The 56,222-nt window shown below is 66.4% G+C and carries 54 protein-coding genes and 1 pseudogene (1 of these 55 running past the window's edge); 19 read left to right on the top strand and 36 right to left on the bottom strand.

Features of this window, described 5'->3' with window-relative positions:
- The 10 genes from ACXJ3V_RS17995 to ACXJ3V_RS18040 all read right to left on the bottom strand — a co-directional run.
- The coding region (locus tag ACXJ3V_RS17995) for a type II secretion system F family protein (RefSeq protein WP_457101719.1) at positions 1-589 on the bottom strand (589 nt) is incomplete at its 3' end.
- Positions 590-591: 2 nt separating this feature from the next.
- Positions 592-1,815 (bottom strand): type IV pilus twitching motility protein PilT, encoded by a 1,224-nt coding sequence (locus ACXJ3V_RS18000; RefSeq protein ID WP_457101720.1) that lies wholly within the window; start codon positions 1,813-1,815, stop codon positions 592-594.
- Between the two features lie 4 nt (positions 1,816-1,819).
- A complete protein-coding gene (locus ACXJ3V_RS18005; protein ID WP_457101721.1) occupies positions 1,820-2,437 on the bottom strand; it encodes a hypothetical protein in 618 nt (205 codons plus the stop codon).
- 11 nt (positions 2,438-2,448) lie between these two features.
- Positions 2,449-2,883, bottom strand: a complete 435-nt coding sequence (locus ACXJ3V_RS18010; RefSeq protein ID WP_457101722.1) for a hypothetical protein — start codon at positions 2,881-2,883, stop codon at positions 2,449-2,451.
- A 218-nt stretch (positions 2,884-3,101) separates the two neighbouring features.
- Complete coding sequence (gene pilM / locus ACXJ3V_RS18015) at positions 3,102-4,109, bottom strand: type IV pilus biogenesis protein PilM (protein ID WP_457101723.1); 1,008 nt, start codon at positions 4,107-4,109, stop codon at positions 3,102-3,104.
- Positions 4,110-4,125: 16 nt separating this feature from the next.
- Positions 4,126-4,965, bottom strand: coding sequence for a prepilin peptidase (locus ACXJ3V_RS18020; protein ID WP_457101724.1), 840 nt, complete (start codon positions 4,963-4,965; stop codon positions 4,126-4,128).
- Between the two features lie 19 nt (positions 4,966-4,984).
- Positions 4,985-6,511: a hypothetical protein gene (locus ACXJ3V_RS18025; RefSeq protein WP_457101725.1), complete on the bottom strand. Its 1,527-nt coding sequence runs from the start codon at positions 6,509-6,511 to the stop codon at positions 4,985-4,987.
- Positions 6,502-7,026 (bottom strand): type IV pilus modification PilV family protein, encoded by a 525-nt coding sequence (locus ACXJ3V_RS18030; protein WP_457101726.1) that lies wholly within the window; start codon positions 7,024-7,026, stop codon positions 6,502-6,504. Before ACXJ3V_RS18030 ends, ACXJ3V_RS18025 begins: the two co-directional genes overlap by 10 nt.
- On the bottom strand, positions 7,023-7,397 hold the full coding sequence (locus ACXJ3V_RS18035) for a type IV pilus modification PilV family protein (RefSeq protein WP_457101727.1): 375 nt from the start codon (positions 7,395-7,397) through the stop codon (positions 7,023-7,025). Before ACXJ3V_RS18035 ends, ACXJ3V_RS18030 begins: the two co-directional genes overlap by 4 nt.
- Positions 7,398-7,471: 74 nt before the next feature.
- Complete coding sequence (locus ACXJ3V_RS18040; RefSeq protein ID WP_457101728.1) at positions 7,472-7,861, bottom strand: type II secretion system protein; 390 nt, start codon at positions 7,859-7,861, stop codon at positions 7,472-7,474.
- 293 nt (positions 7,862-8,154) lie between these two features.
- Between ACXJ3V_RS18040 and ACXJ3V_RS18045 the strand changes: the two genes are divergently transcribed.
- Positions 8,155-10,101 carry a DUF6541 family protein gene (locus ACXJ3V_RS18045; protein ID WP_457101729.1) on the top strand — a complete coding sequence of 649 codons (1,947 nt, stop codon included), beginning with the start codon at positions 8,155-8,157 and terminating at the stop codon, positions 10,099-10,101.
- A gap of 275 nt (positions 10,102-10,376) precedes the next feature.
- On the opposite strand, the gene ACXJ3V_RS18050 is transcribed toward ACXJ3V_RS18045, so the two are convergent.
- Both ACXJ3V_RS18050 and ACXJ3V_RS18055 read right to left on the bottom strand, forming a co-directional pair.
- Positions 10,377-11,072 (bottom strand): hypothetical protein, encoded by a 696-nt coding sequence (locus ACXJ3V_RS18050; protein WP_457101795.1) that lies wholly within the window; start codon positions 11,070-11,072, stop codon positions 10,377-10,379.
- A 240-nt stretch (positions 11,073-11,312) separates the two neighbouring features.
- A pseudogene (locus tag ACXJ3V_RS18055) lies at positions 11,313-11,411 on the bottom strand (DUF2510 domain-containing protein); the annotation flags it as partial.
- Between the two features lie 125 nt (positions 11,412-11,536).
- On the opposite strand from ACXJ3V_RS18055, the gene ACXJ3V_RS18060 reads away from it, so the two are divergent.
- Both ACXJ3V_RS18060 and ACXJ3V_RS18065 read left to right on the top strand, forming a co-directional pair.
- Positions 11,537-13,234, top strand: a complete 1,698-nt coding sequence (locus ACXJ3V_RS18060) for a sensor histidine kinase (RefSeq protein WP_457101730.1) — start codon at positions 11,537-11,539, stop codon at positions 13,232-13,234.
- Positions 13,231-14,397 (top strand): hypothetical protein, encoded by a 1,167-nt coding sequence (locus tag ACXJ3V_RS18065; protein WP_457101731.1) that lies wholly within the window; start codon positions 13,231-13,233, stop codon positions 14,395-14,397. The genes ACXJ3V_RS18060 and ACXJ3V_RS18065 overlap by 4 nt, the downstream gene beginning before the upstream one ends.
- A 25-nt stretch (positions 14,398-14,422) precedes the next feature.
- Here the strand turns inward: ACXJ3V_RS18065 and ACXJ3V_RS18070 are convergent, their stop codons facing one another.
- Complete coding sequence (locus ACXJ3V_RS18070; protein WP_457101732.1) at positions 14,423-15,172, bottom strand: response regulator transcription factor; 750 nt, start codon at positions 15,170-15,172, stop codon at positions 14,423-14,425.
- Positions 15,173-15,300: 128 nt separating this feature from the next.
- On the bottom strand, positions 15,301-15,657 hold the full coding sequence (locus tag ACXJ3V_RS18075; RefSeq protein WP_457101733.1) for a hypothetical protein: 357 nt from the start codon (positions 15,655-15,657) through the stop codon (positions 15,301-15,303).
- A gap of 97 nt (positions 15,658-15,754) precedes the next feature.
- Here ACXJ3V_RS18075 and ACXJ3V_RS18080 point away from each other — a divergent pair, with 97 nt between their 5' ends.
- Positions 15,755-17,137 (top strand): DUF222 domain-containing protein, encoded by a 1,383-nt coding sequence (locus ACXJ3V_RS18080; protein ID WP_457101734.1) that lies wholly within the window; start codon positions 15,755-15,757, stop codon positions 17,135-17,137.
- 20 nt (positions 17,138-17,157) lie between these two features.
- Here the strand turns inward: ACXJ3V_RS18080 and ACXJ3V_RS18085 are convergent, their stop codons facing one another.
- A complete protein-coding gene (locus ACXJ3V_RS18085; RefSeq protein WP_457101735.1) occupies positions 17,158-17,454 on the bottom strand; it encodes a DUF1905 domain-containing protein in 297 nt (98 codons plus the stop codon).
- A 456-nt stretch (positions 17,455-17,910) separates the two neighbouring features.
- Between ACXJ3V_RS18085 and ACXJ3V_RS18090 the strand changes: the two genes are divergently transcribed.
- On the top strand, positions 17,911-18,993 hold the full coding sequence (locus tag ACXJ3V_RS18090) for a hypothetical protein (protein ID WP_457101736.1): 1,083 nt from the start codon (positions 17,911-17,913) through the stop codon (positions 18,991-18,993).
- Positions 18,994-19,118: 125 nt separating this feature from the next.
- On the opposite strand, the gene ACXJ3V_RS18095 is transcribed toward ACXJ3V_RS18090, so the two are convergent.
- Positions 19,119-19,919 (bottom strand): glycosyltransferase family 2 protein, encoded by an 801-nt coding sequence (locus tag ACXJ3V_RS18095; RefSeq protein ID WP_457101737.1) that lies wholly within the window; start codon positions 19,917-19,919, stop codon positions 19,119-19,121.
- Between the two features lie 106 nt (positions 19,920-20,025).
- Here ACXJ3V_RS18095 and ACXJ3V_RS18100 point away from each other — a divergent pair, with 106 nt between their 5' ends.
- Entirely contained in the window at positions 20,026-20,616 is a 591-nt protein-coding gene (locus tag ACXJ3V_RS18100) for a GNAT family N-acetyltransferase (protein WP_457101738.1), read from the top strand.
- 174 nt (positions 20,617-20,790) lie between these two features.
- Positions 20,791-21,198 (top strand): DUF7144 family membrane protein, encoded by a 408-nt coding sequence (locus ACXJ3V_RS18105; protein WP_457101739.1) that lies wholly within the window; start codon positions 20,791-20,793, stop codon positions 21,196-21,198.
- Positions 21,199-21,302: 104 nt separating this feature from the next.
- Here the strand turns inward: ACXJ3V_RS18105 and ACXJ3V_RS18110 are convergent, their stop codons facing one another.
- Complete coding sequence (locus tag ACXJ3V_RS18110) at positions 21,303-22,301, bottom strand: aldo/keto reductase (protein ID WP_457101740.1); 999 nt, start codon at positions 22,299-22,301, stop codon at positions 21,303-21,305.
- 120 nt (positions 22,302-22,421) lie between these two features.
- Here ACXJ3V_RS18110 and ACXJ3V_RS18115 point away from each other — a divergent pair, with 120 nt between their 5' ends.
- Entirely contained in the window at positions 22,422-22,814 is a 393-nt protein-coding gene (locus tag ACXJ3V_RS18115; RefSeq protein ID WP_457101741.1) for an HsmA family protein, read from the top strand.
- Positions 22,815-22,865: 51 nt separating this feature from the next.
- Here the strand turns inward: ACXJ3V_RS18115 and ACXJ3V_RS18120 are convergent, their stop codons facing one another.
- On the bottom strand, positions 22,866-23,816 hold the full coding sequence (locus tag ACXJ3V_RS18120) for a L,D-transpeptidase (RefSeq protein WP_457101742.1): 951 nt from the start codon (positions 23,814-23,816) through the stop codon (positions 22,866-22,868).
- 205 nt (positions 23,817-24,021) lie between these two features.
- The gene (adhE, locus tag ACXJ3V_RS18125; protein ID WP_457101743.1) at positions 24,022-26,799 is read right to left on the bottom strand and encodes a bifunctional acetaldehyde-CoA/alcohol dehydrogenase; all 2,778 of its coding nucleotides are present in this window, start codon (positions 26,797-26,799) and stop codon (positions 24,022-24,024) included.
- 191 nt (positions 26,800-26,990) lie between these two features.
- Between adhE and ACXJ3V_RS18130 the strand changes: the two genes are divergently transcribed.
- On the top strand, positions 26,991-27,455 hold the full coding sequence (locus ACXJ3V_RS18130) for a DUF1294 domain-containing protein (protein WP_457101744.1): 465 nt from the start codon (positions 26,991-26,993) through the stop codon (positions 27,453-27,455).
- A 120-nt stretch (positions 27,456-27,575) separates the two neighbouring features.
- Here the strand turns inward: ACXJ3V_RS18130 and ACXJ3V_RS18135 are convergent, their stop codons facing one another.
- The 11 genes from ACXJ3V_RS18135 to ACXJ3V_RS18185 all read right to left on the bottom strand — a co-directional run bounded on the left by ACXJ3V_RS18135 (position 27,576) and on the right by ACXJ3V_RS18185 (position 38,900).
- The gene (locus tag ACXJ3V_RS18135) at positions 27,576-28,247 is read right to left on the bottom strand and encodes a bifunctional 4-hydroxy-2-oxoglutarate aldolase/2-dehydro-3-deoxy-phosphogluconate aldolase (protein WP_457101745.1); all 672 of its coding nucleotides are present in this window, start codon (positions 28,245-28,247) and stop codon (positions 27,576-27,578) included.
- Positions 28,244-29,164: a sugar kinase gene (locus tag ACXJ3V_RS18140; RefSeq protein WP_457101746.1), complete on the bottom strand. Its 921-nt coding sequence runs from the start codon at positions 29,162-29,164 to the stop codon at positions 28,244-28,246. Before ACXJ3V_RS18140 ends, ACXJ3V_RS18135 begins: the two co-directional genes overlap by 4 nt.
- Positions 29,165-29,168: 4 nt before the next feature.
- On the bottom strand, positions 29,169-30,011 hold the full coding sequence (kduI, locus tag ACXJ3V_RS18145; protein WP_457101747.1) for a 5-dehydro-4-deoxy-D-glucuronate isomerase: 843 nt from the start codon (positions 30,009-30,011) through the stop codon (positions 29,169-29,171).
- Positions 30,012-30,039: 28 nt separating this feature from the next.
- On the bottom strand, positions 30,040-30,804 hold the full coding sequence (gene kduD, locus ACXJ3V_RS18150; RefSeq protein WP_457101748.1) for a 2-dehydro-3-deoxy-D-gluconate 5-dehydrogenase KduD: 765 nt from the start codon (positions 30,802-30,804) through the stop codon (positions 30,040-30,042).
- Positions 30,801-31,679 carry a fumarylacetoacetate hydrolase family protein gene (locus ACXJ3V_RS18155; RefSeq protein ID WP_457101749.1) on the bottom strand — a complete coding sequence of 293 codons (879 nt, stop codon included), beginning with the start codon at positions 31,677-31,679 and terminating at the stop codon, positions 30,801-30,803. The genes kduD and ACXJ3V_RS18155 overlap by 4 nt, the downstream gene beginning before the upstream one ends.
- Positions 31,676-32,860, bottom strand: coding sequence for a glycoside hydrolase family 88 protein (locus ACXJ3V_RS18160; protein ID WP_457101750.1), 1,185 nt, complete (start codon positions 32,858-32,860; stop codon positions 31,676-31,678). Before ACXJ3V_RS18160 ends, ACXJ3V_RS18155 begins: the two co-directional genes overlap by 4 nt.
- A 37-nt stretch (positions 32,861-32,897) precedes the next feature.
- Positions 32,898-33,572 (bottom strand): ferredoxin-NADPH reductase, encoded by a 675-nt coding sequence (locus tag ACXJ3V_RS18165; RefSeq protein WP_457101751.1) that lies wholly within the window; start codon positions 33,570-33,572, stop codon positions 32,898-32,900.
- A 1-nt stretch (position 33,573) separates the two neighbouring features.
- Positions 33,574-34,536: a carbohydrate ABC transporter permease gene (locus ACXJ3V_RS18170; RefSeq protein ID WP_457101752.1), complete on the bottom strand. Its 963-nt coding sequence runs from the start codon at positions 34,534-34,536 to the stop codon at positions 33,574-33,576.
- On the bottom strand, positions 34,536-35,465 hold the full coding sequence (locus ACXJ3V_RS18175) for a carbohydrate ABC transporter permease (protein ID WP_457101753.1): 930 nt from the start codon (positions 35,463-35,465) through the stop codon (positions 34,536-34,538). The genes ACXJ3V_RS18170 and ACXJ3V_RS18175 overlap by 1 nt, the downstream gene beginning before the upstream one ends.
- Before the next feature lie 88 nt (positions 35,466-35,553).
- Positions 35,554-36,861, bottom strand: a complete 1,308-nt coding sequence (locus tag ACXJ3V_RS18180) for an ABC transporter substrate-binding protein (protein WP_457101754.1) — start codon at positions 36,859-36,861, stop codon at positions 35,554-35,556.
- A 65-nt stretch (positions 36,862-36,926) separates the two neighbouring features.
- On the bottom strand, positions 36,927-38,900 hold the full coding sequence (locus ACXJ3V_RS18185; RefSeq protein WP_457101755.1) for a DUF2264 domain-containing protein: 1,974 nt from the start codon (positions 38,898-38,900) through the stop codon (positions 36,927-36,929).
- Positions 38,901-39,062: 162 nt separating this feature from the next.
- Between ACXJ3V_RS18185 and ACXJ3V_RS18190 the strand changes: the two genes are divergently transcribed.
- Together ACXJ3V_RS18190 and ACXJ3V_RS18195 are read left to right on the top strand one after the other, a co-directional pair.
- Complete coding sequence (locus tag ACXJ3V_RS18190) at positions 39,063-41,015, top strand: heparinase II/III domain-containing protein (protein WP_457101756.1); 1,953 nt, start codon at positions 39,063-39,065, stop codon at positions 41,013-41,015.
- On the top strand, positions 41,012-42,121 hold the full coding sequence (locus ACXJ3V_RS18195; RefSeq protein WP_457101757.1) for a substrate-binding domain-containing protein: 1,110 nt from the start codon (positions 41,012-41,014) through the stop codon (positions 42,119-42,121). Before ACXJ3V_RS18190 ends, ACXJ3V_RS18195 begins: the two co-directional genes overlap by 4 nt.
- A gap of 14 nt (positions 42,122-42,135) precedes the next feature.
- Here ACXJ3V_RS18195 and ACXJ3V_RS18200 read toward each other — a convergent pair whose 3' ends face one another.
- The 3 genes from ACXJ3V_RS18200 to ACXJ3V_RS18210 form a co-directional block, all read right to left on the bottom strand.
- Entirely contained in the window at positions 42,136-43,134 is a 999-nt protein-coding gene (locus ACXJ3V_RS18200; RefSeq protein ID WP_457101758.1) for a Gfo/Idh/MocA family protein, read from the bottom strand.
- A 130-nt stretch (positions 43,135-43,264) separates the two neighbouring features.
- Positions 43,265-44,869 (bottom strand): hypothetical protein, encoded by a 1,605-nt coding sequence (locus tag ACXJ3V_RS18205; protein ID WP_457101759.1) that lies wholly within the window; start codon positions 44,867-44,869, stop codon positions 43,265-43,267.
- Positions 44,870-45,436: 567 nt separating this feature from the next.
- A complete protein-coding gene (locus ACXJ3V_RS18210) occupies positions 45,437-46,084 on the bottom strand; it encodes a hypothetical protein (RefSeq protein WP_457101760.1) in 648 nt (215 codons plus the stop codon).
- 192 nt (positions 46,085-46,276) lie between these two features.
- On the opposite strand from ACXJ3V_RS18210, the gene ACXJ3V_RS18215 reads away from it, so the two are divergent.
- The 6 genes from ACXJ3V_RS18215 to ACXJ3V_RS18240 all read left to right on the top strand — a co-directional run bounded on the left by ACXJ3V_RS18215 (position 46,277) and on the right by ACXJ3V_RS18240 (position 51,897).
- Positions 46,277-46,996: a hypothetical protein gene (locus ACXJ3V_RS18215; RefSeq protein ID WP_457101761.1), complete on the top strand. Its 720-nt coding sequence runs from the start codon at positions 46,277-46,279 to the stop codon at positions 46,994-46,996.
- Positions 46,997-47,149: 153 nt separating this feature from the next.
- On the top strand, positions 47,150-48,226 hold the full coding sequence (locus tag ACXJ3V_RS18220; RefSeq protein WP_457101762.1) for a type I restriction endonuclease: 1,077 nt from the start codon (positions 47,150-47,152) through the stop codon (positions 48,224-48,226).
- A 426-nt stretch (positions 48,227-48,652) separates the two neighbouring features.
- Positions 48,653-50,572 carry a hypothetical protein gene (locus ACXJ3V_RS18225; RefSeq protein ID WP_457101763.1) on the top strand — a complete coding sequence of 640 codons (1,920 nt, stop codon included), beginning with the start codon at positions 48,653-48,655 and terminating at the stop codon, positions 50,570-50,572.
- Complete coding sequence (locus ACXJ3V_RS18230; protein WP_457101764.1) at positions 50,569-50,982, top strand: ASCH domain-containing protein; 414 nt, start codon at positions 50,569-50,571, stop codon at positions 50,980-50,982. Before ACXJ3V_RS18225 ends, ACXJ3V_RS18230 begins: the two co-directional genes overlap by 4 nt.
- Before the next feature lie 538 nt (positions 50,983-51,520).
- On the top strand, positions 51,521-51,685 hold the full coding sequence (locus tag ACXJ3V_RS18235) for a hypothetical protein (protein WP_457101765.1): 165 nt from the start codon (positions 51,521-51,523) through the stop codon (positions 51,683-51,685).
- Between the two features lie 32 nt (positions 51,686-51,717).
- Positions 51,718-51,897: a hypothetical protein gene (locus ACXJ3V_RS18240; protein WP_457101766.1), complete on the top strand. Its 180-nt coding sequence runs from the start codon at positions 51,718-51,720 to the stop codon at positions 51,895-51,897.
- Positions 51,898-51,981: 84 nt separating this feature from the next.
- Here the strand turns inward: ACXJ3V_RS18240 and ACXJ3V_RS18245 are convergent, their stop codons facing one another.
- Positions 51,982-52,512: a recombinase family protein gene (locus tag ACXJ3V_RS18245; RefSeq protein ID WP_457101767.1), complete on the bottom strand. Its 531-nt coding sequence runs from the start codon at positions 52,510-52,512 to the stop codon at positions 51,982-51,984.
- A 187-nt stretch (positions 52,513-52,699) separates the two neighbouring features.
- On the opposite strand from ACXJ3V_RS18245, the gene ACXJ3V_RS18250 reads away from it, so the two are divergent.
- Together ACXJ3V_RS18250 and ACXJ3V_RS18255 are read left to right on the top strand one after the other, a co-directional pair.
- Positions 52,700-53,149 (top strand): LexA family protein, encoded by a 450-nt coding sequence (locus ACXJ3V_RS18250; RefSeq protein ID WP_457101768.1) that lies wholly within the window; start codon positions 52,700-52,702, stop codon positions 53,147-53,149.
- 29 nt (positions 53,150-53,178) lie between these two features.
- A complete protein-coding gene (locus tag ACXJ3V_RS18255; RefSeq protein ID WP_457101769.1) occupies positions 53,179-54,477 on the top strand; it encodes a Y-family DNA polymerase in 1,299 nt (432 codons plus the stop codon).
- A gap of 171 nt (positions 54,478-54,648) precedes the next feature.
- Here the strand turns inward: ACXJ3V_RS18255 and ACXJ3V_RS18260 are convergent, their stop codons facing one another.
- Positions 54,649-55,038 carry a sulfate permease gene (locus ACXJ3V_RS18260; protein ID WP_457101770.1) on the bottom strand — a complete coding sequence of 130 codons (390 nt, stop codon included), beginning with the start codon at positions 55,036-55,038 and terminating at the stop codon, positions 54,649-54,651.
- An 83-nt stretch (positions 55,039-55,121) separates the two neighbouring features.
- Positions 55,122-56,222 carry the 3' portion of a MobF family relaxase gene (gene mobF, locus ACXJ3V_RS18265; protein WP_457101771.1) on the bottom strand. Its footprint extends 2,415 nt past the window's final position, so the window shows 1,101 of its 3,516 coding nt (coding positions 2,416-3,516); its start codon lies off the right edge, out of view; its stop codon occupies positions 55,122-55,124.

Raw genomic sequence — 56,222 nt, forward strand, 5'->3', positions numbered from 1 at the left:
CGACGAAGGTGACCATCGCGATCACACCAAAGATGGCGATTGTGAGCACAATTGCCGGGTAGGTGACGGCCGCGCGAATCTTGTTCTGAAGTTCGGCTTCGCGCTTGTAATTCTCGGCGATCGATGTCAGCGCCCCACCGAGGAAGCCGCCGCTCTCGCCTACGCGCACGATACTGAGCATCAGCGGCGGAAACGCCTGCGGGTGTCTCGCCAACGCCGCCGAGAATGACGACCCGGACTCAACATCTGCCTGCACCTGGATCAATGCGGGTTGCAGCCTCTTGTCGTCAGTCTGCTCGATGAGGATCGAGAGGGTTCGCATGAGCGGCAGGCCGGCATTGAGAAGACCCGCCATCTGACGCGAGAATACCGCGAGCGACTTCGCCGTCACGTGCTTGCTCGACCCAGGAAGTTTGATCTCACGGTTGAGTCCAGTGCTCGACTTGAGCGTCACCTCAAGCGGCGTGAGTCCTTGCGCCTTGAGTTTCGCGGCGACGGCGGCTTCGCTCGGCGCTTCAATTGTGCCCTTGACTGTCGAACCTCCGCGGGAATCCACTGCACGGTAGACGAACTCCTGCACAACGGCCATGGCTAGCCCTTCCCTCTGGAGTCAGCTGGCGATCCGAAACGAGAACCCATGCCAAGTCCCGTCCCCACTACGGCTTCCGCTGGCGTGATCGATTCGTGTCCCGGCTGACGCCAACCACCTGCGTGTTCGGACCACTCCTCGGCATCAAGATCCTTCGGCACAACGCGCACGCCGTCGAGGCTGCGTGGGTCTACGGCATAGTCTCTGGCCACGTTTAGCGCGATGGTGCCCTCGCCTACCAGTCGTCGCAGGTCCTGATCTAGCGTGTGCATGCCGACCCCTGACCCCGCTTGCATCGCTGAGTAGATCTGGGCGACCTGCCCCTCGCGAATCATGTTCGCAACCGCCGGGGTGTTGATGAGCACCTCAGTGGCGATCGTCCGACCATCGGATTGAGAGAGCGGCATGAGCGTCTGGCTGATCACGCCTTGAAGTGTGTCGCCAAGCTGCGTCCGGATCTGCTGCTGCTGGTCGGCAGGGAACACATCGACGATTCGGTTGATGCTCTTCGCCGCACCCTGAGTGTGCAGCGTCGAAAGCACGAGGTGGCCGGTCTCTGCCGCCGAAAGCGCCGTGCGGATGGACTCAGGGTCGCGAAGCTCACCGATGAGGATCACATCGGGGTCCTGGCGAAGCACACGCCGCAGAGCTTCTGCGAACGAACCCGTGTCGGTGCCGACCTCGCGCTGGTGGACGAGCGCTCGCTTGCTCTCGTGATGGAACTCGATGGGATCTTCGATCGTGATGATGTGCGCTGGTACAAGTTCGTTGATGATGTCGACCATCGCCGTGAGGGTCGTCGACTTACCCGAACCCGTGGGACCTGTCAGGAGGACAAGACCACGCGGCAGCAGAGCAAGATCACGCGCGATCGGCGGGGCTCCGAGTTCTTCGAGGGAATACACCCGGTCGGGAATGAATCGAAGCGCAATCGCGATGGATCCAAGCTGGCGATAGACGTTGACGCGGAAGCGCCCGATTCCAGTCGAAGCGTGAGCGAGATCCACCTCACCGCGCTGCGTGAACTCCTCCTGCTGCCCAACTGTCATCAGATCGAATGCAGCGCGCTCAACCCATCCTGCGGACAGAATGTCTTCGAACCCGGGCACTGGTATGAGGTCGCCGTCGACGCGCAGAAGCGGCGGAAACCCGGCGGTGATGTGAACGTCGGACGCACGATATTGAGCGCCACGGGCCAACAGTGCGTCGAATTCAATCTCACTCATGCCCTCATCCTTCCGCGTGGACGTACGTCAGCGCTGAGATCTGTACGGTGATGCCTTCGCCCGCCTCAGCCGAAAACACCGTGATGCTGTTGAGCAGTCTCGGCCCGGCTCGCAGCGCATCGAGGAACGCGGTCACTTCACCCATGTCGGCAGCCGTCGCCTGGATCGAAAAATCGACCTGCTGGCGTCCCGGCGACCCGGGGTCTACGGCAGTCGTTTCCGCCGACCCTTCGGTCGCTCCTGTGTCGTCCGTCGGAGCAACGGTCCCAGCTGGTTCTGTTGAGCTGCGCGGCGCGAATGCCACCTGCTGGCCAGCCGTGACGCTGGTGAGCGCAACCCCCGATGTCGCGGCCGCGCGCCCGATTACTTCGAAGACGTCGTCGAGCTGTCCGTCGACGGGGATCTGAGAGCGGAGCCCCAGGACCGATGCGTTGATCTGCTCGAGGTTCTCCTCCTCCTTGCTCAGCTCATCGACCTGCGCCTGATAGATGGCATTGGTGCTCGCTACAACCGCGGTCTGACCATCGACGCTGAATGCCTGAACGATGATCGGCAAGGCGACGAGAAAGAAGCCGAGGGCTATAACCCCGAGCGAGATGACCAGGCCGAGAGCGGTGACCATAGTCTTCGACATCACTCATCGCCTCCTTCGGTGGCTGCATAGGCGCCTGAGTAGACCGTCTGATCGAACTGAATGTTGAGCAGGTAAGCGAACCGCCCGTCGGACGCAGAACTCGAGGTCACGGACTGGCCATCGGCGAAGAGCACACCGTCGACCTCGCGGAGAGAACGAATGATTCCGACGATGTCGAGCGGGGTGAGACTCTCGACCGAGATCGTCCCGACGACACCCTCCTCGAGAGTAGGGTCGTCACCCGCCGGTGCGCCGCCTACGGTCAGATCGAACCCGGTCAGGCTCGTGTCAGGCGGAAGTATGCTGTTGACCTTTGCGATCACTGGACTCCACGTCAGGTCCGTTGCCATCGCCTCGGTGCGGAAGTCAGTGAGTTCTGACTCCGTCGCAAGTGCCTCGCTCACCTCCGACAGCGCGGCTATCTCGGTCAGCAACTGATTTGTGTGCGCTTGCTCGGCGACAAGACGCTGATCGGCAGACCACTTTATGAGGAACGCCCCGGCGATCATGAGGAGTGCGACGACAATCGCACCAAGCACTACCCACAGCCACAGGCGGGTGAGCCTGTCGCGCTCACGCCGAGCAATTTCCGATCGCGGCATGAGGTTGACGCGAGGGACGCCCGCGAGAACTGGCGTCAGCGACGCGGCCATTAGCGGGCCCCGCCAAGTGCGATTCCGACGGTGCCAACGAGATTGAGTCCGACCTCACCCGTTGGTGGTGGGCCGGCGATCGCGATGACGTCGGAGACGTCGATGACACGAAGCGGTGCTTCAATCGCCGCCGCAAGCGCCGGAAGAATCCCTTCCACCGCCGCACCCGCGCCCGTCACGAACACCCGTGAGATCGGCGCGGCATCCGGCCGACTTGCGAAGAACGCGAGCGTGCTGCGCAGACGCGCTGCGAGATCGGACGCCCCCGGCGGCGTGGCCGCGCGCAGACCGCCACGAGTACGAGCGGGAGTCGCCGCTGCGTACTCCAGCGCGGGCGAGTCTGCCGAGATCTCGACGGGCGTCTGACGCTGAGATGCTGCGGTGGGAACGTCGATCGGCAGCAGGCGGACGAACTGCGGCACACCGCCACGTGTAACGACGACCTGCGTGGTGTGGTCACCGATACTCACGGTCGCGACGGTCTCGCCCGCCGGGGCAAGTGGCGCCGTGGCCCTCGCGAGACCGAACGCGGTGAGGTCAACGCCCTGCGCCCGGAGTTTCACCTTCGAGAGAGTTCCGATGATCGCCTCGATGTTCTCCGATACGGCGGCGACAAGCAGGCCCGAAACCTGGTCGCCGCTCTGGGACAGCGGGTAGAAATCGAGGACTGCTTGGCTCGCGGGCACCGGAAGAAGGTCCTGGACCTGAAAGGGCAGTGCGTCGCGCAACAGGTCGGCCCGCATGGCCTGGGTCGTGTATTCACGAACAAGGATTCTCCGACTTGCGACGCCGAGCACGACATCCTTGCTCTTGAATCGCGCGCCAGACCACAGTTGCCGCAACGCCACGGCGACCGCCCCGGGGTCGAGCACCTCCGAGTCCCGAGCGGCATCTTGCTGAAGTGGGACCTCGCCGTATGCAATGAGTTGAGGCTTTCGCCCGAGTGAGAGTTCTGCGGCACGCACGCTCTCCTCAGTCACCTCCAACCCGACGATTGTCTTTGCCATGCGAGTGTTCCTTCCCTCAGGCCCCAGTGAAGAGGTCTACATACCAGCGGCCCACAGGTTCGCCGGCGAAGACGCCGACCCATGCTCCGAGAATCATCCACGGCCCAAACGGGATGGCGGTCTTTCGCCCGGCACGTCTTGCGGCCATCAACGCAATACCGAAGAAGCCCCCGAACACGAACGCGGCAAAAGACCCCACCGCGAGAGCGCCCCACCCGATCCAGCCCAAGTAGATCCCGATGACGCCGGCGAGCTTCACGTCGCCCCCGCCCATACCTCCAGGTCGGGCAAGCCGCAAGATGGAGTAGAACGCGTACAACGCCGCCATCCCGATGCCGCTCCGTAGCCAGGCAGCCCAGTCACCGCTCAGCCACGATGCGGCGGTCAAGAGAACCGCCGCGACGACGTAGCTCGGCAAAACGATGCTATTCGGGAGTCGGCGTGTGTCGAGATCAATCAGCGTCAACACGATGCTGATGGATGTGAAGTACAGGAAAGCCACGATAACGATCCCCAGCGCCCAGACGTCCCCGCTCGTTGATGAGCCGCCGCCGGTCGCTGAGGTGGTCGAGGAAGCTGCGAGAAACCACCAAGTCACCCCAGCGAACGCCGCCCCGGTGATCGCCTCGACAATCGGATAGCGAGCCGAAATGGGTTCACGGCACGAAGCGCACCTACCGTGCAAGGCAATCCACGAAACGACGGGCACGTTCTGCCAAGGCTTCACCGGCGCGTCACAGTGCGGACAGCGGCTCTCCCGAAGGAGCGAGATTTGCGCTGGCACGCGGTAAGCAACCACGTTGAGGAACGAGCCGATGACGAGGCCGAGTGCCCCCGCCATGATGACGAGGAACAATGTGACAGCCGGCAAGGTGCTACTTCTCCGTCTGCGAGATCATCGTAGGCGGACCGAGAATAGGCGTCGAGGTTCCGCCGCTCGTTGTGCCGATCGTGATCTCGCAGCTGAGATCGAGCATGGGCAGCCATTCCATCGGCTGGCAATTGAACTCAGGTTGCACCCAGTGTGCAGAACCGTCCGTGTTGGAGTAGAACTGGCCGTCGAAGGCTACCTGGTTCGTGTTCTTGAACCCGCATGGGGTGTAGAACATCAGGTTTGCGTTGAGTGTCGAGCCGAGCGAGAGATCGCCGCTCGCCATGCCCGCGCCGCAGTTCGGCACCGAGTTCCCAAGAATGCTGTCTCCCTGGACGAAAAACAACTGCGGCACCGGACCGGTCGAGTTGATGTTCCCAGTCGTCACGGTCATCTTCGACCCAGGAGCGACGAGGAACACAGCGTCATGCGTGAATTGAGTCGCGCCCCCAACCAGCCTGATCGTGACGTCACCTGTGCAGCCGCGATAGTCGATTCCGACTCGTGAATATCCCGTAGGAAGGCCCGCTGTCACCTTGCCCGTGACATCCGCGCCGTTGCACGGCCCTGTCTCCCACCATACGTCCGATCCCCAGAATGCCGGCTCCTGCGGTAGGTCGACCCAGGTGGTCATTACGTAGACAGCGTCGAGGTCAGCCTGCGACACCGCCGGATCAGGGTTCACATTGGACTGGACTCCTCCGACAACCCGGTTGCCGGGATCACTCGCAGTCAAGTGCGCGAAGCCCTTGCCACCTACGACACCCTTGGACACCGTGATGTCCTTGCTCGACTTCAAGTCTTTGATGATCTCCGCGTTTTGGCTGTCAACCGTTATCGACCCGCGGGTGCTGATGGTACCCGTGATCGTCACTTTCGCGCTTTTGATGTCGACGTCGCCTTCGGCGAAGATGTCGCCGTTGATAGTGCAGTCCGCGCTGAGCTCGATCCCGCCCCGAGGAACCCACAGATCGCCATCGATCACCGTCGTGCTGTTGCAGGTGTACTTGCCGTCGCGGATAACGAGGTCGCCGATGTACGACGACTGCGTCGCCTTGAACTGACCAGAGAAGAACGCCATCGTGCCACCGGGCTGACCGACGTACGTGACCGTCCTCTGAAACAGGGATGTGAGTTCAGTCGCCGTGCCGTCCGGTCCCTTCCCAGTTGACACGATCCGAATGACACTGGGCGATGTCAGGCTCGGGCAGGCTGCGGCAAGGGAACCTTCGTTCGGCCCCGTCGTCGCGGCAGCGGCATAGACCGGGGGGTTGGTTGCAACCGCATTCGATGCCCCGAGCGCGCAGGGGACCTTCATCACGTTCGCAAGGGCCGCGTCGCGACCTGACTCTGCGGCGATGAATGCCTGCGTGCGATTCTTGTTTCCGGAGTTGGCACTGATCGTGAAGACCACACTCGCAGCAATGGTCGTGACGGCGATGAAACCCACGAGCATAGTGACGACCACTGCGACGAGGGCAGCACCCTCATCGTTGCGGTGGCGCAGCCGCCACAGGCGGTTCACCAGCACGGCGCCACCGTTCCTGCGACTGAATTGCGCATATACGTCTCCCCAGTGAAGCGGACAGGTGCTGCCGGCGCGGCTGCCTGGAACGTGTAGCGAACACCGCGAGTCGAGAGTGGCTGGAGGTAGGCGGTGACGCCGTCCTGGTCGATTCCGGACTGCCACTGATTCCACTGGTCGGGACTCTTGGTGATCGGACTGCTCTTCACAATCATCCGCACCTCATGGCCCGAGAAGTAGAACCCTTGGCATTCTTGCTCGCCGGTGAGCGACGTTTGCACTTTCAGGGTCGTTCCGTCCGGCGACAGATCAAAGGCGATGGCGTTCCGCATGGCTCGCTCGACCTCCGAACTCACGAGCTGACCCCGCGTCGTCGCCCGAGTCTGCGCCGTCACGCTCTGTTGCGCCTTCCATGTATTGACGAAGATCACAGCCACCGCGCTCATGACAATCGCCAGGAGCAGGACGTAAACAACGAGCTCGATGAGCGAAACCCCATCTTCGTTGGATCTCCGGTTCATGGCACGTACACGAGCGCCGACGCGGTGGCCAGGGTCCGGCCACTTTGCGTGGCGGTCAGGGTGATTGAGACGGACGCCTTAGGTCCACAGAGTCCCCGAACCCCTGATGTGGCGAAGGCACCCCCCTTGCCGTCGGTGAAACTCTTCGAGCTGACGGTCGTGAGCAGCGCAGCGCAAGTGGGCGACTGTCGCGCTTGATCGACCATTGAGTTGAGCTGTCGGGTAGCGGTCGCCACGATCGCCTGTTCGGAGGACAGTCGAATACCTGTCCAGAGCGCCGGAAGAATTGCGACTGCGATGATAGCCAAAAGGAACATGGAGACGATAATCTCCACGACGCCGAAACCGCGCGTGTCGTCTTTGATCCGCATCTGTGCCTCCCCAGACGACCGATGGCGTGATCTGCAAGTGTACGGCACTTTGCAGACCACGCCATCGACTCAATTTACGGGATGGCGAGTGAGCCGCATCCGGGGCCGGAGTATCCGACCTTTCCGCCGAGCGCGGTCGACTGCGTGGCCGCGACACAGAAGTCGTCGAGTGTGGCCCCCGACGGGGTTACGGCGAAGGTGTATCCAGCGAAGTTCGTGAACGAGGTCGAAGACCCCTTCGCAGTCGCGGCAGCCCACTGCGTAGCCGCATTAGCTGCAACCGTCCTCGCCGAGCTCACTTTGGCCTGATCCTGGATGTTGAGGAAGATCGGAATCGCGATGGCGGCAAGGATGCCGAGAATCACGACGACGACGATGAGCTCGATGAGCGAGAAGCCCTTCTCATCGTTCTCCTCGCGGCGGATCTTCTCCGCCTCGATGTAGTTATGAATGGTGCCACGCATGCGTGCATCTCCCCGGTGATTGTGAATACGAGTGACCCCGAGTCCAACCGAAACAACATCCCGACGCCAGGCGCGGTCTGTCGTACCAGTCTCCCCAGAGCTGGCTAGGAGATCACACCCATCGTGAACCCCTCCCCGTCGACAATCCTCGGTGGGCAAGCCAGTTGCGGTCAAGCTCGCGCGCCTTAGCTTTGGCTCAGGAATGACCCCCTTCCCGCTGGCGGAGGCGGGACAGCCCTGCAGGCCGGATATTCCGGCCTATCCTTCTGGAACACCGTTCTTAAAGGAGTGCGTTGGACCCGTCGTGGATGCAGTTGGGGCTCGCATTGGCGGCGTGCGTCCTGGCGCTGGGTTGCCCTGGCTTCGTTATCGCGCTCGGGCTCCGACTAAGGGGCCTCTGGCTCGTGGCAGGAACGCCGGCGATAAGTCTTACGGCCATCGTGTCAGCATCCGTCCTCGCGCCCCTCCTCGGAATGGAGTGGTCGTTCCTACCTGTGCTGCTCATCTCTGTTGCCGCCGCCGTCGCCGCGTGGCTGGTTACCCACTTCGTTCGACCGGCGCGTCCGCGACCGATTGAACACAGTGAGTGGCGCTTCGGCTCGGCAGCCGCCGTCACGATTGCCGCTGTGATCCTCGGGGCACGCCTCATGTTCGCCGTGGGATCGCCGGAGCTCTTTGCTCAGTCTTTCGACAATGTCTTCCACCTCAACGCAGTCCAGTTCGTACTCGAGTCGAAGACCGCGTCACCGTTCAATCTCCAGGAGATGACTACGGTCGAAGGCACCCCCACGGTCTATCCGAGCGGATGGCACGCCGTCGTAGCGCTCGTCGTCCAATTGTCGGGCGTCTCGATCCCTATCGCATCGAACGCGCTGCTCGCCTTGACGGCGTGTGCCGTGTGGCCGACTGGAGCAATTCTTCTCACACGGGCGTGTTTCGGCACTGGCACCGTCACCACTCTCGCGGCCGGTGTGTTGTGTGCGGGAGTTGCGGCCTACCCGATGTTTCTAATCCCGTATATGGGTACGTACCCGCTCTTTCTCTCTGTAGCACTGGTGCCTGTTTGCATCGCAGCGATGATGGCAATTGGGAAGGTTGGGCGGCTGGATCTCGGACCCCTGGCCGCCGGGCTATTGCTCGTCGCGTGCATACCTGGGGTCGTCGGGGTCCATCCCTCGGCACTCGCGATGCTCTCAGTACTCTCCGTTCCGGTCGCAGGTGCTGTCGCCGGGCGGGCAATCGTTCGGCACCGTAGCGGTCGCGCTCGGCGTCTCATCGGTGCCCTCAGCGTTCTCTACTTCCTCGCCATGGTTGCGGTGGTAACGTACCTTCGCCCCGGTGGCCTACAGGATCCCGCTGCTCCGGACACCGTCGCGCAGGCGCTGGGTGAAGGAATTACGGGAGCGATTGCGGGGTCCTCGATTCCGGTGATCTCCGGGGCACTCACACTCGTCGGTGTCGTTGCCTGCGTGAGGACGCGAAGTGCGTCCGCCCTCACTGCTGTCGGCTTGTGGGTGATGCTCCTGGCCATCTACGTCATGGCCCACGGCGGAGATGCCTTCCTCCGAGCGCTATTCACGGGGTCCTGGTATGGAGATCCGAATCGGATCGCCGCGTTCGTGCCGATCGGCATCGTGCCCCTCGCCGCATTCGGCGCCAGCAGGGTCTGGATTCGCATTAAGGTCGCAACGGAATCCAGGGCACGCCTCACACGATTCGCCGGGGTCGTCGCGATGCTCAGCCTTACCGCGCTCGCCGTTTCGACCACGCTGTCCGCGTCTGTGCGCAGCGTAGACACATCGATGCGCTCAACCTTCACTCCGACCGATGATCCATTCAGTGCCCTTGTCGCGTTAAGCGAGGACGGCCGCAAAGTGATCGACTTCATCGGAAAGAACGTTCCACAAGAGGACCTGATCGCTGGCAACCCATGGAAGGGCTCCAGCTTCATCTACGCTCTCACCTCTCGTCATGTTCTGCTTCCGGCCATCAACATGGGTACGAACGCTTCGATCGACGCGTTCATGGATTCGTTCGCTCAGTCCGCAGAGGACGGCCCGGGGTGCACCGCCGCTCGCGATCTCGACGTCAAGTGGGTGGTCGACATCCCACAGCGAAATGCGCTACCGCAAGGCGCAAACTTCGACGGCGTGGCAGGCCTGGATGAATCATCCAACGTCGAACTCGCGTACCGCTCAGGCAACGCCTCGCTGTACCGCGTTACCGGGTGCGGTCTGTAGACGCGACTCTCCCGCGAAACGCCTTGGGACTCAGAAACGCCAAATCCCGATTGCCACGGGCGTGATCGGCATCCCGTGCGGCACCTCATCACCGTCACCAGCCTCGACTCTTTGAATAGAAACTCGACTCTTTGAATAGAAAAATGCTGACGCGCAGGTCAGGGCGCCGTCAGAAGAGCTCCTTCGGTGTCCGCCTGATCGTTCGCCCCCCTCGACGTGGGCTTTCACATCGCTAAGGTGGAGCGTCGTCGGTGACCCTGGTCTCGCAGCCCGGATCAGTTCGCGATCGGGTTCAACCCGAACATCAAGGTGATGCCGAACAGAAGTAGGAATGCCAACACGAGCGCAAGCACAGAGGCGCCCTTCTTCGTTGGACGCGTAACAGCGATCGCCAAACTCGCGATCGCGAGGATTAGCGCTGCCCCCAAGAGGGCGAGGATGGTGGACCTCAGCGGCTGGGCAAGAGAAGGGTATGTGTCGGTCAAACCCCAGACCACCGCTGCGACGCCCACCAAGCCCAAAAGAATCAACACCAGCGATGCCGTGGCCGGGCCGTTCCTCGTCATGGGCATGAGAGTCCTGTGGTGTCCGTCGGCGTACGCGCCTGGCTGCGGACGATATGCGATCGGCGACGGCGGCGGGCGGTACATGACCGGCAAGAGCGCGCGATCCTCGATTGGCGTTGGTCTGCGACCGATGATCTCGCCGGGGAAGGGGTTGGCGTCATCCGCGCCAGCCCGTGGCGCTTCTGGGTCGACGGGCGGGGCGTCTGCCTGCGTCGCCGGCGAAGACACGGCGAGCAGGGGCGGCGCTACGTCGAGTTGAGTGGCAGCCTCTGCGGCCGGCGAAGACACGGCGAGAACGGGCGGCTCTACGTCGGGGCCAGTGCTGGTCTCCGATGGTTGTGGGGGCTCGGCGGAACGCGAGGCACGGCGTGTCAGCGGGGGCGCCTCGGCGTCGGCGGGAATCACCGGTGAAGACTGCGGCTCCACCTGTTGCGGCCCTGTCGCGACCGATCGGGCGGCACGTCGCGTTGGGGGCGCGGGCTGGATGGGAGCCGCCGCTTCCAGTTTCGGTTCAGCCGCGGCGTGGCTCGATCGTCGCGCGGAGCGCGACGACGGCCCGCTCCGATCCATCGATGACGTCATGTCGTGCCCCGGACTCGACTTCCCGCCAGAGCGCGGTGAAATCCCGTCCAGAGCGCGATCGGTCCAGGCGGATCCGTCCCACCACCGCGCCCCCGCGATGCCCCGCGGGTCGGCGTACCAGCCGGGCGGCGCGCCAGCCGACGACGGACCTCCAGTCATCATCACCCCAAAGAGAGAACTGTTGACGGCAACTCTAATGGCGCGAGTCGCGGCGGCCTCACGGGGTGTAATCAACGGGCGCAAACCTGAGCAGATCCAAAGGTCGCGGCATCCGTTACCGTTCCGGTATGGCCGTCGCAACGAGGGACGCACCGAAAACACCCGCGAGGCGGGCCTCCCGCGCGCGAGTCGCTTGGCTGAACAGCGACATCATCGATCGAACTCGAGAACGCACCGCGAGCCTAAATCAGCTGCTGCTGGGCACCGTAGTGCTCGTGCTCGCGGTGCTCATCGCGCTCGGAGACTTCTCCGGAGATCCGGCTCTGTTCTTCACCGGCGTCGTCCTCGTCTTCATGTTGACAGGGGCGACATTCGTCATTCCGTGGAATCAGATTCCATTCGGGTGGGTGGCTGTCGTGCCGGCGATCGATATCGTCGCGATCACCCTGATGCAGCTCGGCGCGCCGGGTTCCGCGCTCGGACTGCTGTGGATCTTTCCCACCACCTGGCTCGCCGGCGGCTTCGGGCTTCTGGGGCTTTTCGCCGGGACGGCTTCCGTCGCCGTAATCAGCGGTCTGATGAACGCGGTGAACCAAGAGCAGAACACTGATGCGACGCTTCTACTTCCGCTCGTCGTGATCGCCGTAGCTACCACGAGCTACCTCAGTGCGCGACGCTCCGACGCGCAGCGCATCCTGCTTGCGAAGCAGGCGCTGCTGCTCAGCCGTGTGCTGGAGCGGACCAGGCGGCAGGAGCAGGAGGTGACCGAAGTGCTCGATGCGGTCGACTTCGGCGTCATCCGCATCGCGTCGGACGGCAAGGTCTCGGTGACGAACGAAGCGCACGCCCGCCTGCAGCAGGCGCGACCGACAGACGACGAGGATGCCGATGCCCCTGCATTCCGCGACGACGGCGTGACCCGGCTGCCGGACGCCGAACTGCCGCTCGAACGGGCCCTGCGTGGCGAGGCGTTCGACCCACAGTTGGTCTGGTTCGGCCAGGAACCCCGGCCTCGCCAGGCGCTGAGCATCAGCGCCCGTCGGCTGCTCGATTCCCGCGGCCGCGATGCCGGAGCGGTGGTCATCTCGCGCGACGTCACCATCGAACTGGAGGCGCTTCGTGCCCGGGACGAGCTCGTCGCCTCGGTGTCGCACGAATTGCGCACTCCCCTCACTTCGATCCTCGGCTATCTCGACCTCGCCATCGAAGCGCCTGACGTGCCGGACGAGGTGCGCTCGAACTTGGACGTCGCCCAGCGCAACGCCGAGCGTCTCCTGGGGCTGGTCGGCGACATCCTGACGGCGTCGAGTTCATCGTCGTCGTCCATCGAGGCGACGATCGATCGGCAGAAGATCGACGCGCGAGACATCGCGCGCGCGTCTGTTGAGGCGCTCCTGCCGCGCGCGGCCGCGCGCGGGATCGTGATCGATACCGCCAGTCTCGAAGCCGCACCCGTCTGGGCCGATTCGATGAGGCTCCGACAAGTCATCGACAACCTGCTGTCGAATGCGATCGACTACAACCGGGACAGCGGCACGGTCTTCGTCGGCACCGCGACCGATGGATCCTCGAGCTGGATTGTCGTGCGCGACACCGGGGTGGGAATCAGCGACGCAGATCGCCTCCGGCTGTTCCAGCGCTACTTCAAGGCAGGCGCACCCCGCAAGCAAGGCACCGGGCTCGGCCTCGCCATCACGCGCGACATCGTGCGCGCGCACGGCGGAGACCTCAAACTTGACAGCACGCTCGGGGTCGGCTCCACCTTCATCGTGAAGCTTCCGGCGACCGCCCCCACCCTCGACCGCATCGAAGGGACTTCCCTGTGACCCTCGACCTCGCCAGTGTGCTGGTCATGACCGCCCTGGTGGTGAACGTCTGCGGCATCCTCTTCATCATCGAGACGATGCTGCGCAGAGACGAGGGCGCCGGCCGCATCTGGGCGCTCGCGTTTCTCGCCGGCATCCTCACCACCGTCGCCTACATCGTGTGGGTGCAATCGTCCGCTGCCTGGTGGGCGATCGCGGTCGGGAACGCGGCCTTCGTGATCGCCACCGGATGCATGTGGCTCGGATGCCGCCGCTTCAACGGGCGCCCGGTGCTCGGGTGGTCCGCACTCGTCGCGGCAGCAGCGCTCGCCGCCGCGATCTCCGTCGTGGTCGCGGGGCCTGATGGCGGGGACTGGGCCGGGGCCCTGTGGATGTTCATCCCTCTCCTCGGATTCGCGGGCGTCGCCGCCGTGGAATGCCTGCGCGGAGCGCTCGGCGAATCGCGCACGGCCTGGGTGTTGGCCGCCGTTCTCGGCGTGCAGGCGCTGTACTACGTGTCGCGCACGACCGCGTTCATCACGTCGGGCCCGGAGAGCACCCTGTTCCAGACCGTGTTCGGCACGGTCAACACAAGCATCCTCACCACCACCCTCACGATCGTCGCCGTGGTCGTGACGTCCGTGCTCCGTGCATCGCGAGCACCCATGCGCGGGTATCTGCGACCCACGGGCGAGGGCACCGCCGAGGACGGGATCCTGTCCGAAGAGGTCTTCGCCGCCGCCCTCGCGCACCTCTGCGAGCGGGCGAGGCGACGCTCCGAGCTCGTCGCCGTGATCGCCGTGCGCATTGACGACCTCGAGCAGATCTCCACCGCGTTCGGCAGCGAGGTTGCGCGCGCCGTCACCGAGACGTGGCGCACGGGGGTGCGCACGTACGCGCCATCGAACGCTCTCGTCGCGGAGGACGGTCCGACGGGGCTGCTCGTCGGGACGGTCGTCGAGGCGCCACAGGGAGCGCGGCGCGTGGCCGGAGAGATCTACCGGGGCCTCTTCGAGGATCTCGGCAACGTGGGCGGCGGGGTGATCCCGGTCGTCGGGGTCGGTGTGGGACTAAGCGACACCAGCGGCTATGACGCGACGGCGATTGCCCGCGTGGCGCGTGAGGCGGCGATCCGCGCGGCGGCGACGGTGGAGACCTCGGTGCTCGTCGGCGACGACGAGTAGCGGCATCCGCTCTGCGTCACCTGCTTCAGGAGGCGGTGAGCCGGTAGCCGACCCCGCGCACGGTCTCGATCCACCGGGGGCTCGCGGGCGACTCGCCGAGCTTGCGGCGCAGGTTGGCCATGTGCACCTCGATCGCGCGCGCGTCGCTGTCGGTGACGAACTCGACCCCGGTGAACTGCTCGCCGCGCAGCATGAGCGCGAGGTCGGTCTTGGCGCGCACGCGGCGTCCTCCAGAGAGGAGATCCGCGAGGATGTCGAACTCGCTGCGCGTGAGCTGGAGGTCGTCGCCGTCCACCGTGACGACGCGCGTCTCGGTGTTCAGTCTGATGCCCTGATGCTCGAGCCACTCGGCGATGGGCGGTTTTGCGGCCGCGGGTTCGGGTGCTGCCGGCACGTCGATGTGATTGCGCGGGCGACGGAGCATGGCGTCGATGCGGGCGCGCAGCTCTCGGGGACGGAAGGGCTTGGCGACGTAGTCGTCGGCGCCGGCCTCGAGCCCCTGCATCGCATCGATCTCTTCGGTGCGCGCGCTGAGCATGATGATGTACGTCGCGCTCAGGGTGCGAATCCGCTTCGCGGTCTCGAAGCCGTCCATGCCGGGCATGTTGACGTCGAGGGTCGTCACGAGGGGCTGATGCAGGCGGACGAGATCGAGGCCGTCCTGACCGTTCGCCGCGCCATGCACCGTGAAACCGGCCTGCGACAGGATCGTGGACAGCAGGGACCGGATGTCCTCTTCGTCCTCGATCACGACGGCGACGCGCGCTTCTTCCATCGTTGGGCCCTCCGCTGCCGGCGAGGGACCGCCGACTCATGGACGTCGGTCAGGATATCCCAGACGGAGGGGTTGGACGTGATGCGCTGAGGCGATGGGAGTGTCTCAGCGGTCTCGCTCCGGCCGGATCAGCGACCGTTCTCGACCGCCGCCGCGATCTCGGCGATGATGGCGCGCAGCTCGTCGACATGCGCCTGAGTTTCGGACGAGTGGGCTGTGAGGTCGGCGCTGAGCGCCTTCAGTCGAGCTTGGAACTCGCTTCGCGCTGCTTCGCTGATCTCGAGGCTGCTAAGCGTCGCGCTGATCTCGTCGACCCGAGCAGTCAGCTCCTGCGCGCTCGCCGTGTCTGCGACATCCCGCGCCCACGGGATGGTGTCGATCAGGTCTTGAATGGGGTTCGAGACATCGCCGGCACCCGGAGCGGCGCATCCGGTGAGTGTCGCGGCGAGGATGAGTGGCAACGCGAGCAGTCTGAGCTTGCCCATGGCCGCGAGCCTACCGGGCCAGGCTCCTTCGGCCGACTGAATCGCGTATTCATCGGTATTCTGTTCTAATGTCGGTGGCCAACTGTATCTTCTACATATGAGCATTTCTTCGAATCTGGTGGCCGAAGCGGCACCGTGGATCGATGACGCGCCGAGGTTCGTCGATGAGGCCGACATGTACGCAGCCCACGAGCTGGACCCGTGGGCGGCGGTCGAACGGCTGGAGGCGAGCGGCGAGGCGCACACGGCGGGAGCGCTCGCGCTCGAGGCCCTGACGATTCGCGGCCGCGTGCTGATCGCAGATCAATACGCCGGGATTGCCGATCTGCTTCGGGATGCCGCGGCCTGCCCCGACCCGTGGGTCGGGCCTGATCCGACCCTCGACCGCGCGTGGCGTGATCCGCGCGATCGCACGGTGGGTGCCGTGCGCGCCGAGCGCCGCGACATCGCGGTGCGCGCCGCAGCCTTGGACCTGGCCGTGCGGCTCGGGATGTCGGAGACGATGATCCGCACACGCGGCGCCCATGCTGACACGCTGCGGAAACGGTGCCCGCTCGTGTGGAGCGCTTTTCGCGCCGGGCTCGTCCCCGAGCTGAATGCCGTGACCGCCGCGCAGCAGGCCGCATCCCTGCCGGTCGACTGTCCCGACGCGTGGGCTGCGTTCGACACCGCTGTCGCGGCCGCCGCCCAAAAGCTGGCGCCTGGCAAGTTCCGCCTCCGAGCGCGCGTGGTGCGAGAGCGTGTACATCCTGAAGATCTCACCGTCCGTCATCGCCGTGCCGCCGAAGACCGCGGTGCCTGGGTCACGCCCGAGCACGACGGGATGGCGAGTTTTGGTGCGTACCTGCCCGCCGCCGACGCGTATGCCGCCTATGCGCGGGTCGACGCCCAGGCCCGCCATCTGGCGGCGCAGAGCGGCGAGGATCGAACGCTCGCGCAGCTGCGCGCCGACGTCCTCGCCGACCTGCTCGCGAAGGGTGAGACCACGTTGTCTGGGCCGCGCAGCGGCCGACCATCGGTGGCGCTGACCCTCCCTGTGATGACCATGCTCGGACACGACGACGCCCCCGCCATGCTCGACGGCTATGGCCCGATCGACCTCGATACCGCTCGCCGGCTGGCAGGAGAGGCCACCAGCTGGATCCGGATCCTCACTCACCCGGTCACCGGCACCGTTCTTGACGTGGACCGCACTACGTACCGCGTGCCGAAGGCGCTGCGGCGGTGGCTGGGCGTCAGAGACCCCGTGTGCGTCGGACCTGGCTGCACTCGCCTCGCCCGTGACTGCGACATCGACCATCGCCTCGACTGGCAATACGGCGGAAGGACGTCGGCCGAAAACACCGCGCCGCTTTGCGAACCACATCATGTCGTCAAGACGAAGAGCAACTGGGTGCTGTATCGCGACGAGATCTCCGGAGCGACATGGTGGGTCACCCCCACTGCACTCAGGGTCGACGTCGACCCGCCGCCATTTTGAATGGGGTACAACCCAGCACGTCAGCCGTCGAGCACTTCGAGCCGCACCGACACCGGTCCGCCCTCGACGAGGTGCTCGGCATCCCGCACCGCCTTCTTGAGCGGCAGCACGTAGGCGCCGTGCGACGAGTCCGGGAAGATCGACGTGCGCCACTGCGAGCCGCCGATGCGGGCGAGCACGCGCACCGAGCCGAAGCCGCGGAAGGGCCTTGGGATCTCGCGGATCTGCTCGCTCAGGTCTTCGGGCAGCGACGTGAAGAACCAGGAGTCGGTGCGCGCGTCCCAGCGCCAGACGTCACCGTCGAACTCCACGATCATGCGGTTCAGGGTAGCCGTGTGGTGGGACGCTTCGACAAGCTCAGCGACCGACTGGTGCGAGTGCCGTTGCTCTACCGCCAGCAGTCGGTATTCGAAGCGTCGTCATCATCAGGTGGCCCCCACGCGCGGAGCGTTTCGTGTCGCTTTTCCCGCTCAGCGACCCGCCTCCCCGGGTCGCTGAGCGAGCGTGCGGGCGGGTCATGAATATTCGTTCTACCGAATGAAGTGGACAACCGTCATGATGGTCCCGGGAAGATTGTTCACTCCGGGCCGCGATGTCGCGGACCGGGCTGGACGATTCGGGAAACGACCAGACTTTGGGGATCACCGGCCGTGGGGCCCGGTGGAAAGTCAGCGACTGGGGATGCCTCTCCTGAATACGCTCGAAGCAGACTTCGCTCGGGCTCGGAACAGACACTGCTGGGGTGACTCAGAGTGCACGAAGGGGAATGAACAATGAAACACGGATGGAAGGCGCTCGCCGGCGTCGCGGCGGCTGCGGCCCTTGTGCTCGCGCCGCTGGTCGCCACTGCAGCAGCCGGCGAGGAGGTGGCGCCGGACGATCAGGTCGTGACCGAGTCTCTCGTGGAGCCGAGCCCGTTGATCAGCCCGTCTGAGGACCCCGAGAAGAAGGTGTTCGTCTGCAAGTACGTCGGCACCCCCGGCGTCAACGAGCACGCCGACCACGTGGTCTCGGTGTCGACCAGCACGCTTGATGGGTTCGACGGCAGCTCGACATTCCCGTTCGTGTTCGCGGACGGCCAGAACCAGTCCGTCGCCATCGCGTTCGACACGGGTCAGGCCAAGCCGAGTATCGACGAGTGCCCGGGCGACGACACCCCGACGGACTTCCCGATTCCGGCCCAGTTCAACGCCGGCCCGACCGTCACCTGCGGCGAGGCGGACTCGTTCGACACATCGTTCCTCGGTGATCCGCTCAGCAGCGAAGGCTCCGTCTATCAGTTCCAGAACATCTACGTCGCGGTCGATCGTTCCGTCGCCGGGCAGGTCACCCTCACGATCTGGCCGATCGATGGCTTCACGATCTCGGGCCTGAGCGACGCGTGGGACGACGGCGAAGGAAACTACTTCCGCACAATCGAGCTGAACGGTCCCGTGCCGTGCCCGCTGGCTGACATCCCGGTCACGCTGACGGCTCCGGCGCTCGACCCGCAGTGCGGCGTGGAGAACGACGAGCTCCTCTTCCCGGAGGACACCGAGGGTGTCGCGTACTACTGGGAGGACGACAACCCGGACAACTTCAACGTTGTTGCGGTCGTCGAGCCCGGCTACGTGGTGGACCCGGTGCCCGCCGGCTGGGAGCAGATCGACGAGAGCGAGGGCCAGGTTGCCTACCTCTACGCCTGGGTGCCGGTCCCCTTCGACGAGCCCTGCCCCGTGGTGACGCCGACGCCGACCCCGCCGCCCGCACTCGCGGCGACCGGTGGAGACGTGAGCCCGGTGCTGCCGATCGGTGCGGGCATGCTCATGCTGACCGGTGTCGCGCTCATGGTCGCGCGGCGGCTGATCAAGCACTGATCCGCTGATCTGAACCGCGGAAGCCTCGGCCTTCGGGCCGGGGCTTCCGTGTGTCTGGGGGCCGGCCGCTTCGACAAGCTCAGCGACCAGGGGCCGGGCGCTTCGACAAGCTCAGCGACCCGTGATCAGTGGCCGAAGCCGGCGGCCAGATCCTCGTCGGAGGGCGACCACGTTGCGGCTGCGGCGACGCCGGGGGCGGCATCCGCTCTCCGTCGCCAGGCGGCGCCCTCGGGCCAGCTCGCGGCGAACGTGGGCAGCACTCGCCACACCCGCCGGGCCAGACCGCTGACCGTCGTGACGGGACGTGCCGAAACCGGCATACGAAGTTCGGGGTCGTAGCGCACACCGTCGGCGGGGCGCAGGCGGATCGTCAGATCGAGATCGTCGTGGATGCCGGCGTTCGTGCGGTCGACCTGCTCGCGCACGCGCTCCCACACGCTGGAGCGCATCGCGAAGTTCGAACCGAAGACCAGCGGGATGCCGAGCCACTTCTTGATCCAGTAATGGCCGCCGCCGATGTACCAGTGCTCGCCGAGATAGTTGACCATCGGGCTCGCGCCGTAGAACTCCGCTCCCCCGGTCAGCACCCCAAGCCCCGGGTCGGCGACGAACGCGCGCACGACGCGGGCGATCCAGTCCGGGTGCGGGCGCGAGTCCGCGTCCAGCCTCGCGATGATGTCCGCTGAGCCGCGGGCGGCGTCATAACCGGTCGAGGCGGCAGGCCAGATGCCGACGAGGCGTTCCTCGATCACGTCGGCGCCGTGGCTGCGGGCGATGTCGGCCGAGGCATCCGAACTCGCGTTGTCGACCACGATCACGCGGTCGGGGCGGTGCGTCTGCGCCGCGAGCGCGCGCAGGCACGCCTCGAGGAATTCAGCGTCGTTGCGACACGGAATGACGACCGTCACGAGGGGCACCAGAGGCACGTTGCTCACATTACCGCGCGCCTGATCGCCGAGTCGTAGGCTCGTCGCATGGGCCGCTCAGGGAGTGCGCGGCGCCAGTCTCCGACGGGACGCGAAGGGGTGCTCGATGTCTGAATCGCTGCGGATCGTGCCGGCGAACGAGGCGTCGTGGGACGACCTGCAGTCGATCCTCACCGGCGCTGCGGCGCGCTGCCAGTGCCAGCGACAGCGCCTCGGCGACCACGACTGGTTTCGTATGCCGCAAACGGAACGCAGTGCGATCCTCCGCTCCGAAGTCCACTGCGACGACCCTCGGGCGACCGAGACGATCGGCATCGTGGCCTATCTCGGCGACGAGCCGGTGGGCTGGTGCGCGGTGGACCGCCGGTCGGTCTACGGCCGGCTGCGTGGCTCACCGGTGCCATGGACGGGACGATTCGAAGACAAGGATGACGACACCGTCTGGGCGATTGCGTGCATCGTCGTGCGCAAGGGATACCGGCACGAGGGGCTGATGTATCCGCTCGTCGCAGGAGCGGTCGAGCACGCGCGCGCCCGCGGCGCCGCGGCGATCGAGGGTTACCCGATGATCACGGGCGGGGCGCAGGTGATGTGGGACGAGATGAGCATCGGCGCGGTGGGCCCCTTCCTCGCAGCCGGATTCGAGGAGGTCTCGCACCCGACGAAGCGTCGCGTCGTGATGCGGCGAGAGTTCTGAAGCGGACGGATGCCTCGACCCGGCGTGACGCGCTCACCCCCGGCGGATGAACGTATTACGTGCGAAGGCGTGTCGGTCTGGACGTAACCCCGCGGGACGCGGGATCATCACGATGCGTCGCGTGTTGAACTTCGCGCCATGCACACCCGAGATTCCTGAGAAAGGGGACTACACATGTCCGACACACAGCAGTCCCGCTGGACTGGATGGGCCGTATTCGGCGGCGTCATCCTGATCATCGCCGGCGCCATCGATGCGCTCTACGGCCTGATCGCCATCCTGCTGCCGGCTAGCACTTACTTCCTGGTGACCGACGCCTCTGTCATCCTCTTCGATGTGGCCGGCTGGGGCTGGTGGCATCTGATTCTCGGCCTCGCTCTGGTCGTGGTGGGCGTCTTCGTGCTCCGCGGAGCAAGCTGGGCGCGCATCACCGCCATCATCCTGGTCGCGATCAACGCGGTCAGCCAGGTCGGCTTCCTGCTGGCGGGCGTGCAGCCGTGGCTGTCGCTCGTCCTCATCGCGCTCGACGTGTTCGTGATCTTCGCGCTGACCGTGTACGGCAAGGAGCTCGCTGACAAGTAGCCCGTTCGCGGGCGAGCAAGGGCGCCGCTTCCTTCGGGGAGCGGCGCCCTTCTGCGTGTGCGGGCCGGCGCTTCGACAAGCTCAGCGACCGGAGGTCGGGCGGGCTACCAGAGGGGGTGGATGGCCTCGCGCAGCCGGCGGTCGTAGACGTCGTGGATGACGGCATCGAACGCTGCGGGGTCGAACCCGGAGCCGTCTTCGAGGAGGGCCGCGGCATCCGCGTTCGCCTGCGCCTGCGCGACGCTGCGCGCACCCGGGATCACCGAGGTCACACCCGGCAGCGACGCGATCCACGCGAGGCTGGCCGCGGGCAGCGAGACGCCGGACGGGAGGGCGGCGGCGAGTTCCGCCGCGGCATCCAATCCCGCTTCGTAGTCGACGCCCGAGAACGTCTCGCCGCGGTCGAACGCCTCGCCGTGGCGGTTGTAGGCGCGGTGGTCGTTCGCCGCGAAGGCGGTCGAGGCGGTGTACTTGCCCGACAGCAGACCCGACGCGAGCGGCACACGCGCGAAGATCGCCACGTCAGCAGCCGCAGCGGCCGGCAGCACCTCGTCGAGCGGCTTGAGCCGGAACGGGTTGAGGATGATCTGCACGTTCGTCACGTTCGGGCGGGCAATGGCGGCGAGCGCCTGCGCGCACGTCTCGACCGAGACGCCGTACGCGGCGATCGCACCGTCGGCGACGAGCGCGTCGAGGGCATCGAAGGTCGGGTCGTCGTCGATCACGGCCGTCGGCGGGCAGTGCAGCTGCACCAGGTCGAGGGTGTCGACGCCCAGGTTGCGGCGGGAGCGGTCGGTCCACGCGCGGAAGTTCGCCGGGCTGTAGTTCTCGGGCTCCTGCGCGAGGCGGCGCCCCATCTTGGTCGCGACGACGATGTCATGCCCCGGCCGGTCGGCGAGGAAGCGCCCGATGAGGGACTCGCTGCGCCCGTCGCCGTAGACATCGGCAGTGTCGAAGAACGTCACGCCGTGGGCGACGGATGCCTCGAGCACCGCGAGCGCGTCGCTCTCGCTCACCTCGCCCCAGTCCGCGCCGAGCTGCCACGTGCCGAGGCCGAGGGCGGAGACGGTGCGGCCGGTTCGGCCGAGGGGACGCTGCTGCATGGGAAAGCTCCTTCGGGGGGTGGTTCCAGCTTGCCACGGCACCGGTCCCTGAGCTTGTCGAAGGGTCCGGCGCCCCATCGACCTTTCGTATTACTGAAGCTTTCGGGTTAGGCTGGTCGTATGCTCCCCTTCGCCATCGTCTCCATCACGCTCGCCCTCGTCTTCTACACGATCGGGGTGTGGGCCGAGCGGCTCCAGAAGGTGCTGAAGTGGTGGCACGTCGTCTTCTTCGGGCTGGGCCTCGCGGCCGACGCGACCGGGACCTACCTCATGACCCAGATCGCCGGCGAGCGCCGGTCGGCGGATGTCGCGGCCAGCCCGCTCGACACGGTCATGGCCTGGACCGGCACCATCGCCCTGCTGCTGATGGCCGTGCACCTCGTGTGGGCCGTGATCGTGCTGATCCGCGGCCGCGAGAACGAGAAGCACACCTTCCACCGGTTCAGCATCGTGGTGTGGGCCATCTGGCTGGTGCCCTACTTCGCCGGCATGGCCAGCGCGATGATCAAGTAGGCCCGCCGCCGCACCGGACGCTTCGACAAGCTCAGCGACCGATGCTTCGGCTCAGCCGCGGATGATCACCGGGGTGCCCAGCGGGAGCTGGGAGAGCGCGGTGATCGCGTCGGGATCGACGCGGAGGCATCCGTTCGAAATCGAGCCGGAACGATCGTCGTGGTAGTGGAAGGCCGTCACGGCGACGCTCGCCCCGGCGAAGCCATCGAGGGTGGGCGACTGCGCCGAGAGGTACACGATCGGGTGGCCGCGGGTGTAGGCGAGGCCATCCTCGACGCGGATGGTCATGACGAACGAGCGGCCGAGCGGCGTCGGGGTCTCGCCCTTCCCCCACGCGAAGTCCGTGGCGACGCGCTGCGGTGTGCCCGCGCGCCAGATGTCGATCGTCCGCGCCGAGATGCTCACCTCGACCATGGCGGGAAGCGCCGTGATGTCGACATCCTGCACGCGCATCCAGCCGATCACCTGCCCCGGATTCCCCTGCGACGGAATCGCCTGGCGGCCCGTCAGCAGCACCTTGACCCAGTTCTCCTGACGCTCGACGATCGGCACGGTCGTGCCGTCGTACACGTAGTCGCGCGCGAGGTAGGCCACCGGCTGACCGGTCGGGTCGGCGAACACCGGCGCCCCCTCCCCCCGCGAGCGCGCGGCCTCGCCAGTGAAGGCGCCGTACGCGTCGGAGTCGACAGGGAGCGCGGGAATGACCTCGAACACGTTCGCCGGCGGCAGCGTCCCGAGGTCGTAGCTCGCGGTGTTGGCCGGGAAACCCGTCGGCGTCGGGGTCGGCGTGGGTGTCGGAGTGGGCGTCGGCGTCGGCGTTGCGGTCACGCTCGGCGACGGAGAGGGAGCGGATGCCGGTGCCCCGGCGGGCCGCAGCGTCCAGGCGATCACGAGCCCGAGGATGATGGCCGCGGCGATCGCGGTCACCACCCAGGCTCGGGCGCTCCAGCGGAAGGGCCGCCTCGACTCCGGCGGCGGACCCGGGGCCGCGGCATCCTCCATGCCTCCATGGTGGGTGCGGAAGACGGATATCGCAACCGAACGGCCCGAGCCCGGGTCCCTGAGCTTGTCGAAGGGTCCGGCGCCGCATCGGACGCTTCGACAAGCTCAGCGACCGACGACAAGCTCAGCGACCGATGCTCTCGACCGCGCGCACGAGAATGCCCCGCCCAGTCGAAACGGACTGGGCGGGGCGGGGAAGGCGCTGTTAGGCGGCTCGGGGGGCGAGCTTCTTCACAGCGGCCTTCGGTGTGGCCGAGTCGGCGGTGACGTCGACCGAGTCAGCGGCGCTGGCAGCGGCGCCACGGTGGGCGCGCACCTCGTCGAAGGAGGTGCCGTAGTAGGCGGCCTCCATGAGGGTCCGCATGTCGGCGACCATCGGCATCCGCGGGTTGGCGGGTGCGCACTGGTCTTCGTAGGCTGCCATCGCGAGCTCGTCGAGACGCCCGATGAACGAGGTCTCCGAGACGCCCTGCGCCTGGAACGACCGCTCGATGCCGACCGCGTCGCGCAGCTTCTCGACGGCCTGCGCGTACGACTCCACGCCCTCTTCGGGTGTGGATGCCGCGAGGCCCAGGTGCAGCGCGATCTCCTGGAACCGCTCCGGAGCGATGTAGCGCTCGTACTTCGGCCAGCTCGTGAGCTTCGTGGGCACACGGCCGTTGTAGCGGATCACGTGCGGGAGATAGATCGCGTTGGTGCGGCCGTGCACGAGGTGGAACTTCGACCCCGTGACGTGGGCCATCGCGTGCACGATCCCCAGGAACGCGTTGCCGAAGGCCATGCCGGAGATCGACGCCGCGTTGTGCATCTTCTCGCGGGCGAGGAGGTCGACGGGATCGGTCGATCCCGTCTTGGCCTTCGCGCTGCGCTCGATGTTCTGGAAGATGAGCTTGATCGCGTGCAGTGCGAGACCGTCAGTGTAGTCGTTCGCGTACACCGAGACGTACGCCTCAGTGGCATGCGTCAGCGCGTCGAATCCGGCATCCGCCACCAGGAAAGCCGGCAGCGCAGCGGTCAGCACGGGGTCGATGATGGCGACCGACGGGGTGAGCGCGTAGTCGGCGAGCGGGTACTTCATGCCCGTCTCGTCGTCGGTGATCACCGCGAACGGGGTCATCTCCGAACCGGTGCCCGACGTGGTCGGGATGCACACGAGCTGTGCGAGCTTGCCCAGGTCGGGGAACTTGAAGGCGCGCTTGCGCACATCGAAGAACTTCTCGCGCATGTCGGAGAACTGCACGTCCGGGTTCTCGTAGAGGAGCCACATGACCTTCGCGGCATCCATCGGCGATCCGCCACCGAGCGCGATGATCGTGTCGGGCTTGAACTCGCGCATCTCGGCGGCGCCGGCCTGCACGCTCGAGACGGTCGGCTCGGGCTGCACCCGGTCGATGATCTGCAGGTGCACGCGGCCCGGGCGACGGTTGAGCACATCGATCACCTTGTCGACGAAGCCGAGCTTGGTCATGGTGGCGTCGGTGACGATCGTGACGCGCTCGACCTTCTTCATGTCGATCAGGTAGCGGATGGCGTTCGGCTCGAAGTAGGTCTTGGCCGGAACCTTGAACCACTGCAGGTTGTTGTTGCGGCGGCCCACGCGCTTGACGTTCAGCAGGTTGACGGCCGACACGTTGTTCGAGACCGAGTTGCGGCCGTAGGAGCCGCAGCCGAGGGTCAGCGACGGCATGAACGCGTTGTAGATGTCGCCGATGCCACCGAGCGCCGACGGCGCGTTCTCGATGATGCGGACGGCCTGCACCCGCGAGGCGAAGCGCGCGATCACGTCGGCGTCGTTGCTGTGGATGGCACCCGAGTGGCCGAGACCATCGAAGGCGACCATCTGGACTGCGAGGTCGATGCCCTCTTCGGCGTCCTTGGCGCGAAGCACCGCGAGCACCGGGGCGAGCTTCTCGCGCGTCAGCGGCTCCTGCGGGCCGACGCTGCCGACCTCGACGAGGATGATCGAGGTGTCTTCAGGGACCTCGAAGCCGGCGTTGCGCGCGATCCAGACCGGAGACTGACCCACGACCTTCGCGTTGAGCTTCGCTCCCCCGCAGTTCTCGTCGTCGGCGCAGACGCCGAAGATGAACTCTTCCAGCATCCGCTTCTCGTCTGCGTTGGCACGGTAGGCGTGCAGCCGCGCGAATTCGGCGAGCGCCTCTTCGGCGATGGGTTCCTCGAGGATGACGGCCTGCTCCGAGGCGCACACCATGCCGTTGTCGAACGCCTTCGAAAGCACGATGTCGTTGACGGCACGACCGACCTTGGCGGTCTTCTCGATGAAGGCCGGGACGTTGCCCGCGCCGACGCCGAGTGCCGGCTTGCCACAGGAGTACGCGGCCCGGACCATGGCGTTTCCGCCGGTCGCGAGGATGAGTGCGACGCCGGGGTGGTTCATGAGCTCGCCGGATGCCTCGAGCGAGGGCTCTTCGACCCACTGGATGCAGTTCGCCGGGGCGCCGGCCGCAACAGCGGCCTCGCGCACGATCTTGGCGGCGGCGACCGAGCTGCGCTGCGCCGACGGGTGGAAGCCGAAGATGATCGGGTTACGGGTCTTCAGCGCGATGAGCGACTTGAAGATCGTGGTGGAGGTCGGGTTGGTGACCGGCGTGATGCCGCAGATGACCCCCACGGGCTCGGCGATCTCGGTGATGCCCGTGATCTCGTCGGTCGAGATGACCCCGACAGTCTTCTGCTTGATGATCGAGTGCGTGACGTGCTCGCACGCGAACATGTTCTTCACGGCCTTGTCTTCGAACAGGCCGCGGCCCGTCTCTTCGACAGCCAGAAGGGCCAGCGCACCGTGCTGGCTGAGAGCGGCGACCGACGCCTTGCGGACGATCCGGTCGACCTGCTCCTGCGTGAATGACGCGTACTCGGCGAGCGATTCGTTTGCTCCAGCGACGAGTGCGTCGATTGCGGTGGACATGAGATCCTCCAACCTGGCACGAGCGCGTTGCCCGCGCCCTTGCCCTGGACCCATTATCGCACGTGTGGTCTGACCACACAAGTCCCGGGGTGAGATCCGTTGCGCGCGAGCCCTCCGCTCTCCGGAGTGGCATGGGGCAGGGGAGGTGGTTTTGGCGAGCCTTCACCCTCCGCTCCGCCCTGGCCCTCCGCTCAGCGGAGGTGCGGTGACGGATGCCGCGACCCACTGCCCCTAGGCTCAACCCCATGTCTCTCGCCCCCGACCGCGGCCACCGGAATGCACCAGCTGAACGGGCCGGCTCGAGAGATCTCTCGCGCCCGCTGCCCGCCGCGCTCAGCTGGAGCACCTTGGTCGCCTTCATCGCGGCGTTCGGGATCGCATTCGTGACCCTGGGACTCCCCTGGTGGATGCCGGCGCTCTATCTCGCCATGAGCCTCGTCGCCTTCGCGGCCTATGGCTTCGACAAGGCAGCCGCGCGCCGCGGCGGGCGGCGGGTGTCCGAGCAGACCCTGCTGACGTTCGGGCTCGTGTGCGGGTGGCCGGGCGCTCTCGTCGCGCAGCAGCTGTTCCGTCACAAGACGCGCAAGCGCTCGTTCCGTCGCAGCTTCTGGTCGAGTGTGGTCCTCAACGTGCTGGTGGTGGGCGCGTTCATCACCGTCGCGACCGTGCGCGGCTGGGACCTCGAGCTCTCTTGGCTCCCCCTGGGCTGAAGAACGGGACTTGAAGCCCGCTGGGAGCGGGCTGGATGTCGGGCTCGCTGGATACCATCGCGCATGGGGGCCGGAGAGAGTGCGTCCGGCACGTGGCGCCTCATCGACGGCACCGGAAGGTCATCGCGATACTTCACCGCGAGAGCGGAGCACGTGGGCGAGGCGTTCGAGTTGCGTCGCATCCTCGAGAGCCGAACCCACCGCGGCCACCCGCACCCCGGCGTCGAGGAATTCCTCTACGTTGCCGGCATCCAGGCCCCCGGTCGCAACGAACCGCAGCTGCGGGAAGGGACCGCGGATGTGCTTGAACCATCCGGCGCCGAGCCACGTCGCCGGAAACGCTTTGAGCCAAGTGAGACCGAGCGACACCGCGAGCTGCACTTCGGTCGGGGTTGCCACACCCGGAAGCACAGGGATGCCGTGCCTGCGTGCGCTCGCGACGACGGCCGGATCAAGGCCCGGCGAAACGAGATACGCCGCCCCTGCCCGCTGCGCCACAGCGACCTGCTCGGGCGAGATGATCGTGCCCGCACCGACGCTCTTGCCGCGCGGTTCGGCGAGGGAGACGATCGCGCGCAAGGCGAGTTCGTCTTCCGCCGTCTGCAGCGGCACCTCGACCGAGTCGATGCCGAGGTCCCACGCAGTCTCGGCCAGGCGGATCGAACGCTCGACGCCCATGCCGCGGAGGATCGCCATGAGCGGTGCACCCGCAAAGGCGCTTTCGAACCACTCCGCACCCGCGTCCGCGACGATCTGTTCCGGCACCGCGGCGCCGTTCTGTTCCTTCGTCATGTCGCTCTCGCTTCGTCGATCGAATCCTTCGTGGTCTGCAGAGTGCGGGCGGCGCGATGGTGGCCGGTGCGCAGCCGCTCCACTAAGGGAGCGTCCGAGAGACGGCGCGCCAGATATCCGCCCGCGAATGCGTCGCCCGCACCGACAGCTTCAATGACATCGACCTTCTGCGACGGGGCGAATGCCACCACGTCGCCGACGAAGACCGTGGCTCCGACGGCGCCATCCTTCACCACGAGCTCGGGCACGCCCCGGAAGAGAGCACGGATGTCCGAGGCGTTCGGGGTGTCCCAGAGGGCCTCAGCCTCGTCGCGCCCCGTGAAGACGATGTCGGCTCGCCGCGCCAGCCCTGCGAGCACGGGTGCGGCATCGGCGGCCGGCCACAGGAGCGATCGGTGATTGACATCGAACGACACGAGCACCCCGGCCTCGGACGCCCTTGTCATGATCCGGGAGAGGAATGCCGAGGCGGATGCCGAGATCGCGGCCGTGATGCCCGACACGTGCAGCACGTCGACACCCAAGAGGTCTACCTCGTCTGCATCGGACGCCGACAAGTGGGACGCGGCGGAACCCCGGCGGTAGTAGCTCACCCCCTGCCCAGGATCCTTCACATACAGGCCGGTCGGATGGGCATCGTCGTAGATCACGCGTGAGACATCGATCCCGCGAGCCGCGAGCTGACGCGCGACCCGCCACCCGAGAGCGTCCGCGCCCAGCCGACTGAACCAGAGCGCGTCATGGCCGAGTGCGGCGACGTGCGCAGCGACGTTCGACTCTGCGCCACCGGCATCAATCAGGAACTCCTCAGCCTCGGTGACCGGCTCGGCCCGGACCGGGGCGACCATGGCCATGGTCTCCCCGATCGCGAGGAGTGTCCGCCTCGCCGTCGCGCGCTCGGCACTGACGTGCGTCATCGGGTCAGCGCAGGTCCGTGACGGGGGCGGCGTCCATGTCGTCGAACGCCTGGTTCTCGCCGGCCATCGCCCAGATGAACGAGTACGCCGCGGTGCCGACACCGGAGTGCAGCGACCAGCTCGGCGAGATGACCGCCTGACGGTCGGCGATGACGAGGTGCCGGGTCTCGGTGCGCTCGCCCAGGAGGTGGATCACGCGAGCATCGGCGGGCACATCGAAGTAGAGGTAGCACTCGGTGCGTCGGTCGTGCGTGTGGGCCGGCATGGTGTTCCACATCGAGCCGGGGTGGAGCTCGGTCACGCCCATCACGATCTGGCAGGAGCGCACGCCGTTCTCGTGGATGTACTGGTTGAGCGTGCGGCGGTTGGAGGTGAGCTGGTCGCCGAGCTCACGGATCGTGCCCTCGCCCGGTGAGACGAGCGCGGCGGGGTAGGCGGTGTGCGCAGGCGCGGAGAAGAGATAGAACTGCGCGCCGGTCGCGTCTGCATCCGGGTCGGCCGCGTCGGCGAAGACGACATCGCGGATGCCGCGCCCGAGGTACAGGCATGCGCCCTTGACGAGCGTGTACACCTCGCCGTCAGCCGTCACCGTGCCGGCGCCGCCGACGTTGATGATGCCGACCTCACGGTGCTCCAGGAAGTAGTCGCTGCGGATCTCGGGGTAGCCGGTCAAAGCGAGCTCGGCACCGGCCGGGACGGCGCCGCCGAGCACGATGCGGTCGTGGTGGGTGTAGGTGACGCGGATCTCGCCTTCGGCGAAGAGGTCGGGGACGAGATAGCTCGCCCGCAGCTCGTCGCTGGTCATACCGGGGATCTGGGCGGGATTGGTCGCGTAGCGCTGCTGCATGGGAAAGCTCCTTCGGGGTGGATTCGGGTCAGCGGACGAGCCAGCCGCCGTCGACGGGGATGACGGCACCCGTGATGTAGGCGGCGGCGTCTGAAGCGAGGAAGACGAACGCACCCTGCAGGTCTGCAGCCTCGCCCCATCTCGCGGCGGGGATGCGGGCCATGATCGAGCGCTCGCGCTCGACGTCGGCGCGGAGGGCCGCTGTGTTGTCGGTGGCCATGTAGCCGGGCGCGATCGCGTTCACTGTGACGCCGGCAGCAGCCCATTCGTTCGCGAGCGCCTTGGTGAGACCGGCGACGGCATGTTTTGACGCCGTGTAAGCGGAGACCAGGATGCCGCCCTGGAACGACAGCATCGACGCGACGTTGATGATGCGTCCGGAGCCCTGCGCGAGCATGTGCCGCCCAGCCGCCTGCGACAGGTGGAAGACCGCGTCGAGGTTGACGCTCAGCACGTCGTCCCAGTCCTGAGCGGGGTAGTCGGCCGCGGGTGCACGGCGGATCGTGCCGGCGTTGTTGACGAGGATGTCGAGTCCGCCCAGCTCGCCGATCGCCTCGGCGACGGCGGCACCCAATTCATCGGGCGTCGCGGAGACGAAGTCGCAGCGCATCACGTGCACGCGTCGGCCGAGGGCGCGGATGCGCTCTGCGGTCTCCGCAGCGTCGCTGCGGTCGAGGAGGGCGATGTCTGCGCCGGCCTCGGCGAGCGCGATCGCGGCGCCTTGACCGAGCCCTCGACTCGAGCCCGTGACCAGGGCGACCTTTCCATCGAGGCGGAACGAATCGAGGATCATACGGCTGCCTCCGGGGGAGCAATGAAGTTCGTGGTGAGCTCGCCGATTCCGGAGATGCGGACGGTCACGGCGTCGCCGCCCGCCAGCGGGCGATGGGCCTGCTGCGCGTCGGCGAGCTTCTGGGGCGTCCCCGTCGAGATGACGTCACCAGGTTCGAGGGTCATCACCTGGCTGAGGTGGTGGACGACGAACGCGACAGGGAACACGGTCGTCGATGTCGATTGCGAGACGGTGACGATGCCATCGCGCACGACCTCGACGAGCAGATCCTGCGGATCGGCGACGGCGTCCGCCGTCACCAGCCAGGGTCCGAGCGGCGCGAAGCCGTCGAAGCATTTGCCGAGCGCCCACTGGCTCTGCTTGCGCTGCCAGGAACGGTCCGACACGTCGTTGAGGATCGTGTAACCCGCCACGTGTTCGAGCGCATCGTCGATCGATACGGTGTGCGCACGACGGCCGATGACGATGGCGAGTTCGCCTTCATAGTCGGCGTCGGTCGCGACGGCGGGGATCACGACGGCGTCGTTCGGACCGGCGAGGGTGTTCGGGGTCTTGACGAAGACATCCGGTGTCTCCGGATCGTCCGCGGTCGGGTCGACGCCGTCGGGCACGTGCCCGCGGTAGTTGTAGCCGAGGCAGAGGATCTTGCCCGGCGTCACCGGCGCGGTGAGGGTTCTCGGATCCAGCACAGGCAGTGCCGCGGCATCCGATTCTGCGATCTCGTGGCGCGCCGTCGCGAGCGCGGCGTCGTCGGCGATGAGCGCGGTGACATCGGCGCCGAGGTGGCCGAGATCGAGGATCCGGTCTGCGCCGTCCCCCGTCACGACGGCGCCAGGGCGAACGGCGCCCGCGCTGCGATAGCTGACGAGCCTCACCAGTACTTCTTCCAGTCGGGACGGGTGACGCGCATGAGCGCCTCGAGGAAGAAGTAGTCGCCCCAGAGGGTCCCCTCGTCCACGCCGTTGTCCTTCGGCAGGTCATAGACCCCGTGCAGCAGCAGGGCGTCCGAGTCCTCGGGGCGCTCTGGCGTGTAGTTCTCGATCAGGGACCTGAGGATCGAGTGCGCGCGCGTCGTCCATTCCTCGGCGCGCGCCGGGTCGGTCTCGACGCTCGCGAGCTCGAGCAGACCGCACACCGCGATGGCGGCGGACGAGCTGTCACGGGGGGCCGTGCTTCCGTCCGTGTAGACCAGATCCCAGAACGGCACCTCGTCGGCCGGCAGGTGGGCGAGGAAGTAGTCCGCGCACCGACGCGATGCCTCGAGCAGACGCTCGTCCCCGGTCTCGGCGAAGTTCATCGCGAACCCGTAGATGCCCCACGCCTGCCCACGGGCCCAGCACGAGTCGTCGAAGGCGCCCTGCTCGGTCGCGCCCCGCAGCGCCTCGCCGGTGTCGGCATCCCAGTAGAACGTGTGGAACGTCGAGTCGTCCTCGCGCAGAATGTGCTCGCGCAGCTGCGCGGAGTGCCGGCGGACGGCGTCGGCGAAGCGCTCCTCACCGGTCTGCTCCCCCGCCCAGGTGAGGAGCGGCATGTTCATCAGACTGTCGATGATGGTGCGCCCACGCTGGGCGGGGTCGGACAGATCGCCCCAGGCCTGGATGATTCCCGCGGGCTCGAGGAACCGGCGCATGAGGTGGTCGGCAGCGAGCAGTGATGCGGCGCGTGCGTCCTCATCGCCGAGCAGCCGCCAGGCGGCGACCGTCGACAGTGTGTAGAGGAAGCCGAGATCGTGGGTGTCGAGGTCCTCCTCCGCGCGCACCCGCCGCTCGAAGTCGGCGGCGTCCACGAGTGCGGCATCCCGGAACGCCTCGTCGCCGGTGAGTTCCCACGCCAGCCAGAGCTGACCCGTGCGGAAGCTCGTCGTCCATCCGCGATTGCCGCCGAGCCCGATGCCATCCGCCGCAGGCCGCGCCAGGTAGCGGTCCGAGGTCGTCGTGTCATCGGGGTAGCGAGCGCCGAAGGTCGAGATGCTGCGTCGGATCGTCGTCAGCGCCGCGGCGATCGCGGTGTCGGTTGAGGTCCTGCTGATGCCCTGGGCGGGCGGGGTGGACGTCATTGGAGGAGAGTCTTTCATTAGGGAGGTCTCGCCGGCGCTATGCGGCGACGACCCCATCGAGATCGAGCACGGGACGCAGGGTGAAGCGCGAGTTGGTCCACGCGAAGAAGAGGAACGCGGATGCCGTGATGCCCAGCCCGATCGCGGGCGCGGCCGCGAACACCCCGGCCTGAACCACGAGCGCGGCGAGCGACGCGGCGGTCAGGTACCAGCGCCGGAGGCCGAGCACGGCGCTCGCCCGAAACACGTCGCGGAGGGGGGCGCGGGGGGACTCGGCGATCGCGACGAGCGCGAGGAGGCCGATCGCGACCGCCAGCACGGCGAGGACGCCGAGGAGCGGCACGACGACGACCGCAGCCGAGGTGGCGGACAGCATCCGCACGTCGACGAGCGCCACCGCGACCACCGCGACGACAGCCGCGCCGACGACGAGAGCCCGCCGCCAGGTGTCGCGCCACCCCGCCCGGAAGGCGCGAATCGGGCTGAGCCCGCCCTCGTGATGCTCGCGGAACGCGCGGAACGCCGCAGCGATGCCGGGAGCGCACAGGGGTGCGGTGATCGCCAGCAGCGGCCACGCGAGCATCGGGTCGGTCGTCACGAGCAGCACCACGAAGGGAAGGCACGACACCAGCAGCAAGAGGTTCACGATCAGTCCGAGGTACAGCATCCCGATGATGCTGGCCCAGGTGTCGTGCGACACGAGACGCTTCATGTCAGCCCTTCAGCCCGCTCGTGGCGATGCCCTCGACGAAGTACTTCTGTCCGAGCAGGAAGATGATCGCGATCGGGATGACCGAGATCGTCAGGCCCGCGAACAGGAGCGCATAGTTCGTGTCGTAGAGGTTCGAGACGAAGCTCTTCAAACCCAGCTGGATCGTCCACAGATCGGGATTGCGCAGATAGATGAGCGGCCCGAGGTAGTCGTTCCAGGTGTTGACGAACGTGAGGAGCGTGAGGCTCGCGAGGGCCGGGATCGACAGCGGAAGCATGATCCTGGCCCAGATCCCGTACTCGCTGAGCCCGTCGATGCGTGCGGCCTCGGAGAGCTCTTCGGGGATCGTCTCGTAGAACTGCTTCATCAGGAAGACCCCGAATGCGCCGAAGGCCTGCAGCAGGATGATCGCCCACAGCGTGTTCGACACCTTGAAGTTCGACATCAGGATGAACTGCGGGATCATGTACGACTGCCACGGCACGGCGATCGTGCCGACATAGAGCAGGAAGAGCACATCCCGACCCCGGAAGCGCATCCGGGCGAAGCCGTAGGCGGCGAACGAGCCGGTGAGCACCTGCAGGAACGTCACCACGACGGCGAGGAACAGCGTGTTGCGGATCCACGTCAGCATGTCGGACTCGGTCCAGATGTCGATGTAGTTCTGCCACACGAACGTCTCGGGCAGCCACTTCACCGGCACCGAGAAGACCTCGTTGGCCGACTTCAGCGAGCTCAGCACCATCCACGCGAACGGCGCGAGCAGGCCGATCGCGAAGACGACCAGGCCGACGTACAGTCCGATCCGCGCGACCCGCCTGGCGGGGGTCATCTCGCGCGTGTCCGCGTGGTGATGCGGCGGCTCTTCGCCCGCGGCGAGCTTGCGAAGCCCTCGGCGTGAGGCTGCCGGAGCGGTGAAGTCCGAGACCAGCAGCTCGGCATCCGTCTCGATCTGCTCGACCATCAGATGCTCCTCTTCCTGTTCCAGAGGAACTGCAGGATCGTCACGATGATGCACATGAAGAAGAGCACGACGGCCGCCGCAGAGGCGTAGCCGAACTGACTCTCTACAAAGCCCTTGCGGTAGATGAACTGCGACATCACGAGCGTCGCCTGGCCGGGACCGCCGTTGGTCATGACCAGGATGAGGTCGAAGATCTTGAACGAGTTGATCGTGAGCATGACGATGACGAAGAACATGGTCGGGCGCAGGCACGGGAGCGTGACATTGACGAATCGCTGCCACACGTTCGCACCGTCGACACGCGCGGCTTCGTGCAGTTCGCGCGGGACCGTCTGCAGGCCCGCGAGGAACAGGATCATGTAATAGCCCATGTCGCGCCACGTGCTCACGATCACGACGGCGGGCATGGCCCAGTCGGTCGAGGTGAGCCAGCCGGGAGGGTTCTGGATGCCGATGAACCGGAGGAACTCGTTGATCGGGCCGTAATCGGGGCTGAAGAGGAGGTTCCACACCACGGCGATCGCGACGATCGAGGTGATGTAGGGGAAGAAGGCGGCCGTCCGGAAGAAGGCGACACCGCGCAGCTTGTTGTTCAGCAGCAGCGCAAGCCCCAGCGAGATCACGAGGGTCAGCGGGATGTGCATCGCCGAGTAGTACAGCGTGTTGAGGACCGAGATGCGGAAGCTGCCGTCGCCGATGAGGCGCTGGAAGTTCGCGAGCCCGACCCAGTCGGCCTTGCCGAACACGTTCCAGTTCGTGAACGACATGTAGAACAGGATCACGATCGGAACGAGCGTGAGCAGTGCGAATCCGATGAAGTTCGGAAGGATGAAGCTCCACCCGATCAGGGCGTTGCGCAGCCGCAGCCTCGAGCCACGGCGATAGGCCGGGATCGGCGGCGCAGGCTCGGTGGCGATGATGGTCGCCATGGAGGACCTCCAGTGATGGGAAGAGTGGGAGCGGCCCTTCGACAGGCTCAGGGAACGGTCCCTGAGCCCGTCGAAGGGCCAAGGGGACTCAGTCGAGTCCGACCTCGTTGGCGACGCGGTCCTGCGCCTGCGTGATGGCGTCGGCGACGGGCGTGGAGCCCGACATGATCGCCGTGTGCATGTCGTTGAGGATGCCCTGGATGGCCGCCGTCTTGCTCGACGTCGGGTTCTCCGGGTGCACCTCGTGGGTCGAGTACGCGAACTTCGACAGGTCGTCGGTGGGGGCACCGTCGACGGCGAAGTAGGTCTCGACGACCGAGTCGGTCAGCAGGGCCGGCGTGATGCCGATGCCGGCGAGGATCTGCGCACCTTCCTCACCCGCGGCGAAGGCGAGGAAGTCCTTGGCCGCCTGCACCTTGGACTCGTCGATCGCGGCGTTGATGCCGAGACCGGTCGGGTCGCCGAAGGTCACCGGCGTGTTGTCGAGCCCGGCGGTCGAGTCGTCGACCTGCGGGATCGGCGCGATGCCCCACTCGAAGTCATCGGCGTCGCCCGAGGCCTGCTGGGCGATGAGCGTGGCGACGAACCACGTGCCCATCTGCAGCATGGCCGCGTTCTGCTTGCCGAACTCGCCCTGGTAGGTGAGCTGGTTCGCTGCGCTCGTGTTGTAGTCGATCTGGTTGCCATCGGCCTGCAGCGCGAGCACGTTGTCGTAGAACGGCTCCATGTACTCGTAGTCGCCCTCGAGCACGTCGGTGTCGGACTGTGCGCTGGCGAAGCCCTGGACGGTCGACTGCCAGCGGTGCATGTACGCGGCCTTGGCGGGGCTTCCCGCGGCGGTGAGACCCTTGTTCAGTTCGGCCGTGACGTCGTTGTAGTCGTCCCACGTCCAGGAGCCGTCGGGGTAGTCGACGCCCGCGGCGTCGAAGAGCGCCTTGTTGTAGTACAGGACCCAGGAGTCGTTGCGGTAAGGCACCGCGTAGGAGGCGCCGTCGACCTCGTACGAAGCCGCGCCGCTGATCCCGTCGGGAAGCTCGACATCGGACACATCGAGGAGCTGGCCGCCTTCGACGAACGTCGGGACGAACTTGACCTCCTTCTGCGTGATGATGTCGGGGCCGGCGCCGGCGGCGAGGTCGGCGGTGAGGAGCGTGTTGTACTCCGCCGCGTCGTAGCCCTTGAGCTCGATCGTGACGTTGGGGTTCTTGTCGTGGAACGCGTCGGCCAGCGCCTGGAACTCGGGCGTGGTGTCGAGGCTCCAGCCCGAGAGGCTGAGGGTGACGGGACCGGCGGACTCAGTGGGCTCCGAGCTCTCGCCCTCGCCCCCGCTGCATCCGGCCAGCGCGAGCGTGGCCACGACGGCGACGCCTGCTGCTGCTGCGAATTTGCGCTTCATTGTTGCTACTCCTTTGTGATTGCCGAGAACCCGCCTTCGGGTCCCCGTAGGGCTGCCGGTCCGCCTCAGGCGGTACCGGGGTCTGCGAGGCGACTCTTCGTCACCAGGCCATCGGGCCAGGTGACGGTCACCGTGATGGCCTCGTCGCGCTCATCGAGCGAGACGGAGGCAACGTGTGTCGACGCCGCCGGTGCTCCGGACAGCTCGACGAGCGCGACGACCCACTCGCCGGCGGCGAGCGGGTGGTCGAGGTAGGGGACGACGGCGTCGGAGCCGAGCGGGCTCGCTTCGTGGCGTGATGCCGTCGCGGCCGTGCCTGCTCCACGCAGCGAGCGGATAGCGCTCCGCAGGCGCACCGTGCGTACGACGGCTTCGCGGCCGTCGATATCGGTCGCGGGCGCGTCACCGGCCAGGGGCCAGCCGCCGACACGGAGGATGAGCCCTTCGGCGGTCGACGCGAGCGCATCGGCGCGCACAAGGCGCAGCTCCCAGGGGCCGCGTATGAGCGAGTGAACCGTGAGCCGACCGGCCACCTCGATGTCGCCGTCGATCCCGGATCCATGACGGTGGGCGGCGGGCCTCGGAGCGAGCCAGTGCGCCCGCGAGGTCGACGCCGCGATCCCGAGACGCCCGTGCTCGTCATCCTGGATCCGCACATCGATGAGCGTCATGGCCGCGCGGTGCGTTGCCCTGCCCTGCGTGTCGACGATCGTGACCGACTGCTCGAGCGGCTGCTCCCAGCCGGGCTGGTCGACGAGTGGGCTCGTCGCCGTGGAGTAGCCGATGCGCGCGTAGAGCGGCGAGTCGCCGACGAGGCTTCCCTCCTCGGCGTGGTCCGTGCCGTGGTTGACGAGACGGACGATGCCGTCGTCATGTGTTCCCGACACGATCCAGCCCGCCGAGCGGATCGCGCGCAGCGTGTCGCCCGTCTCGACCGGAAGGGGCTCGGACGCTGCGGCCCACACCGGGTGGTCGGCCGGAAGCGAGATGCCGATCAGTCCCTTGACCGCCCAGTACGGCGAGCCGGGGCCCGAGTAGGACTGTGCGAGTGCGCGCCACTCGTCGTGCCAGCCCATCGTGAGGATGCCGTCTTCGTTGGGTGAGCCGTTCGCTGCGAAGTGGCCGACGATACGGCCCGCGGCGTGTCGCAGACGGCCGGCCGACAGTGAGGGAACCTCTGCCATCACGCCGATCCAGAACGGAGCGGCGGCGGCGAAGCGGTAGATGAGGCTCCGGCCCTGGATCATCGGGGAGCCGTCGGCGCCGACGAGGGCTACGGCGTCGAGGAGGAACCGGTCGAGGGCGGCGACATCCGACGCGGTCCTGCCCGCGGCCAATTCAGCAGCGCCCTGCATCCGGGCCCACAGCACGGGGTACAGGTGCAGCGCCCAGCCGACGTAGTGGTCGTACGACCGCTCGAAGCCGTCCGACATCCAGCCGTCCTCGCGGACGAGCGAGTCGTGCAGGGCGAGATCGTCGGCGATGTCCTCGGCCGACCACGGACCGCCGACCGACCGGAGGAACGTCTGCACGACGATGCGGAACCAGAGCCAGTTCGTCTTCGGGTAGGTGTCGTCGCCGACAACGGGGGCCAGATAGTCGATGACGCGCTGCTGTGTCACGGCGTCGAGGCGATCCCAGATCCATGGGCGGGTCATGTCGAGCACGAGCGCGATCGAGGCGGCCTCGACCTTCGCCTGCGCATGCTCGTCCATGCGCACCCAGCGGTCTTCTGCGTCGGGGTCGACCCCGGTCGTCACACCGCGCCGGTAGAAGTCCGCGAGATCCTCGAGGCCGCGACCCTGCTCGCCGGCGAGACGGAATCCCGCGAGCAGGAACGTGCGCGCGAACCCTTCGAGACCATCGACGGCGCGGCCGTAGCCACCCTCTTCGCCGGGAGGCGTGATCCGCGCGGCGCCGGGCGATGCCCAGACGCGGGCTCCGGCCAGCAGTCGGTCGGCGTAATCAAGCCACTGATCGCGTGTCCAATCGGCCCCGTGCGGCGCGATGTGCGTCACGGACTGCTGCTGGATCGACACGCAATCTCCTTTGAGTTGGCCAATCACCACGAAAGCGATCGTTTGGGAGCGTATCAACCGATTTAGGACATTGCAAGAAGCATCTAGAGTGTTTATGATCGTTTCTGATCGCTTTACCGTTGTGGCGACGACTATTCGATGGAGAGGAGGTCGACCCGAACCATGAGCTCGTCTACCGATGCCGTGGTCCCGCCGGCCACTGAGTCGTTCCGGGGGCCGCTGGCGAGCATCTTCGAGCGTCAGGCCGGAGTCGCGCCCGGCGCACTCGCGGATGCGCTTCCCTCGCTGCTGCGGCATCCTGCAGAGGCCCTCCCCGTTCCGCCGGCATCCGATCGGTCCGCGTGGCCGCGCGCCGCCGACGCAGCGACAGCCGCGGCGATCCTCGAGCGCGCAGAAGCGGACCTCGGTCTCCCCTGGCCGCAGCCTCGCGCCCACGATGCCGCTCGCGTGCACTCCGATGGAGACCGCGACGTCTGGGAGCAAGCCGCGTACGCGCGTCAGCGGCGCCTCAGCCGGGCAACGGTCGCTGCCGCCCTGACCGATCACGACAAGTGGTACGCGGAGGTGCTCGACGGCGTCTGGCTGCTGTGCGAGCAGAGCTCGTGGTGCTGGCCCGCCCACGACGACGTCTTCCGTCAGCGCGGATGGGTGCTGGGCGACATCGACGCGCCCTACCTCGACCTCGGCGCGGGCGAGGTCGTCGGCCAGCTCGCGTGGCTCGACCACCTCGTCGGCGACGGCCTCGAGCGCCGCTACCCCGGTGTGCGTGCGCGCATCCGGCGCGAGGCCCGCGTCCGGGTGATCGAGCCGTTCATCCGTCGTCGGGACTGGCATTGGCTGGGGCTCGACGGCGACGTCCACAATTGGAACCCCTGGATCCACGGCAACGTGCTTGTGGCGGCGCTCGCGCTCATGGAGGCTGATGACCCTGCACGGTCGGAAGTGATCGCGCTCGTGATCGAGGGGATCGATCGCTACGTGGCGGTGCTTCCGCAGGATGGCGCGATCGACGAGGGCTACGCCTACTGGTGGAACGGGGCCTGCCGGGCGCTCGAGGCGCTCGACATCCTCTCGCACGCGACGGGCAACCGTCTCGACGCGTTCGACGTGCCGGCGCTCCGAGCCACTGTCGCGTTCCCGCACCGCATGCACCTCGGCGGGCCGTGGTACCTGAACCTCGCCGACGGGCCGGCCCGACCACCTGCCGCGCAGCCGTGGCACGCCCTCCACCGCGCGGCACGTCGCGTGGGAGACACGGATGCCGCAGCCCACGCCGCGGCGCACCGCGAAGGCTCCGCCGCGGTCGAGACGGACGGCCTCGGCCGACTGCTGCGCGGCATGACGGATGCTGCGTGGGTGGACACCCCGCGTGGAGCGTCGCCGCTTCCGCGCGATTCGTGGCTTCCGTCGACGCAGGTGCTCATCGCACGCCCGGCTGCCGGCACCGCGGCGGGACTCACACTCGCCGTCAAAGGCGGGCACAACGGCGAGCATCACAATCACAACGACGTCGGGTCGTTCGTCATCGCGTCGGATGGCGTGCCCGTGATCGTCGACGCCGGTCGCCCGACTTATACCGCGCAGACCTTCGGCCCTGACCGGTATGCGATCTGGACGATGCAGAGCGGCTGGCACAACGTGCCGGTCATCGGAGGGCGCGAGCAGGTCCCGGGCAGCGCCCACGCGGCGCGCGATATCGCTGTCGAGATCTCCGATGCAGGGTCATCGCTGAGCCTGGATCTCGCCGGCGCCTACGAGGGAGTGACTTCTTGGCGCCGCACCGCGCGACTCGAGCGCACCGGGCAGATCACCATCGACGACACGTGGGATGCCGATGCGCCGGCCGGCGAGACCTCGGTGCGCCTGCTGATCGCCGGAGAGGTCGAGATCGAGGGCGATTCTGCCGTCGTGACGCCGCTCGAGGGCGCGCGGCCAGTGCGCGTGCGATGGAGTCCCGCGGCATCCGCGCGACTCGTCGTGCGTGAACTTGACGACCCGATGCTCTCCACAGTGTGGGGCGAACGCCTGACACGACTCGACCTGATCGCAGCTGACGTCGAACGACTCTCGGCCACGGTAGAACTAGTCAAGACGACCGATGGGGACCCACGATGACGGACCATGAGACCCAGGCGCCCCTGGGCGCCGAGCGCCGCGCCCACGTTCTGGCGGCGCTCGGCCGCGACGGCGTCGTGCGCATCTCCCAGTTGGTCGACGAGCTCGGCGTCGCGCCCGTCACCCTCCGCCGGGACCTGGCTCAGATGGAGCAGGAAGGACTGCTGGTGCGGGTGCACGGCGGCGCGGTGCCCACGGGCGACGCCGTCTCGACAGGCGCGATTCCCGACAGCGGCGCCATCATCGCCGCAGGGTCGATCGCGGTGCTCGTTCCCTCGCTCAATTACTACTGGCCCGGGGTCGTCCGGGGCGCGGAGACGGAGGCCAAGCGGTTCGGCATGGGCGTCGTGCTGCGAGGGGCGTCGTATGAACTGCAGGACGAGCGGCCGGTGCTCGAACGGCTCGTGCACACGGACAACGTGCGCGGCCTGATCGTCGCGCCCAATACCGACACGCCGCATGCGCAGGACGTTGTGCAGTGGCTCGCCGGATGCGGGGCGCCGAGCGTGCTCGTGGAACGCGACGCGCTGCTCCTGCCCGGCGGCACCCCCGTCGAGTCGGTCACCACCGACCACGCTCTCGGCGCCGTGCTGGCCGCGCGCCACCTCGCCTCGCTCGGCCACCGCAAGGTCGGCCTGATCATCTCGCGGGACTCTCCCACCTCTCGCAAGATCACGCGGGGCTGGCAGGCCGCCTGCGCCGAGCTCGGCCTGACGCCGACCGATCACTTCGAGTCGATGCTGCCGCCGCGGACGAGCCCCGACTTCTCGGCCGTCGTCGACGCGGCCCTCGACTCAGCGCTCAGCACCGGCGTGACCGCTCTCGTGGTGCATTCCGACCCCGAGGCCATGGCCTTCGTCGACCTCGCGCTCAACCGCGGAATCTCGGTGCCCGGCGACTTGTCGGTCATCGCCTACGACGACGAGGTGGCCCAGCTCTTCACGCCTGCGCTCACCGCGGTCGCCCCGCCCCGATCGTCCGTGGGCCGCGCCGCTGTCGACCTCATCGTCCGGCGCCTCGAGGACCCCGGCCGCCCGGTGCACCGCGTCGTGCTCAGTCCGACGCTCAATGTCCGCGGCTCAACCGCTCCCCCGCGAGGCGCCTGAACAGCACGACGCGATCAGGCCATCACCGCGCCGCGCCACAGTGTGAGCGCCTGCGCGATCGCACGCGAGTCATCCCACGGCACCTCCGGCGCCTCCACACGCCCGTCCGCCAGGGCGAGCGACACCGCGTCGGCCTCGGCCGCCATCGGCTGGATCGACGGCACCGTGACGACGCGATCCGAGCCGTCGCGACGGACGATCATCGACGTCGCACTCTCGGCACGACCTCCCCAGGCATCCGGGAGCTCGAGCGTGCCCCGCTCACAGTGGATGACCGCCGAGCGGGGCAGGTCCCGCACGATCGACGTCTCGACCACGGCGACCACTCCCGCGATCTCGAACTCGGCCCGGGAGTGCCCGTCGACCCCTTCGACGATGTCGGCGGTCGCCTCGAGCAGTGCGACCTCGGATGCGAGGGGTGCGCCGGCGCCCGGCATCCTGCCCACCCTCGCAATCTCGACCGCCAGCGACACCGGGTAGCATCCGACGTCGAGGATGGCGCCTCCCGCGAGCGCAGGGTCGAAGAGTCGACCTCGACGAGTGCCGTTCGCGAAGCCGAACGCCGCCTCCACGCGCCGCGGCGCACCGATCTCACCGCTCGCGAGGATCGCGCGCAGGGCCTCGGCGTACGGACCGAAGCGGTTCTTGAACGCCTCGACGAACGGTCGTCCGGTCCGCGTCGCCACACTGAGGATGCGGTCGACTTCGTCTGCCGTCGTGCTCGCGGGCTTCTCGCACAGGACGGCCTTGCCCGCCTCGAGCGCCCGGATCGCGAGGTCGGCATGCGTGGTGTGCACGGTGCCGATGTAGACGGCGTCGACATCGTCGCGCGCGAGGATCTCGTCGTAGGTCCCGGATGCTTCGGCTCCGTGTTCAGCGGCGAAGGCCGCAGCGCGCTCCGCCGACGAACTCCCCACGCCGTGCAGCACGCCGTGGTGGGAGCTCCGCAGCCCAATCACGAAGTCCCTGCTGATCGCACCTGGCCCGAGCACCGCCCAGTTGGTCTGTCGCATGCGTCCGATGCTATCCACGGGGAGCAGCTCACCCACCCCTCCCCAGCGGAGCGCGGTGACCCGTGGGGCCTGCGCCGACGGGCCCCTAGTCGCTGAGCGGGCGCTCCGGAAGGAGTCGAGGGAGCGTCGGTCAGACGGATCGCATCACGACGTAGACGACCGCGAGTATCGCCGCGGTGATGGCGATGGCCGCCAGCACAGTGAGATGCGCCCACCCGACCAGGGCCCCGATGATCAGGGTGGGGATAGCGAGCAGGACGATCGCACCGAACAGCGTGACGCCGACCGCATTGCTCAAACGCATGAACGCGTCCAGCTTCTGAGTATTCAGGGGATCCGGGGGAAGGGTTCCTTCGAGGAGGAACTCTGCGACCTCCGGCATGCGCGGCGGATAATTCGCAGCGGTGTGATCCTCCAGAGCACTGCCATGACCCTTCGGGAACGTGGCGGCCGGCTGGCTGACCGCCACGGGCAGCCCCACGAATCCGGTGTACCCACCGCGACCGACATCCTGATTCAGGCCGTTCAGCAAGGAGCAGAGGATGCCGACCGGAAAGTCATGCGATGCCCGGTCGTTCCGCACCTGGAGCACCTGTCCGGCGTCGACGCGCGCCGACCAGTCGTAGTCCGGGGGAAGGACCGACCCCGCGAGGAGCACGCGGGTGAAGCGCATCGTTCTCACCTCCTGCAGCGCCTTGCCGAGCATGTAGGTGCCGTTGCTGTGTCCGAGGAAGTGGAAGTTGTCGGCGTCATGCGTCGTGAACCATCGACCGTAGTCCCTGAGGAACCGCTTGACATTCCCACGCCGAGTGAAGGGCAATGCGAACTGGATTGCACTGAAGAAGCCGTAGTTCGTCGCCTGGATGTGCACGTCGCCGCCACCGCGGGCCTGGATCGCCGTGGTCGCGCGACTGACCCACTGCTCATGGGCCGATGCGCGGATGCCGTGGACGATGAACACCACCGGATCGTGCGACACCGGCAGCGGCGCGACGCGGGGAAGGTCCCTGCCCGCGATGGCGTTCCGCAGCACCTCCCAACGGCTCTCGGCCGTGTCACTGTGCGTGAGGTCGACCATGCCGCTGTGATCGGTACGGGACATCCAGAGGGTCGACGTCGGCCCCAGGTAGCGACTGTCCTCGACGTCCCTCTCGTGAACGAGCTCGTCATCGCTCGCCAGCACTTGAACGACGTGCACGTCCTGCCGATCTCGTACTGTTTCCACCCATCCGAGGCGCAGATTGGTGATCCAGTAGCCGCCGGCACGGATCTGCTCGACGAGGAGCTTGGTCCGCGGCTGGCAGAAGACCCAGTACACCACCTGCCACAGCCAAGGCAGGTGCGTCGGGTCGAAGCCCGCATTCGGCGATCCGAGGAGCACGACCCGCCGCACCTTGCGCGCCCAGTTCTTCTCCCCATCGTTGAACGCGGCGGGGTCGGCCATCGCGTCTACAAAGGCTGCGCGCACCAGGAGCCCACCCAAGCTGTGTCCACAGAGCACGATGTCGGTGGTGTCCGCCCGCTCGCCGGTGGAGTCGCCGGCGAATTCGGCAATGCTCGCGACCAGGTCGTTGACGGCATCGTCGAGCTTGTTGTGGCTGAAGAGTCTCAGCTCGTTCGGCACGATCTCGATTCGCCACTCCGCGCCGAACTCCGACGTCAGCCTTTGCATCAACTCGTCATCACGACGTCGGCCCAAGCCGAGCACGAAAACGAGCAGTTTGGTTGCAGCCATTGAAGCCCCCAGGCACCCAGTGGTGACGCACACGAATTATCTGCACCCTAGCGGGACCCGGGCCCCCGTGTCCGACTATGCGCGCCGCCCCCAGTCGGCAAGACGAAGGCCCGTCCTCCTGGCGAGAGGAGAACGGGCCTTCGACGTATTTCCCGGGACTTTTACGACCCCCGGTTGGTCGGGATGACAGGATTTGAACCTGCGACCCCCTGGAGGAATCAGACCGTTTCCGGTCTCCCCCGAACGTCTCGTAAACGCCAGGATTCCCTAGTGTTGACAGGGAACCGGACGGTTCGCTTGACCCGATTGTACCCGGTCAGCAGCGGTAGTTCACGGGTGATTGAGATGGGTTGATGATGACGACCGGCCGCATCTTCGTGCACGAACGGGTTGCTCCCCGACGCCATCAACGTCTCGGCCGAGCTGCCGCAATGGCGCGCGCTAAAGGCACACCGATCGTGCTGATAAACGGGCCGGCTATCCGAGCGTGAGCGCCGCCGAGATGTGCCGACACCGCCCAGGATCGAAGGCCTGAACGGTGGGCGACCGGCATACGCGCTGAGGTGTTCATGTTTGGTCGCCTCTCCACGGCATCGCTCCGTCCTGCCACGCCCCCTTGCTTCGCAGCTTCGACTCGATCGCTTCTGCTTGAGTTTGCATCGTCCGCCTGTCCAGGCTCCCTGTGCGCCAGAAACGAAGGTTATGGGTAAACTCAGCGACCCATTGATGGAATGGGGCCGACGCGGCAAGCACAGCCTCGGCATCGGACCTGTCCGATACTCCTCGGAGTGCCTCGAGCGACCTCACGGCCTGGAACAGGCAAAGTTGACCCTCGGCATTGATCCACTCGCCGAACGTTGCTTGGTCGCCGGCTTCGTCAACCGTCTCGTAAAGCTGCAGCATTCTTGTCCGCATTTCGCTGACCAGAGACGCGTCACCCGTTCCGACGTCGAGCGTGCGAAGTGGTGTGAGCGCGTCGAGCAGCCTGTTGTAAGCGGCGGTGAGGTCGGCGCCGTGCGCCCGGCGACGGTCGGTCGACTGTTGCAGTCCAAATAGCACAAGGCCGATCACAGCCGCACCGACGACACCGATAATCAGGTCCGGAATGAACGTCGACCACTGCGATTTCACCGCGACCCCGACCGCCACGAGCGCTCCGAGGACGATCAGCGTTACGCACACGATGAAGAGCTTCAACTGCGCGCGCGGCGTCATAGGCGCACTCTATCGACGGTTCTCATACCGGACGCGCGCCTTAACGTCGCGCACGATGGCAGACCGGCTTCGGGGCGGCCGGGTGGGGGAGACGGCGTTGGATGTCTCGAGTCGCCGATAGCGTCGACACGTGATTTCACGTGCGACTCTCGCCTCGGCCCCCGATACCCCACGTCCCGCCCGGCGTTTCTCATGACAATCGAACATCTCGATCAGCGAAAGGCCTTCGCGCTCATAGGCGAGATGACCTCGACTCGAAACCTCCTGGGATACGGCGTGCGGGTTCTGCGTGGTGCCCGCTTCCTGGAGACCACGCGCGACCCAATCATGACGATGCTGTCGATCGGCGTTGAAAAGCTACTCAAATTGACGGTCGGCGTTATCTCCCTTGACGAGGCGCAAGTATGGCCGTCGAAGGCCACGATGATCAGCTACGGTCACGGCATAGTGGAACTCTTCGACCGGGTGATGAGCGAGATTCAAAGCCGCACCGCGAACAGTACCGACTACGTGAAGGGCCTCGTCTCCGGTGTCGACATCGACCCCACATTGCGCCCGCTACTTCGCGCGTTGGACCGCTACGGCAGGTCCGGACGGTTCTACAACCTCGACATGCTCGCCGACAGCCCACAACCGGAAATGGACCCGGCCAGGATGTGGGACGACGCCGAGCAAGCAGCGCTCGGCGATCCGGAAATCATCGAACTACAGCGCGTCGCCATGGAACGGGTGTCGGACAATGATGCTTGGGATTCGTTCTACGCTGCGGTTCAGGGACACACGGCAGACAGCATCGAGCGCCTGTGGCTGATGATTTCTCGCGTCGGAATCAATCACGCGTTAGGGACGACTGGAGCCGCGCTGGGCTGGGAGATAGCTCCCGACGCAGTCGGGCGGCAGGGATCTCGCTAGCGGCGGTCGGATAACGCGCTCCAGGCGACGCCCTACCGAGTGCCCTCGAGACCACCACGGCAGCTGATGCCCGCGGCGGAGCGGAGTCGCGTGAAGGCAACAGGATACGCTCGGGAACATTCGGCACTTTCGATTGAGTATTTGGGGAAAACGATGGAGTTTGCAGACCGTCTCGCGTCACTGGCGACGAAGGTGAGAAATCAGGCGAAGGCGATCGGCACGGAGGAGGCGACCAAGAACGCGTTCGTCATGCCGTTCATCTCGACGATTCTCGGTTACGACGTGTTCGACCCGCTGGAGGTCGTACCCGAGTTCACGGCGGATGTGGGCACCAAGAAGGGCGAGAAGGTCGACTATGCGATCGTCCGAGAGGGTGAGGTCCAGATCCTCATCGAGTGCAAGGCGTCCCTCGGTCAGCTGAAGATCGAGCACGCGTCTCAGCTGTTCCGCTACTTTTCGGTTACTAATGCCCGCCTCGCGGTGCTGACCAACGGTGTTGTGTGGCAGTTCTACACGGATCTGGACGCGCCGAACCGGATGGACTCGAAGCCGTTCCTGGTTCTCGACCTGCTCGACATCGATGAGACGCTGATCCCGGAGATCCAGAAACTCAGCAAGGACAGCTTCGATCTGGACTCCATCATCAGCGCTGCCGAGGAATTGAAGTACGTCGGTGCGCTCAAGCGCGAGATCGCGGCGCAGTTCCGTGAGCCGTCAGACGAGTGGATCAAGTTCTTCACCGGTCGGGTGTATGAGGGGTCCTTCACGCAGAAGGTTCGTGAGCAGTTCACCACCCTCGTCGGCAAAGCCTCGAGGCAATTCCTGACGGAAAGCGTGAACGACCGGCTGAAGACCGCCCTCGGCGTGACGACACTGGTCGCCGATGACGCCGGCATCGCAAGCGAGCCCGTCGTTGCCGAGGATCTGGATCGGGACACCGAGATCGAGACCACCCTCGAGGAACTCGAGGGTTACCAGATCGTCAAGGCGATCGCCTGCGGCGAGGTCAAGCCGCAGCGGATCACCCAGCGCGACGCCAAGAGCTACTTCGCCGTCCTTCTCGACGACAACAACCGCAAGCCGGTCGCACGGCTGCACTTCAACGGCAAACAGAAGTACCTGGGGCTGCTCGACGACGACAAGAACGAGATCCGCCACGCACTCGACTCGCTCGACCAGATCTACCAGCACGCCGACGCCATACGCGAAGCCGTCCGGCGGTACGCCTGATTCACCGAGCCGTTTGCCCTGTGGCGGGGCCAGCAGAGCTGACGCTCGGAATGCAGCATGCCCGGCCATCAGGCTTGCGGGCGGGCTCAAGCCCAACTCCCGCGCGCGTACCAGGGGCGTCACACGTGGCCACTACCGTGGATTGCACAGAGGAGCGCCCGGGCGTGAAGGAGCGAACCGACATGACCCAAGCATCGAAGTACGCTGTTCAGCCAACGTGGATTCAGAGGCGAAGCAATTGCTAGCTGCTCCGACGGCCGTGCTCTGCCGCGAGATCGACCAATGAGTCGCGCCGATGGCTCTGACCGCCCACGCGCTGCGGTGGTAGTTAGTGTGCGCCCCTGGCTTCCGACCAGCGCGGCGGCGGCCGCCGAGTTCGACCGCGTAATCGGGTTGCATCGAAAGAATCGAGCGACGCTAGGCCACTTGCCTTTCGCGGCGTTTGAGGAAGCGGGTAGGCGTGAGCGATTACTGATCGGTGAGGTCGACGGCATTGTCGAGGGCTACCTGCTCTACAGCACGCCTCGTCAGCAGACACTAAAGCTGGTGCATGTCTGCTCCAGCACCGCCGCAAGGGGTACCGGCCTCGCGAAGGCGATGGTGGAGTTCGCGGTCGCATCCAATCCTGATCGATCGATGATCACTGCACACTGTCGTTCGGACTACGGGATCGATGGATTCTGGCGCTCGCTGGACATGACCCCTTCCACGGAACGGCCCGGGCGCGCGGCCAAAGGGTCCACCCTGACGATATGGACGCGAAGGATCGGGCAATTCGATCTGCTCGAGAACGCGTTGTACGCGTCCTCGCGACCGCTCGCAGTCCTGGATTCGAATGTCGTGATCGATCTCTTCACATCCGAGGCGGTTAATCGGCCGGATCGCCAAGAGTCGTTGGGGCTCGCTGAGGACTGGGTTGTCGACCTTCTGGACTTGTCCGTTTCGCCTGAGGTTGAGGTGGACATCAATTCATTTCAGCCTGCCGCGGAACGCCATCAGGTGCAGGCAAGCCTGACCAGATTTGTGCCGGTCAGGCGGGACGAAGCGATGAGGGCCACTGCGAATGCGATCGTTGCCCGAATGCCGCAAGCCATAGTGACGCGAGACATCAGCCTGCGCAACGACGCCAAACATCTGGCTGACGCGATTCTCGCTGGTGCCGACTACTTCGTGACACGCGACCAGAACCTGCTCGACGCCACGCACGACTGGATTCAGAAAGACTACGGACTCGAGGTCGTGCGTCCAGTCGAGTTGCTGCAGAGGCTTATCCCACCGACGCCCCTCACCGAGTTCCGCTCCGATCAACTCGAGTCGGTGGGCCTACGCTGGGTCCACCTTGTAGCGAGCGATCAGGACCTCGAGGACACCTTCCTCGACACGTTGAGGGGAGAAAAGCGCAGCACATTCCGAAAGCAACTTCAGGCCATCCTGGCGAGGCCGGCGACCGCCAGACTCGAGCTGTTGGTCGACGAGCGCGGGCGCCGATGGGCTCTCCTAGGCACCGAAGTTGCTGGCGGCGAAGTGACAGTCCACACCATACGGATTGGGCGCGGACGTCTGGGAGCAACCATCGCCTTTCAACTGGTGCGCTACCTACGCTCACTTGCACTCGCGCGAGCTGCAAATTCGATCATTGTCGCTGAAGCCTTCGTGGATCAAGTACTTCAGGCGGCGCTAGAGGCGGACGGCTTCACCGAAACACCGCTCGCCGCTCCTATTTCGCGGCACCCGGAATCGAGCTCCGTTGCTGCCTACGCGACAGCGGATGAGGTTGCCAACTATGAACGTAGGAATTGGCCACAGGTGCTCCTCGACCGCGATGTCCCAGTGTGGATAGTCCCAATCCAACCGCAGTTCGCACGCGAGTTGATCGGCTTCAACAACACGCTGCTCCGAACCCGAGAGAAACAAGCTCTCGGACTGGCGCGTGAGTTCGTTTACTTCGCGAGCCCGAAGATCAAACGCTGGACTGTGCCGGCCCGGGTTCTTTGGTATGTCTCGAAAGACAGCAACGCTCCCGAGCGCACGGCAGTCCGTGCCGTAGTCGCTCACTCACGAATCGTGGACTATTCGGTCCTCGGCGTCGATGATGCAGTCGAGCAGTACCGGTCACTCGGCGTATTTCGGAAGCAGGAGATCGAGGCCCGCGCCAATCAGGGGGAAGTCCTAGTCCTGCGATTCGAGGACACTCAGCCGCTGCAAATTCCTGTCGGTCGGAAGACGCTCGACCGGCTACTGGAACGACACAACGTCACGGACTCACTGATCACCATGCGCGCCGCCCCACCGCGCCTGTTCGACGACTTGCTGAGGCTGCAACCTGACTATGAGGTGGACCGATGAAGGCGCTGTTCTTGTCCGTCAAACCCAAATTCGCGCGGGCGATACTCGAGGGCCGAAAGACTGTCGAGGTGCGACGGAAGTTTCCGCACGTACCTGGCGGGACCGTCGTGGTGCTCTACTCAAGTTCGCCCGAGAAGGCCGTAATCGGTACCGTGCGCCTCAAGCAGACAACCCGAGTCGACCCAGGCGCAGTTTGGGAGATGTATGGGGAGAGCATCGCCATTGAAAGAGACGCTCTCGCCCAGTACCTGGATGGCGCGGCGGCATCCACAGTGCTTGAGGTCGAGGATCCCCAGACATGGGTACGGCCCGTCGCGCTGAACACCTTGCGTGAGTTGCTCGGTGTAGAACCACCGCAGAGCTTTCGGTACCTAGCCCCAGAACAGGTCAAGATAATTCGCGAGAGCTGAGCTTGCGAGAGACGGCACTTCATAGACCGCATGCCATGAGGCCCCGGCCTGGTCTGGATCCGAGTTCAACTTGGCTTCCCAGCCCGCGACCGTGTCCCCGTGCAGCTCGGGCTTGTCTGCGTGGGTGACCACGACGGGGGGGGATAGTCTTGCGCTCCGGGGTGGTGAGAACCGAGGCCCGGGCGACCGAGCGCCACGCGCCAGACGAAGCTGCACGCTGAGGGATCGTCAGCCGCACAAGGTAGTCAACGGCGAACACCGCCCTGTGATCCACAGAATCGCATCGGCGATCGCGGCCGAAGTCCCGTGAAGCTAATGATCTGGACGGCGTCGGCGAGGAGGAAGACCAACGCTGCGGCCATCAGCAACCACTCGACGGACTTCTCCCAGCGGACCAAGCGTTCCCCATACATGCGCTGATTTTCCCGGTCGACGACGACCCCGCGCCGCGTGACGGTGGAGCCGGTGCCCGGTTCAGCGCCGGCGCTCCTGTGGACAATTCGGCGAGCACCCAACCAACTCGTCGTAGCCTGCCGAGGTGGATGACTTCGAGGGCGAGCAGCCAAGATGCACGAGCGACGGGATCGTGATGCGCGACGTTCCCGGGGGATGGGCGTGCCCGTCCTGCGAGGAGCTGCTCGCCCCGGTCGTGAAGATGCCGGTACCGCCGCGCTTCACCGGGCCCACGATCCGAGGCGGGTAAGCCGTTCGTTCCGCTCCACTAGGGTAAGCGGCATGACGAGAGATCAGATCGGGATGATTGCGCTGAGCGTTGGCATCTCGGTGCTGAGTGCCGCGATCGGCCTCCTGCTGCTCTATCTCGTCATTCGACTCGCGATCACGCATGGGATGCTCTCCTACTCGCGGCACCTCGAAGAGGCGCGCCGTCACGAGGCGTACGTCTCGAGGCGCTGATGTCGGCGTTCTCGGCGTAGCCTGACGTTCTCGGCCGGAGGAAGGATCCACGCGGCGTCGCGCCCCCAACTGAACCGTCCTAGGTCAGGGCCTCGGTGAGTGAAGGGAGAGCACCCGTTGCACGGTCGACGTGCTCACCCCGAGCACCCGCCCGATACGCGCCATCGACCGGCCCACCCGACGCAGCTCCACGGCCATCGCAACACCATCGGCGTCGAGCACCTCCGGCCGGCCCACCGGTCGACCCACCTGGCCAGCCTTCGTCGTCGCCGAAATCGTCCGCCGCCGCACGACATCAAGAGCACGTAGCACCGCGACCACGGACTCGTCGGTCAAGTCGACCTCAGGCGCGCTCAGACACCGGAACGTCACCCCGCGCGCCCGCATCTCGAGCAAGCTCCCGATCGAGCGAGACACCTGCCCGAGCCGCTCCAGATCCACCACGACCAGCGAGTCGCCGTCGCCCGCGACCTCGAGCCACGCGGACAGCCCAGCCCGAGTCTGCGTATCGGGCTCCTCCACGATCCGCGTCGCGCCGGCCCCACGGAGCAGCGCCACATCAGCAGTCAGGTCCTCGCCCATCACGAGAGGACGCGTGTAGCCGGCTATCGACATGCGAGCAGGCTACTCGGGGCCCGGAGGGAATGCCGAGACGAGCGGCCCTCGGCCGCTCAGCCCACCTAGGGCATGGCCGGCGCTCGGCACCGGGGGACGATGCAGTCAGAGCCAGGGTCAACTTTCTAATGTCGGGTTCTCCGCGCATACTGAATGTCGTCAGAATGTTCTACCTCGAGGAGAGCCGATGCATGCGACCCTCCTCCGCCCGGCCGGCGCGTCAGCAGTACGCCGGTTCGCGGGTCGCCGGGGTATCCGCGTCGCGCCGATCGCGGTCGCCGCCGGCTTTCCGAGTCCCGCGCAGGATTACTACGACGGGGACATCGATCTCACCGAGATGCTCGTCGACGACCAGGCGGCGACCTTCATTGTCCGTGTTTCCGGTCATTCCATGACCGGCGCGGGCATCGACAACGGTGACGAGCTGATCGTGGACCGGTCGAAGACCCCGCGAGACGGCGACGTGATCGTGGCCATCCTGGACGGCGAGCTCACCGTGAAACGGCTGCGGCTGAGCGGGTCCGGTGTCGTGCTGCAGGCCGAGAACCCGGAGCACCCCGACATCGAAGTCGCGGAACTCAGCGACCTGCAAGTCTGGGGCGTCGCAACATACTGCCTGCACCACCTACGGCAGTGACCCGTGACTGACCTCAGTGAGCCGCGCTGATGCTCGCGCACGTCGATGTGAACTCCGCCTACGCGTCGTTCGAACGGGTCTTCCGCCCCGACCTGGCCACCGTCCCAGTCGCCGTCTTGAGTAACAACGATGGAGCTGTGGTGGCCGCGAGCAGCGATGCGAAAGCGCTCGGCATCCAGATCGGCGAGCCCTGGTTCAAAGTGCGGGCGCGGGCAGAACGCCTCGGCGTGATCGCGCTCAGCAGCAACTACGAGCTCTACGGCAGCCTCTCGGCGCGGGTCATGCAAGTCCTGTCCCGGTTCACCGCGGACCTGGACATCTACTCGATCGACGAAGCATTCCTGACCATCCCCCCGCACATCGTGCGAGAGCCCGGCGCGATGCAAGCGTGGGCGCGGGACATCAAAGACACCCTCGCCAGGCTCATCGGCGTCCCCGTCTGCGTCGGCGTCGCGAACACGCGGACGCTCGCGAAACTCGCCAACAAATGGGCGAAGAAAGTCCCCATCTTTGAGGGTGTGTGCGTATGGCCGGACATCCACCCCGCAGACCGAGAACAGCTGATGCGGCAGCTGCCGGTGTCGGAGATCTGGGGCATCGCGGGGCGGCTCGAAAAGCGGCTCAACGCGATCGGAATCAGCACCATCGCCGACCTCGCCGTCGCGGAGCCGACGCTGGTGCGGAAGAACACGTCCGTGGTCACCATGCGCACCGCGCTCGAGGTGCGCGGTGTTCCGTGCATCGCCGCGGAACCCGACCACACCGGCAAGAAGGAGCAACTGATCGTGTCCCGGTCGTTCGGGGAGAAGATCACCACCGTCGCCGAGATGCGGCAGGTCTTCTCTATCTACGCCCAACGCGCCGCGACCAGACTCGTCCGACACGGGCAGGTCGCGAAGATCCTCACCGCCTACGCGTCGGTCTCCTCGTTCGACACCGATCCGGATCGGGCCGGCGCCGGAGCCCGACTTTTCCCGCAGGCCATCGCACGTCTCCCCTCCCCTACTGCAGACCCAGTGCAACTCACGAAAGCGGCGCACTCGCTGCTCCCCCAACTCTTCGACGGGGTCCGCTACGCCAAGGCGGGCATCATCCTCACCGACCTCCGCAAAGCCGGCGAGCACCAGACCTTCGAGCTGTTCCGGCACCCCCATGAAGAGCAGCACATCGCCGAGCTGATGGCCCGCGTGCAACGCAAGACGGGCCGGGACTCGCTCGGCCTCGGCTACGCCGGGCTCCGGCCCGGACCGAAGTGGCAGATGAAGCGGCAGATGCTCACCAAACGAGCGACCACCCACTGGGACGAACTGATCACCGTCCACGCCTAACCCCTCCCGCGACTCCCCTCACGAAGGGGGTGAAGCCTCAGCCTCGCCCCTACCCGGTACCCGACCCTGGGGTTGAAGGGCAGCCGCGGAGCGCCCCGTCCATGAGTTGACTCGGGTGGGTTGCTCACAGGTCCGCCCACGCCGTGTCCGATGATGGCCCTGAAATGATGCCTAGCCAGCCGACCATCGATCGCCAGGCTCTGCCACAAGACTCCCGGGCGTCTCCGCCCTCACTGCCGTGCCATTCGCCGCCCAATATCGTTGCTCATCCCTCCGCACCCGCAGCAGCCGCACTGCCGTGACCGGTCCATTGACCACGAACTTGAGCGCATTCCACAGGCAAAGCAGTACAAGCAGGTTGATCCATCCCGGCGCGCCGCCCGCAACCCACTGTGCGAGCGCGGCGGCGATCACGATGTAGACGACGGCAAGGAGCATCGCTGGCAGGCCCCACTTGAGTCCGCGGCGAGCATGCGTTGCGCGGAGCAAGATGTTCGTCGGCATGCACCGCTCGAAGAACGCGTAGATGCGACTCACGAACACGATCAGCAGTTGGAACATCGGCCAAGCCTCTCCTTCAGGCGTGGGTTTGCTTACTGCGCTCAGGGTACGCCCGCGCCTCCGCGGGCGTATAGAACTGTCGACTACAGGCTGTGGACGGGCCGCGAGTGGCTAGGCGTCCGCTGTGGCTGTGGAGGAGCGCTCGGCTGCGAGAGCCAGATAGCGCGATCGCGCGCCGTGCCTGCCGCCGCAGCATCCATTCGCTGAGTCCCCGAGATGGCGGTAGAGCCGAGAGCGTCATCCTCGAAAACGCCGTACCGATCACGGTAGGCCGCGACAACGCGCGCCTGTCGACGCCAAGCAGCCGCGCTGGCCACGTCCACAGGAACCCGCCCGAGCGACGCGATCCAGTTCTCTCGTGACGTCAATGCCGCCTCGACCAGCGCCGACGCCCGCTGCTCGATGAGGTGCGCCCGCTCCTCGAGGGCGCGCCGCATATCCGCATCCATCTCACCCATCGCCAGAGGGATCAGGCCCGCGATCAACCGCCGGCCACTCCCCCGCGAACTGCCGCTCGCTGGTTGAGCGAGCACTCTCTCGAGACGCTCGTGGAGCACGGCCGCGGCATCCTGAGCATCCTCGAACCCACGCGCCGCAGCGATGCGCGGGAGAAGCGTCTCCACGTTGTGACCCAGCGCTTCGGCGCGACGGAGGCCGGCCGCCAGAGCACCGAAGGCGTCCGACCTGACTGCGGCTTCGGCCATTGCAGCAGGCAGTCCGCATGACTGGACAAGGCTCGTCCACCGCGGTCGCTGCGCGGACGACGCGATCGTCTCGTACTCAGCAGCGAGCTGCGCGACCGATCCCCAACTCTCCTGCTCGGCGACGAGAGTCTCGTGTGCAGACAGCTCAGCGCCGACATGGCCAAGGACGCCGACGAGGATGTCGCGGGCAGAGGCATCGGGACGGTGGCCCGGGTGCTCAGCGGAGTGATTGTCATCGGGACGATCCACGACCACGTACGCCTTGTTGGACGCTCTCCCCCGCGTCATCGCGACGTATAGGTTCTCGCGGGTCGTCCCGGGTTCGACTACCGCATGGGCGGTGTCCGTCGTGATCCCCTGTGCTCTGTAGGCGGTGACCGCGTAGCCGAGGTCGACGTGCTCAGCCACGTACTCCGGTGGCAGGGAGATCGGTCGAGTTCCGGTGCGGTCGCTGTTGCTCACACGCAGCGAGCCATCGCG

It is taken from the genome of Microbacterium sp. P5_E9 (assembly GCF_054049175.1).

Coding starts and splice junctions, on each gene's coding strand:
- ACXJ3V_RS18000 (WP_457101720.1), bottom strand. CDS start 1,815: ATGAGTGAGATTGAATTCGACGCACTGTTGGCCCGTGGCGCTCAATAT.
- ACXJ3V_RS18005 (WP_457101721.1), bottom strand. CDS start 2,437: ATGGTCACCGCTCTCGGCCTGGTCATCTCGCTCGGGGTTATAGCCCTC.
- pilM (WP_457101723.1), bottom strand. CDS start 4,109: ATGGCAAAGACAATCGTCGGGTTGGAGGTGACTGAGGAGAGCGTGCGT.
- ACXJ3V_RS18030 (WP_457101726.1), bottom strand. CDS start 7,026: ATGAACCGGAGATCCAACGAAGATGGGGTTTCGCTCATCGAGCTCGTT.
- ACXJ3V_RS18035 (WP_457101727.1), bottom strand. CDS start 7,397: ATGCGGATCAAAGACGACACGCGCGGTTTCGGCGTCGTGGAGATTATC.
- ACXJ3V_RS18040 (WP_457101728.1), bottom strand. CDS start 7,861: ATGCGTGGCACCATTCATAACTACATCGAGGCGGAGAAGATCCGCCGC.
- ACXJ3V_RS18060 (WP_457101730.1), top strand. CDS start 11,537: ATGGCCGTCGCAACGAGGGACGCACCGAAAACACCCGCGAGGCGGGCC.
- ACXJ3V_RS18070 (WP_457101732.1), bottom strand. CDS start 15,172: ATGGAAGAAGCGCGCGTCGCCGTCGTGATCGAGGACGAAGAGGACATC.
- ACXJ3V_RS18075 (WP_457101733.1), bottom strand. CDS start 15,657: ATGGGCAAGCTCAGACTGCTCGCGTTGCCACTCATCCTCGCCGCGACA.
- ACXJ3V_RS18080 (WP_457101734.1), top strand. CDS start 15,755: ATGAGCATTTCTTCGAATCTGGTGGCCGAAGCGGCACCGTGGATCGAT.
- ACXJ3V_RS18085 (WP_457101735.1), bottom strand. CDS start 17,454: ATGATCGTGGAGTTCGACGGTGACGTCTGGCGCTGGGACGCGCGCACC.
- ACXJ3V_RS18090 (WP_457101736.1), top strand. CDS start 17,911: ATGAAACACGGATGGAAGGCGCTCGCCGGCGTCGCGGCGGCTGCGGCC.
- ACXJ3V_RS18100 (WP_457101738.1), top strand. CDS start 20,026: ATGTCTGAATCGCTGCGGATCGTGCCGGCGAACGAGGCGTCGTGGGAC.
- ACXJ3V_RS18105 (WP_457101739.1), top strand. CDS start 20,791: ATGTCCGACACACAGCAGTCCCGCTGGACTGGATGGGCCGTATTCGGC.
- ACXJ3V_RS18110 (WP_457101740.1), bottom strand. CDS start 22,301: ATGCAGCAGCGTCCCCTCGGCCGAACCGGCCGCACCGTCTCCGCCCTC.
- ACXJ3V_RS18115 (WP_457101741.1), top strand. CDS start 22,422: ATGCTCCCCTTCGCCATCGTCTCCATCACGCTCGCCCTCGTCTTCTAC.
- ACXJ3V_RS18120 (WP_457101742.1), bottom strand. CDS start 23,816: ATGGAGGATGCCGCGGCCCCGGGTCCGCCGCCGGAGTCGAGGCGGCCC.
- adhE (WP_457101743.1), bottom strand. CDS start 26,799: ATGGGTCCAGGGCAAGGGCGCGGGCAACGCGCTCGTGCCAGGTTGGAG.
- ACXJ3V_RS18130 (WP_457101744.1), top strand. CDS start 26,991: ATGTCTCTCGCCCCCGACCGCGGCCACCGGAATGCACCAGCTGAACGG.
- ACXJ3V_RS18135 (WP_457101745.1), bottom strand. CDS start 28,247: ATGACGAAGGAACAGAACGGCGCCGCGGTGCCGGAACAGATCGTCGCG.
- ACXJ3V_RS18140 (WP_457101746.1), bottom strand. CDS start 29,164: ATGACGCACGTCAGTGCCGAGCGCGCGACGGCGAGGCGGACACTCCTC.
- kduI (WP_457101747.1), bottom strand. CDS start 30,011: ATGCAGCAGCGCTACGCGACCAATCCCGCCCAGATCCCCGGTATGACC.
- kduD (WP_457101748.1), bottom strand. CDS start 30,804: ATGATCCTCGATTCGTTCCGCCTCGATGGAAAGGTCGCCCTGGTCACG.
- ACXJ3V_RS18160 (WP_457101750.1), bottom strand. CDS start 32,860: ATGACGTCCACCCCGCCCGCCCAGGGCATCAGCAGGACCTCAACCGAC.
- ACXJ3V_RS18165 (WP_457101751.1), bottom strand. CDS start 33,572: ATGAAGCGTCTCGTGTCGCACGACACCTGGGCCAGCATCATCGGGATG.
- ACXJ3V_RS18170 (WP_457101752.1), bottom strand. CDS start 34,536: ATGGTCGAGCAGATCGAGACGGATGCCGAGCTGCTGGTCTCGGACTTC.
- ACXJ3V_RS18175 (WP_457101753.1), bottom strand. CDS start 35,465: ATGGCGACCATCATCGCCACCGAGCCTGCGCCGCCGATCCCGGCCTAT.
- ACXJ3V_RS18180 (WP_457101754.1), bottom strand. CDS start 36,861: ATGAAGCGCAAATTCGCAGCAGCAGCAGGCGTCGCCGTCGTGGCCACG.
- ACXJ3V_RS18190 (WP_457101756.1), top strand. CDS start 39,063: ATGAGCTCGTCTACCGATGCCGTGGTCCCGCCGGCCACTGAGTCGTTC.
- ACXJ3V_RS18195 (WP_457101757.1), top strand. CDS start 41,012: ATGACGGACCATGAGACCCAGGCGCCCCTGGGCGCCGAGCGCCGCGCC.
- ACXJ3V_RS18200 (WP_457101758.1), bottom strand. CDS start 43,134: ATGCGACAGACCAACTGGGCGGTGCTCGGGCCAGGTGCGATCAGCAGG.
- ACXJ3V_RS18205 (WP_457101759.1), bottom strand. CDS start 44,869: ATGGCTGCAACCAAACTGCTCGTTTTCGTGCTCGGCTTGGGCCGACGT.
- ACXJ3V_RS18210 (WP_457101760.1), bottom strand. CDS start 46,084: ATGACGCCGCGCGCGCAGTTGAAGCTCTTCATCGTGTGCGTAACGCTG.
- ACXJ3V_RS18215 (WP_457101761.1), top strand. CDS start 46,277: ATGACAATCGAACATCTCGATCAGCGAAAGGCCTTCGCGCTCATAGGC.
- ACXJ3V_RS18220 (WP_457101762.1), top strand. CDS start 47,150: ATGGAGTTTGCAGACCGTCTCGCGTCACTGGCGACGAAGGTGAGAAAT.
- ACXJ3V_RS18230 (WP_457101764.1), top strand. CDS start 50,569: ATGAAGGCGCTGTTCTTGTCCGTCAAACCCAAATTCGCGCGGGCGATA.
- ACXJ3V_RS18240 (WP_457101766.1), top strand. CDS start 51,718: ATGACGAGAGATCAGATCGGGATGATTGCGCTGAGCGTTGGCATCTCG.
- ACXJ3V_RS18245 (WP_457101767.1), bottom strand. CDS start 52,512: ATGTCGATAGCCGGCTACACGCGTCCTCTCGTGATGGGCGAGGACCTG.
- ACXJ3V_RS18250 (WP_457101768.1), top strand. CDS start 52,700: ATGCATGCGACCCTCCTCCGCCCGGCCGGCGCGTCAGCAGTACGCCGG.
- ACXJ3V_RS18255 (WP_457101769.1), top strand. CDS start 53,179: ATGCTCGCGCACGTCGATGTGAACTCCGCCTACGCGTCGTTCGAACGG.
- ACXJ3V_RS18260 (WP_457101770.1), bottom strand. CDS start 55,038: ATGTTCCAACTGCTGATCGTGTTCGTGAGTCGCATCTACGCGTTCTTC.